The organism is Breoghania corrubedonensis (genome assembly GCF_003053845.1).
GTDB classification, from domain to species: Bacteria; Pseudomonadota; Alphaproteobacteria; order Rhizobiales; family Stappiaceae; genus Breoghania; species Breoghania corrubedonensis.
Map to the genome: position 1 here is coordinate 228,717 of NZ_QAYG01000002.1, position 53,673 is coordinate 282,389.

Here is a 53,673-nt window from a genome sequence, read left to right on the forward strand (position 1 = left end):
CCCGCTCATTCGAGCAACCAAGCAAAGGCCCGGCGCAGCTCGGCCGCACCGTCGCGCTCATACCAGCGCCCGTGCGCGAGAATCACCCGTTCCGGATCGAACGCGATCATCCGTTCCACGGCCGCCTTCAGCTTCTCTTGCGATCCGCGATAGGTGCGCCGCATGTCGCGCGGCATGGAGCCGTGCGGGTGCAGGACGCCGCCAAGCCGGTAGAGGATCCGCATCGGCCAGGGCGCCACCTTCTCCGGTTCGAAATTCTCGATGAGATCGGTCAGCACCAGCGTGCGGCTTTTCCGGTGGAAGAAATCCACCTCCGTCATGAAGGCCCCGGCCGCCAGGATCGTCTCCACTTCGCTGTCCCACGGATAGCCGCTTTCGTTCTCGATCTCGAAGGCGACGAAGTCGATTCGCGTGCCCGCCTGCTCGCGAATACGCGGAGCGAGCCAGACGTCGGCCTCCGGAAAGGCCACCTTCCAGTCGGGCAGCCACCAGTAGTGGATACGATTCGGCCCGATCAGATGGCGTACGGGACCCAGGCCGTCGAGTTCGCTCCTGAGTTTCGGCGTCAACGGTGTTGGCGAATGCACCATGAGGTCGCCACTGTCGAGCCGGATGACCGTCATTCGCGTGGGAAAGGTCAGCTTCGGCCAGGGGAGTCCGAAGCGGATCGTCGGTCCGTCGACGATCCATATGTTCTCGGCAACCGGTTTCAGTCGATTAAGCGGGGGATAGGTCGGGGAAGATGTCAACGTGGCGCCTTGGGCTAAGTTTGCGAAATTTTCGGCGATAGCGAAGAAACGTGCGCGCGACTATACATTGAGGCAATCGGTAGTAGAACCGTCCTCGGTTCCACGCCACACTTCAGCATTCTTAACAACCGTGAAAGAGCGTGCCGGTCCACCGGCGCGCCGACCCGTGTTCCATGATCCCTGCTCTGACCCTCCTTCTCCTGTGCCAGCTCGCGGGCGAGGTTATCGCCCGTTTGCTCAGCCTGCCGCTTCCCGGCCCGGTTATTGGCCTTGTCCTGCTGGCCGTCGGGCTGACCATCCGTGGCAAGGTTCCGGACAATGTCCGCGCCGTCGCAACCGGCATCCTGCGCAATCTGGCGCTGATGTTCGTCCCCGCCTCCGTCGGCATCATCACCCAGACCCACGTGCTGGCGGCGAACGGACTGGCCCTCACCGTTTCCCTCATCGTGTCCACGATCGTCACCATGGCCGTCACCGCCTTCGTTTTCCGCTGGGCAACGATGCGCGCAAACCCCGGCCATGACGCCGGTGGCGACCCGCGCGGCGAGAAGGAGGCGGGCTGATGGCAAATGTCGAGAAGCTCTGGGTCTACCTTGCCGAAACGCCGCTTCTGTGGCTGGCCATAACCCTGACCGCCTACACCTTCGCCGACTGGATATCGTCGCTCGCCAAACGCCATCCCCTCGTCAATCCGATCGTGATCGCGACCGGGCTGATCATCGCGGCCCTGTCCGTTTCCCACACGGACTACAAGACCTATTTCGGCGGTGCGCAGTTCGTGCATTTCATGCTCGGGCCAGCAACCGTCGCGCTCGCCATTCCGCTGGTCGACAATCTCAGCCAGATCCGCCGCTCGGTCATACCGATCTCGCTCGCGCTCGTCGCCGGCTCCGCCACCGCCATCCTGTCCGCCGTCGGCACCGCCTGGCTGTTCGGCGCGCCGCACAATCTTCTGATGTCGCTGGCGCCGAAGTCGGTCACCACCCCCATCGCCATGGGTCTTTCCGAAACACTGGGCGGCATTCCCTCCCTGACCGCCGTCCTCGTCGTCGCCACAGGCATCTTCGGCGCCATCACCGTGACACCGCTGATGAACCTCATGCGGATCAACGATCCCGCCGCCCGGGGCTTCGCCGTCGGCCTGACCTCGCACGGCATGGGCACCGCCCGCGCCTTTCAGGTCAATGCCCTCGCCGGCACCTTCGCCGGCCTCGCCATGGGCCTGAACGGATTGATGACGGCCCTGCTGGCCCCCCTTCTGGCCGGCCTTTTCTGAAGGCCGGCGCTTTTCCCGGCCAGGGAATGGGCCCACATGTCGCGGCAGTGGGACCGGCCATGCACGGCTGGCCTTCGCCGCCGCGATGATCTAAAGCCTCATTTTCCAACACGCATGTCAGGACCCCCGATGGACCGCATCATTCTGGAAGACCTGAGCTTCTTCGCCTACCACGGCGTCCATGACGAGGAAGCCCGCCTCGGCCAGCGCTTTCACGTCGACCTGACCGTCTGGGCCGATCTCTCCACCGCCGGCGAGACCGACAACTACGACGACGCCATCTGCTACGCCAGGCTCACCCGAACGGTGGAGGACGTTGTGATGGGACAGCGCTTCAAGCTGATCGAACGTCTTGCCCAGGCGATCGCCGATGCCGTTCTGGCCGACGAACGCATCGCCAAGGTTGCCGTACGCGTCCACAAGCCGGGCGCGCCGCTGCCCATCGCCACGGGCAGCGTCTCCGTCGCCATCGAGCGCGAGCGTGGCTGACCAGGGCCGGTGGCGGCCCGCTACTGTGTCTTGAGCGGCAGTTCCACGCGAACCGTCAACCCGCCGCCCGGCGTATCGAGCAGCGTGAAGGCGCCGCCGTGTCCACGGGCGATCGCGCGGCAGATCGACAGACCAAGCCCGAACCCGACCGGCCGGTCCTTGTTACGCGCCGCATCGCCGCTGACGAAGGGCTCCTGCATGGCGATCTTGTCCCGGTCGGCGATGCCTGGACCGTGGTCGACCACTTCCACCCGCACCCGCCCCGCGACCACCGTCAACCGGATCATCCCGCCTCCGGCATGCTTGACGGCATTGTCGACCAGGTTGGAAAACAGCCGCAGCAATTCCGAAGGGCGTCCCGCGACGGGCACCCGGCACGACACGCCTTCCAGCGGCACGTCCTGGCCGAGATCCACGAACTGGTCGGAGACGGTGGACAGCAAGCTCGCCAGATCGACCGTCACCGTCGGCTCCCCGCTGCGGCCCTCGCGCAGGTAGGTGAGCCCGCCCTGCAGCAGCGCGTCCATGTGGTCGAGATCCTCGATGAAGGACTGGCGAAGCGCCGGATCCTCCACGTATTCCGCACGAAGACGCAACCGGGTGATCGGCGTGCGCAGGTCGTGCCCGATCGCCGCCAGCATGCGCACGCGGTTTTCCATGAGCTGGTTGATGCGGTGCTGCATGCGGTTGAGCGCGAAGGCGACCCGCCGCACTTCCGCCGGCCCCTCCTGCGGCAGGTCCTCCGGCTCGATCGTATCCGAGCCGAAGCGCTCCACAGCCCCCGCCAACCGTTGTAGCGGACGGATCAGTTCGTGGGCCGCCCATCCGCCCAGAACCGCCAGGCTGACCGCCAGAAAGAGGGCCGTGATGAAGGCGGGGCCGGCGAAAAAGAACGGCGGACGCTCGGCACGCGACCCCTCGGCGAGCAGAACCGAGCCGTCATGCAGCCTGAAGGCAAGCTTGACCGTATCGCCTCCCGCAGGCCCTGCGGCGATGCCTATGCCGAAGTGACGGCCGAGCTCCTCCACCAGCGGGTTGGGAAGGCCCTCGCCCGACCAATCGAAACCGGCGGGAGGGCTCTGCGCGAGTGCGAGATTCAGGCCGGGACCGCCACGACGGAGCGATTGCAGTGCCTCAAGCCGCGTATCGCCCGGCAGCGCGTCGAGCGTCCATACGGCCGCCGCAAGCCGGTGCATCTGGCCCGGCATCTCGCGCCCGGTGAGATTGCCGAGGACAAAAACCGCAAACGATATGCCGTGAATGAGGATCAGCGAGGCAACGAGCGCAACCACCATCTGCCCGGCGACGCCTCGAGGCAGCGGCAGTCGACACCTCATCCCTCGCGGACCTCGACCGGATCGCCGACGAACTCGTAGCCTCCCGAACGCACGGTGCGGATCAGTTTCGGCTGGCTGCCATCGCCCTCCATCTTGCGCCGAAGCCGGCTGATCAGGATGTCGACGCTGCGTTCGTTGGGGGTAGCCGTTCGGCCCTGCGTGAGATCGATGAGCTGTTCGCGGCTGAGCACGCGTCCGGCGCGCTCCACCAGAACCTGCAGAAGATCGAATTCGGCCGGCGTCAGCATCACCAGCGAGCCGTCCGCATTGGTCAGCGTGCGATGGCGTGTATCCATCGTCCAGCCGGAGAAGGTCAGCCGCTTGCCGCGCACGGAGGGCTCGCAGGCAGACAGCGCCGAGCGACGCAGCAAGGCGCGCACGCGCGCAACCAGTTCGCGCGCATTGAAGGGTTTGGGCAGATAGTCGTCCGCGCCGATCTCCAGCCCCACCACCCGGTCGACGTCATCGCCGCGCGCGGACACGATGAGAATCGGTATGGCCGAGTTGGCCCTGAGCCGGCGGCACAGGCTGAGCCCGTCCTCCCCGGGAAGCATCACGTCGAGCAAGACCAGGTCGACGCGCGACGTATTCAGGAGAACATCCATCTCGCGGCCGTCCGCGGCCTGCGACACGCGCCAGCCTTCCGCACCCAGGGTGCGGGCCACAAGAGATCGGATTTCACGGTCGTCTTCGACGACAAGAAGGTGAGCTGATGGCAACATGGAGCGAAATTAGGCGAAATTCCGCGCCCCGTCAGGCACATATTTATGTCTGCGGATTTCCCCGAAACGTGTTTGCAACGTCGCCGCGCCCGGCCCGAGGCTTTTCTGCCCATCAACGACGCGCCATACAATGGTGCGACCAGCGTCATGGTCTTGTGGCCCCCGGCACCCTATGTGTCGACCACGAGATCAATCCTGGCGAAGAGCTGCGACAATCGTCAAACAGGAATCACGTCGTAATCCGGGAGACCGTCCATGTACCGCCGCCACGCCCGCCCGCTCCGGAAAGTCCCCGTTTTCGCAGCACTTGCCGCCGCCACCCTGTTCATGGCCGCCCCGCGCGACGCGGAGGCCCGGCCTGACACGAGAACGTTCACCTGCGCCCAGGCGAAGGATCTGGTCACACGTTCGGGCGCCATCACCCTCACCACGGGGCCGGCCACCTACGAGCGGTTCGTCGCCCATCGGGGCCAGTGCCTGCGCATGGAGATCACCCAGCCCGCCTATGCGCCCACGCAGGACGTGCCGCAGTGCTTCATCGGCCTGCGCTGCGTGCCCATCACCATCCGCAAGCAGTACGACTGAGGCAAGGCCACGATGACCCGTCCGCCCCTCAAAGCGGAATGTTGTCGTGTTTTTTCCAGGGCAGCTCGTCCTTCTTGTTGCGAAGCATGGCGAGCGCGCGAGACACCCGGCGGCGCGTGGAATGCGGCATGATCACCTCGTCGATGTAGCCGCGCTCCGCCGCCACGAACGGGTTCGCGAAGCGGTCCTCGTAATCCCTGGTGCGTCTGGCGATCTTCTCCTTGTCGGCCAGTTCCGAGCGATAGAGGATCTCCACCGCGCCCTTGGCACCCATCACCGCGATCTCCGCTGTCGGCCAGGCGTAGTTGATGTCGCCGCGGATGTGCTTTGAACTCATCACGTCATAGGCGCCGCCATAGGCCTTGCGGGTGATCACCGTCACCTTCGGCACCGTCGCCTCCGCATAGGCGAACAGCAGCTTGGCGCCATGCTTGATCAGCCCGCCATATTCCTGCGCGGTCCCGGGAAGGAAGCCCGGCACGTCGACGAAGGTCAGGATCGGGATGTTGAAGCAGTCGCAGAAGCGCACGAAGCGGGCCGCCTTGCGGCTGGCATCCGAATCGAGCACGCCCGCCAGCACCATCGGCTGGTTGGCGACGATACCCACCGTGCGCCCCTCGATACGGCCGAAGCCCGTCACGATGTTGGCCGCGAACTTCGCCTGCAACTCGAAGAAGTCGCCCTCGTCCAGAACCTTCCGGATCAGCTCCTTCATGTCGTAGGGCTTGTTCGGATTGCCCGGAACCAGCGTGTCGAGGCTCTTGTCGAAGCGCGTGGGATCGTCGACGACCGAAATCTCCGGTCCGTCGGCCAGATTGTTCATCGGCAGGAAGTCGATCAGCCGCCGCATCTGCTGCAGGGCTTCCACGTCGTTGTCGTAGGCGCCGTCGGCAATGGAGGATTTGGTGGTATGGATCGAGGCCCCGCCCAGCTGTTCGGCGGTCACCGTCTCGTTGGTCACCGTCTTCACCACGTCCGGGCCGGTGACGAACATGTAGGAGGTATCGCGCACCATGAAGATGAAATCGGTCATCGCCGGCGAATAGACGTCGCCGCCCGCGCAAGGCCCCATGATGACGGAAATCTGCGGGATGACGCCCGAGGACGTCACGTTGCGCTGGAACACCTCGCCATAACCGCCAAGCGCCGCCACGCCTTCCTGGATGCGCGCGCCGCCAGCGTCGAACAATCCGACGATCGGCGCTCGGTTCCTCAGCGCCATGTCCTGGATCTTGATGATCTTCTGGGCGTGCGTCTCCGAAAGTGAACCGCCGAAGACCGTGAAATCCTTGGAGAACACATAGACCGTGCGGCCGTTGATCGTGCCCCATCCGGTGACGACGCCATCGCCGGGAATATGGGACTCGTCCATGCCGAAATCGGTGCAGCGGTGCTGCTTGAACATGTCGTATTCTTCGAAGGAACCGGCATCGAGCAGAATGTCGATACGCTCGCGCGCGGTGAGCTTGCCGCGCTTGTGCTGCGCCTCGATGCGCCGCTCGCCGCCGCCAAGACGCGCCACATCGCGCCGGCGCTCAAGCTCCGCCAGGATTTCCTTCATAGTACGAACCTCCCAGTACCTACCTCACGCGCTGGCTCATAGCACGCAGCGCGATGCCGGCAAAGCGCACCTTGCGTCGGAAACGCCAATATGCCGCAACGTACGCCTTCGGCAATTCGTCGTATCTGCCTAATAATGAAGCAATAACAGCGCGGGATTTGTCCTTGGCGAGAGTGACGGCATTTGCAATGATTCTAGGCAATTGACGTAACGGAGCGAACGAAACGGCCGGTAACGCGTTCTTCCAGTATGGTTGGCGTACTGTCGAACACGAATAGGCGCCAAGGGACGGGGACAACAAAAGGTCATGGCCGACACGAGTTTTTTCAACGAGATGCTGACGGCCGATGGCACACCGCGTGCCGCTTACAAGCAACTCGACGGCTGGCTTGAGCAATTCCCCAGGAGCGATCTCAAGCGCCTTTCGCGCGAGGCGGAAACGATTTTCCGCCGCCACGGCATTACTTTCGCGGTTTATGGAACCGACGAGGAAACCGAGCGGCTCATTCCCTTCGACATCGTTCCGCGCATTCTGTCCGCGCAGGAATGGCGCCGCCTCTCCGCCGGTATCGACCAGCGCGTGCGTGCGCTCAACGCCCTCATTCACGACATCTACCACCGCCAGGAGATCATCCGAGCCGGTCGCCTGCCGGCCGAGCTGGTCGTCCAGAACGAGGCCTTCCTGCCGGAGATGGTCGGACACACCCCCGCCCGTCAGGTTTATGCACATATTATCGGCACGGACATCGTCCGCGTTTCGGAAAATGAATTCTACGTTCTGGAGGACAACACCCGCACGCCGTCCGGCGTCTCCTACATGCTGGAGAACCGGGAAACGATGATGCACATGTTTCCCGAGCTGTTTCAAAGCCATCGCGTGGCGCCGATCGAGCACTATCCGGAAATGCTGCGCGAGACGCTGGAAAGCGTTGCGCCGCCGGCCTGCGACGGCCCGCCCACCATCGCCGTGCTCACCCCCGGCATCTACAATTCCGCCTATTACGAACACGCCTTCCTGGCCGACACGATGGGCGTTGAACTGGTGGAGGGGCGCGATCTCTTCGTCGACGACGGCTACCTCTACATGCGAACGACCCGCCAGCCGGAGCGCGTCGACGTGATCTACCGCCGCATCGACGACGCCTTTCTCGATCCCCTCACCTTCCGCCCCGATTCCACCCTGGGCGTGCCCGGCCTCTTCGACGTCTACCGCGCCGGCCGCGTCACCATCACCAATGCACCGGGCACCGGCATCGCCGACGACAAGGCGATCTACTCCTACATGCCGGAGATCATCGAGTTCTATACCGGCGAAAAGCCGATCCTGAACAACGTGCCGACCTGGAAGTGCGAGGACAAGGACAGCCTCGCCTATGTGCTGGAACACCTGGACGAACTGGTCGTCAAGGAGGTTCACGGCGCCGGCGGCTACGGCATGCTGGTCGGTCCCGCCGCCTCCAAGAAGGAACGCGCCGCCTTTGCAAGGAAGCTGAAGGCGCGGCCCGGCAACTACATCGCCCAGCCGACGCTGGCGCTATCGGCCTGCCCGACCTTCGTCGGCGCCGAAATCGCCCCGCGCCATGTGGACCTGCGCCCCTACGTGCTGGTCGGAGACAAGGTGCGCATCACGCCGGGCGGGCTCACCCGGGTTGCCCTGAAGAAGGGATCGCTCGTCGTCAATTCCAGCCAGGGCGGCGGCACCAAGGACACCTGGGTGCTGGAGGACTGATGAGAACAGCAGAAATCGCCAGCAGACAGGGAGAACCGATGCGCTTAGACGTCGCCAACAACACCGTGCGCCCGCGTGAAGGTCTCTTCATCGCCGTCAATACCAAGGCACGAACATACGCGCGCCACGTGAGGCGGACGGCCGCTTCGGGAGCGCCATCATGCTAGGCCGCACCGCAAGCGCGCTTTTCTGGCTGTCGCGTTATGTCGAGCGCTCCGAGGACATGGCGCGACTGCTCGATGTCGGCTACCGCATCTCGTTGCTCCCCGGCATCGGCAATGGCGGCCATCGCGAGGACTGGAAGTCGACCCTCGTCAGCGCCGGCTGCGACGGGGGCTTCATGAACACGTACGACGAGGTGAACGAGCGCAACGTCGTCAACTACATGCTGTTCGACGACGACAATTCCTCCTCCGTGCGCTCCTGTCTGCACACCGCGCGCGACAACGCCCGTTCCGTGCGAACGGCGCTCACCCGCGAAATGTGGGAAAGCCTCAACACCACCTGGATCGAGTTTTCCGAAATCAAGCCACATCACGTGACGCGCAACAAGCTGCCCAGTCTGCTCGACTGGATCAAGGAACGCTCCATGCTGTTCCGCGGCGCGATGCTCGGCACCATCTTGAGGAACGACACGTTCCATTTCAGCCAGTTCGGGGCCTTCATCGAGCGCGCGGACAACACCTCGCGCATCCTCGATGTGAAATATCACCTGCTGTTGCCGCAAAACGAGATGATCGGCGGCGGCGTGGACAACTACCAGTGGTCGACGATCCTGCGCTCCGTCTCCGCCCACCGCAATTACCGCTGGATCTACCGCGACAGCCGCCCCAAGCCCTGGCACGTGGCGGAATTCCTGATCCTGCGCCGCGAAATGCCGCGCTCGCTCATCCATTGCTACACCTGGCTTGCCGAAAGCATGAACGGAATCGAGCAGATCTACGGCGAGCGCAGCCCTTCCATGGACATCGCCCGTCAGACCTACGACACCCTGCGCGCAGGTGACATGACCATGATCTTCGCCAGCGGATTGCACGAATTCCTGCAGAATTTCGTTACGTGCAACAACAAGCTGACGACGGCGCTCGCGACCGACTACAATTTCGCCTGAACGGGCCGCCATCCTGCACCCGATCTGGCCTCAAAAGGCAAAGCCGGACCAACCGATGCGCATTGAAATCAGCCATTCCACCCACTACCGCTACGATGCCCCGGTCGCCCAGTCGGTGCAGCATCTGCGCCTGACGCCACCCTCCGATACCGGCCAGAGCGTGCTGGACTGGCATGTGGAGACGCCCGGTATCGAAAAGGCGCTGAGCTACACCGATGCCTTCGGCAACGTCGTTCACCTGATCACGCAAGGCCGCATCGGCGACACCATGACCATCACCGCCAGCGGCGTGGTCGAGACGCGCGACAACCACGGTGTCATTGGCCACTTGCCGGAGGGGATGCCCGCGCGCGTCTACCTGCGCCAGAACGAGATGACGCGGCCGAGCCCCGCCATCCGCAAGCTCGCCTCCATCATCGAACGGCCCGACGACGTCATCTGCTATCATGCCCTGATGAACGCACTGCGCGACCAGGTCGCCTACCGCACCGGGGTCACGGAAACCCACATGCCGGCGGCGGAGGTTCTTGCGGCCGGCGAAGGTGTCTGCCAGGACCATGCCCACATCTTCATATCGGCAGCCCGCCATGCCGGCGTTCCCGCACGCTACGTCTCCGGCTATCTGCTGCTGGAGGAGGACGACGACGCTTCCGAGGCGCATCATGCATGGGCCGAAGTGCTGATCGAACCGCTCGGCTGGGTGGGTTTCGACGTCTCCAACGGGATATCCCCGACGGATCACCATGTGCGCCTCTCGGTGGGGCTGGATTCCCGTTCCGCGGCTCCGATTCGCGGTGTACGTTGGGGTGGAATGGAAGAGGCGCTGTCCGTTGAGGTCCGTGTCGACCGAGCCGCACAACAACAGCAGCAATAGCCGCCGTGCGGACCGCACGATTGTGCGAAGCGGATCATGGTGCGAAACGGATCGTGGAAATGACCTTCCCGAGCCCCGCCCGCTCCCCGTATCAGGCTCGAACCGGCACTGCGTAGCCTCCCCGCCCGGGAAGGCCCCAATAGCGCGATGCGGCCGGCTGAAGCTAGGAGGGAACGGCCATGCGGGCGACGGAAGGAGCGCGGGCCGGCGCGCGTTCAAATTTCGGCGGATGGTTTAAATGATGAGCCTGCGCGAACGCCGCCTCCCGTCTCGATCACAGAACGGACCCGGTTTTCGCAGGTGCTCCGAGGAACGGAAATGACCTATTGCGTCGCGTTGCGGCTTGACCGTGGACTGGTGTTTGCCGCCGACACCCGCACCAATGCGGGGCTCGACAACATCGCCACCTTCCGCAAGATGCACATCTTCGAGAAAAAGGGCGACCGCGTGATCGCGATGTGCGCGGCAGGCAATCTCGCCGTGACGCAGTCGGTGATCTCGCTCTTGCGCGAGCGCGCCCACGACGAAACTCTCGGCCAGCCGACGATCATGACCGCCTCCACCATGTTTCAGGTGGCGCGCGTCGTCGGCCAGGCGGTGCGCGACGTGCGCGAGATCGACGGCGACGCGCTGGCAGCCAACAGCGAGAATTTCGGCGTGTCCTTCCTGCTCGGCGGCCAGATCGGCACCGAGGCACCCCGCCTCTTCCAGATCTATTCCGCGGGCAACTTCATCGAGGCGACCGAAGACACCCCCTACTTCCAGATAGGCGAGCACAAGTATGGCAAGCCGATCCTCGACCGCGTCACCCGTGCGGACATGTCGTTGGGCGATGCGGCGAAGCTGGTGCTGATCTCGTTCGATTCCACGTTACGCTCCAATCTGTCGGTCGGCATGCCGATCGACCTGTTGCTCTACAACCGCGACACGCTGGAGGTGAGCCGCCAGACCCGCATCGAGCAGGACGACGAATATTTCCGGCAATTGTCGAGCGGCTGGTCGGACGCCCTTCGCGACGCCTTCTCCCACCTGCCGCCATTCGACGTGTGACCGGCACAAGCCGGTCACACGTCAATGCGCTCCCGCCTCAGATCGAATCCACCACGCCGCCATCAACGCGCAGACTCGCTCCCGTCGTGGCTGAGGCCTGTTCGGAACAGGCATAGACGATCATGTTAGCGACCTCTTCCACCGTTGCCGCGCGCTGAATGATCGAGCTTGGCCGGTTCTTCATCACGAAATCGGCGGCCACCTCTTCCAACGACTTGCCGGTCTTCTTCACCTCTTGCGACAGCATCTCCTCAGCGCCGTCTGAAAGCGTCGGCCCCGGCAGCACGGAATTGACCGTCACGCCCGTGCCGGCAAGCCGTTTGGCCAGACCGCGCGCGAATGAGACGTCGGCGGTCTTGGTCACGCCATAGTGGATCATGTCGGCCGGAATGTTGAAGGCAGATTCCGAGCCGAGCAGAATGATCCGTCCCCAGCCCTTCTCAACCATTGCAGGCGCCAGCGCGCGCGACAGGCGCACCGGGCCCATCACGTTGATCTGCCAGTGCCGCTCCCACTCCTCATCGTCGCTCGCGAAGAAATCGGCAGGCACGAAGATCCCCGCATTGTTGACCAGGATATCGACGTGACCGACGGACTTCGCCAGCATCGCGCAGCCTTCGGCGGTGGCAAGATCGCCCGCGATGGCGCGTGCGCCGATCTTGCCGGCGGCGGCCGAGGTCGTCTCCTCGCTGCGACCATTGACGATCACGTCGGCTCCGGATTCGGCAAGCGCCTTCGCCGTGGCAAAGCCGATACCCTTGGTCGAGCCCGTCACGAGGGCGACCTTTCCAGTGAAGTCGAGCTTCATGTGTCATGTCCTTTTGCAAATCGTGGGATCGGCGGCTCCGTGCCCGCATCGCGCGAAAGGTCGGCGCGCAATGCGAGACGCACGCGATAAACCGCCCTTGCGCTTCCTCCCTATGTGGAGCGCACGACGCCTCCGGCAACACTGGCGGGTGACCGAAATCCAGTCATTGAGATCATGAAGATAGGCGGCGGATGTCGGCGACCGTGCCGTCAGCCCAGCATCTTCAGCACAAGGACGGCGGCATCGAATTCGACGCGCTTCTTTTCGCGAAGCCGCATGGCCTCTGCGTCCTGGCCCCACTGTTCCGCGTTCCAGTCCTCGTCCAAATAGGCCGCCGCCCAGGCCTGATCGGCATCGATACGGCCCGCCGCCAACGCCAGCGCCAGCAGCACAGAGCCGGTGAGCGTCGTCACCGTATAGAGGCCTGCCAGTTCCAGCGCGCCGAACCGGCCGACAGCCCCGCGGATGGCGGCAAGAGCCTCCTGAGGCTGGTCAATGGGCATGATGCCCTCGATAAGCACGAGCCGCGCGCCCAGGTCTTGTTCCGCCCATTCGAGCACCGGTCCCCAGATCGCCTGCTGGCGCTGCGCCAGCCGCTCCGGCCCGTCGGCGCGGTAGCAAAGAAGGTCCGTCCCGGCATAGGCCGCGATCGCATCGGCCACTTCCGCCTGCCTCGCCGGAACCGCCTCGATGCCGGAATTGACGATCCGCGTCAGATGCATGGCGCCGGGATCGATGACATCGACCTGGTCCCGCCATTCCTGTGCCACCGCCTCCGCCAATTCGGCAAGCGGCAGCGCAAGCACCATTTTCCCGGGCGTCTTGACCGTACGCCCGTCGAGAAGGATCACATGCCCTTCATCGCGCGGCTCCACGGAAACGTCCTTGTAGAAGCGCTTGGGCAGTTTCGGGCGCATCATCTGCTGCGCCTTGCGTATAGGATCGACGTCGCTCTCCAGCTTCTGCGGTTCGAAAAGATCGTTGCTCATGCGACTTCCTCCGCATGCCAGCCGAACCGGCGGCCAAGCTCCGGCACCAGATCGGCGAAGTCCTCGAGAATGACGGCGGCCCCCGCCTGCGTGAGAAGCGGACGGTCGTGATAGCCCCAGGAAACCCCTAGCCCTGTCACGCCCGCGTTCTTCGCCATCTCCATGTCGTAGCTCGTATCGCCGATCATGACGGTGTTCTGCGGCCTAACCCCGGTTTCCTCCATCGCCTGGAGGATCATGCCCGGATGCGGCTTGGACGGTGCGCGGTCGGCGGTCTGCACGCTCACGAAACGGCCGTGCAGGTCATGCACCTGCACCATGTGCTCGACCCCGCGATAGGCTTTGCCGGTCGCGACTCCCAGCAGCACGTCGTCGCGCGCATGAAGCATCTCGATCGCGGCCCGCGCACCGGGATATAGCGGATCCTGCCCGCCACCGGCCTTGCGTTCGGCGATCTTGGAGGCGCGATAGGCATCCGCCATTTCCTGAACGAGATGGCGCTCCGCATCGCCGACCAGCCGGTCGATCGCGATCTCGAGCGACAACCCGACAATGCCGAGGCAGGCCGCGCGCGGCGGCGGCGCCAGCCCCACCGCGGAAAATGCCGCTTCCATGCCGGAAACGATCGTGTCCTGACTGTCGATGAGCGTGCCGTCGCAATCGAAGAGTATGAGATACATGGGCCGCGTGTACCGGTTCCGTTCCATTGGGCCACGATGTGGCGGGTTTTGGAGACAGGGTCAAGAGTGCCGTGCCAGGCATAGACCGGCTACTCCGCCCGCACCTGATCGGACCACGCGTAAAGATGCAGCTTGTATTGTGGAAAAAAAGGCCCTATGTTGCGCCTTACCGATATTTGGCCAAGTTGGCTCGCAAACGCCCATTCCATGACTGGCGCGCTACCGTTTCAGACTTTTTCAAAATCGACAGCTGAGCGTTGACGGGGCGCAAATGTCTTGCGCGCCGAGACAGCGCATATCTAGTCTTGGAAGGACTATACTATGACTACGGGCACCGTTAAGTTTTACAATGGCCAGAAGGGCTTTGGTTTCATTCAGCCGGACGGCGGCGAAAAGGACGTTTTCGTCCACGCCACGGCTCTTGAGCGCGCCGGGATCTCCGATCTGCGCGAAGGCCAGAAGGTTTCCTTCAGCACCGAAGTCGATTCCCGCTCCGGCAAGACTGCCGTCAGCACGATCGAACTCGCCTGAGTTTGCGCCAGGCCCCAAGGCCTGCAACGCAGAAAGCCGCGACCTCCGGGTCGCGGCTTTTTTTATGCCTGAATGGCGGGCATGGCACCTGGGCAAGCCGCATCCCTCGCCCTTGAAGGGAGCGATCAAGGGCGGCAGGCCCCTTGCCAGATATGGTGCCGGCGCCGACAAGCTCCGCCGAGCAGATGGCTGCTCACAGCAGTTGGGCTCTCGCAGAAATCCGCGAGCGCCCTTGCGTCCCAGATGACAGCTTTGCGGACAAAGCGGTCATGCTGTTGCGTCTTCCGGTCTGCCCGTTACAGTCCATGAGAACGGCATACGGAGGTGGATCAGTGACGCGAGAGGAGATCATAGAGTCCTACCGGGCATATATCGCATGCTTGAACAGACAGGACTGGCAGGATCTCCATCACTATGTTGCCGACCAGGTGGAATACAACGGCGCCACAATCGGGCTCGACGGCTACCGAGACATGCTCGTTGCGGATTTCCGTGCGATTCCCGATCTCTCCTTCAATATCGCGGTTCTTGTCTGCGACCCGCCGATGATTGCCAGCAGGCTCGCATTCGACTGCACGCCGGTGGGCCAGCTCTTCGGTTTGCCGGTGAACGGAACGCAAGTCCGTTTCGATGAGAACGTCTTCTACGAATTTGGCGAGGGCAAGATCCGGAGGGTCTGGTCCGTCATCGACAAGTCAAGCATAGCCGCTCAAATCTGAAAGTCCGCAGGACGCCACGGGCTCGAAGCCGATGTTGCTCGAGACTGGGTGCGAGACTGGCCGCGCCCCTCAACGCACAACACATCTGGTAAGGGCTTGCAGGGGTAGCGGTCCCCTCGCTTGCTCCGAACCTGCCGCCTTCCCCCCACCCGTACGGCCGAAGAGGCCGCCCGACCTCCCCTCAAGGGGGAGGCTGACCGTGGGGCTCACTCCGTTCGCGGGTCTGCACCCGCACAATATCTGCCGCCGAGTGCCGGATGGGCCACATCCGCAGGATGACTTTATCGTGTTGTTCTATCTACAAATTCCACAACACACATAACGTCATCCTGAGGAGCCCGCGCAAGCGGGCGTCTCGAAGGATGGGCCGCGCGCGACCTCCCCCCATCAACTCGCGTTCTGCGGCAACGCGTAGACCACCAGATAGTCGCCCACAGGCGTTTCCATAAAGTGGTGGCCGCCGGCGGAAATGGCGAGATACTGCCGGCCGTCGACCTCATAGGTCATCGGCGTCGCCTGCCCGCCGGCCGGCAGCTGGTCCTGCCAGACGACCTTGCCCGTCTTGACGTCGATCGCGCGGATCAGATCGTCCGTGGCCGCAGCCACGAAGACGAGCCCGCCCGCCGTCGTCAGCGGTCCGCCATTGTTGGGCGTGCCGATGGTCAACGGCAGCCGGCTCGCGATGCCGAAGGGGCCGTTGCGCAGGGCCTCGCCCAGCGGCTCGTCCCAGAGCGTCTCGCCGCTCGCCAGGTCGATTGCCGTGATCCCGCCATAGGGAGGCTCGGTGCACGGCATGCCGGTCAGGCTCGACCGCCAGCCGGCGTTGACGTCGATGGCATAGGGCGCGCCCGCCTGCGGGTCGCCCGCGCCTTCCGCCTTGGCCGGAATGGAGCCGTTGTCTTCCTTTGCCCGCTCGTTGATGGGTTTCAGCCCCATCTCGTCCGCCTTCTTGCGCGCAATGAGCCGGTTGTAGTTCGGAACGTCGTTGTAGTTGGCGATCAGGATGCCATTCTTCGGATCGACCGACACGCTGCCCCAGTCCGAGCCGCCATTGTAGCCGGGATACTGGATCCACGGCTTGTCGGCGCTGGGCGGCGTGAAGAAGCCGTCATAGTTCGCCCGGCGGAACTGGATGCGGCACCAAAGCTGGTCGAGCGGCGTCGCGCCCCACATGTCCTTTTCCGTCAGCCTCTTCTTGCGAAGCGTGTGATAGGCGGAGGTCGGCTGCGTCGGCGACAGGTTCTCCGGCTCCACCCCGCCCGAAGGCGCATCGACGGACTTCACGGGGAAGAGCGATTCCCCCGTGCGCCGGTCGAGGATATAGAGATCGCCCTGCTTCGAAGGCAGGATCACTGCCGGAACCTTGCCCTTGTCGGTCGGGAAATCGACGAGCGTCGGCTGCGAGCCCAGATCGTAGTCCCACAGGTCGTAGTGGACGGTCTGGAAGTGCCAGGCCGGCTTGCCGGTGGTGACATCCAGCGCGACGAGCGAGGTCGCCCACTCGTTCTCCGCATCCGAACGGTTGCCGCCGTAATAGTCGACGGAGGAATTGCCGAGCGGCAGGTAGACGAGGCCGAGCTTTTCGTCGCCCACCGGCGCCGTCCACATGTTGGGCGTACCGCGCGTGTAGGTCTCACCATCCGCCGGCTCGCCGGTCAGCTCCGGGTTGGCGAGGTCCCACGCCCAGGCGAGCTTGCCGGTCACCGCGTCATAGCCGCGAATGACACCGGAGGGCGCATCTTCCGCCTCCCCGTCCTTCACCTGCGCGCCGGTGACGATCACCCCGCGCACGATGGCCGGCGGGGCCGTCACCGCATACCAGCCGGGCACCTTGTTGCCGATGCCGTCCCACAGCGAAACCGCGCCGTTATCGCCGAAATCCTCGCAAGGTTCGCCGGTCTTCGCATCCACCGCGATCAGCCGGGCATCGAGCGTGCCCTCGATGATCCGCGTCTTGCAGGCGGCTGCGTCGCCGGCCTGCGGGTTGACGTAATAGGCCACGCCCCGGCAGCTCGCGCTGTAGGGAATGGCGTCGTCGGAGACCTTCGGATCATACCGCCAGTTCTCCTTGCCCGTGGCGGCATCGACCGAGATCAGGATGTTTTCGGCCGAGCACATGTAGAGCGAATGGCCGACCTTCAAGGGCGTGCCCTCCCAGGCGTACTTGCCCTTGGCCCGCTCGCTCGGCATGTCGCCGGTGCGGTAGACGAAGGCACGCTCCAGATTGCCGACATTGCCCGTGTTGATCTGGTCGAGCGGCGAATAGCGCTGTGCCTTCGGCCCGCCGCCATAATAGGGCCAGTCGGCGCCGACGGCCTGTGTCGCCTGAGGCTGGCTGCGGTCCGTGCCGATATCGGCCGTTTCCGCAGCCCCACTCTCGCCGGCGGCGCCGGGCGAGACGGCAGGACGCTCACCATCCTCATCGGCGGGAACCGGGGGAAGCTGGGATTGCGCGGTGGTCGGTTCGTCTTGAACCGGGTCGGATGAGGTTTGCTGGGCAAGGACGGCCGGGACTGCGCTGACGCAGCCGAGGCCGAGCGCGAGTGTCAATGTCGCGAGGTGTCTGGATGCCATGGGTCACGGCTCCTTCCGCTGTCGTTCCAAAGTTGAGGTTTTCTGTCCGGGTCGGCTCAGTCGTTCTCGGCGCGCTTCAAAACCGGAATGGTCGCCGCGACGAGCAGGAGCACGATTGTCGGCGCGAGCAGACGCGGAAGCTGCGCCCACCAGTCGAAACCGACCTCCCAGAAGGCCCACACAAGCGTGCCGAGCCAGGTAACGAGATAAATCGAAAAGGCCGCCATCGACGTTCGGAAAAGAAAGATCGACGTCGCCAGCAGGCCGACGCCGGAAATCGCGTAATAGTATGACCCGCCAAGCGCGATCAGCCATACGCCGCCGGCGAAGATCGCCAGCCCGAACGCGAGCAGCACCACGGCAAGCGCCATGGTGAGCCAGTAGCCGATCCCGTGCTCGGATCGTTCATGTTCGTGGGGGTGAGTGGAATAGGTTGCAGTGGTCATCGGAAAGCTCCCTTCGTCTGCCGTGAAGCGCGGCAAGCGATGCCCTGCTTCATTTCCGGCCAAACGCGTAAGCTCTCCGGAGGCTGTGTCGCCCCTCCCTCCGGATCGTCCAACGTCAGTGCCTCGCCGTGTTCGGCGGGCCGTCATACAAGGCGCATCACAAACATGAGGCGCAACATGGCGTTTCGTCTGGCTGGCTCGTTCCCGATGCAGGTCATCGCGAATTCTTGCAGCATGCGAGGCCAACGTGCGCCGGCGCCTTTCGTTCCACAATCCGGCCACACGATCTTCAAGATCATGCCGGCGGCGTGACGAACCGCGACTGGACAGCCGCACCCTCGCCGCCTATGGCTGGGGGCGGACCACGTCACCAACAGGGCGGAGAATCGTGACCAAGGCCATCGCACTGTTCTTCGTGCTCGTCGCACTCATCCAGTTCATCCGCCCCATCGGCTGGCCGGGTCTCACCCGTCGCAAGGACGCCTGGAAACTGGTTATTGCCGGCTTCGTGTTTTCGGTCGTTGTGGTGGGCTGGTCGCTGACGCGGTAGGCGCTGAGCGGCAGGCACGCGGGGCGCGCACATGCCGTTGGAGACGCGCCCTCCCGGATCACACTTCCGCTTCGTCGTCTTCGGGATCGTAATCGGAGGTATCGAAGCCGAGCAGGTTCCACGACTGCTGCATGTGCGGCGGCAGCGGCGCGGTCACATCAAGCTTTCCGCTGCGCGTGGGGTGCGGAATGATGATGCGGCGGGCCAGCAGGTGCAGCTTTTTCTGCATTCCGCCGGGAAGTTCCCAGTTCTCGATGTCGAAATACTTCGGATCGCCGAGGATCGGATGGCCGATATGGGCGGTGTGGGCGCGCAGCTGGTGGGTACGGCCGGTCACCGGCTTCAGGCTCAGCCAGGCGAGATTCTGGCCGGCATTGTCGACAACGGAATAGTAGGTCATCGCGTGCTGGGCGTCGTCCTCGCCATGACGGACGATGGCCATTTTCTCGCCGCCCTCCTCTTTGGCCAGATAGGTCGAGATCTTGCCCTGGCGCGGCTTCGGCACGCCCTTGACCAGCGCCCAGTAGACCTTGCGCGCCGAACGCGAGCGGAAGGCTTTCGTCAGTGCCTGCGCGGACTTGCGCGATTTGGCAACGATCAGGCAGCCGGCGGTGTCCTTGTCGAGCCGGTGAACGAGGCGCGGCTTGTCGCCCGACTTGTCTGCGAACGCGTTCAGCATGCCGTCGATGTGCCGGGTGGTGCCCGACCCGCCCTGAACCGCGAGGCCGGCCGGTTTGTTCAGCACCATCAAGTCCTTGTCCTCATAGAGGACCATCGCCTCGATGGCCGAGCGGTCGTCGTTGGAGACCTTTTTCGGCGCCTGTTTCTCGATCTTCTTGGGATCGACGCCGAGCGGCGGAATGCGGATCTTCTGGCCCGCCGCCACCCGCGTGTCGGTCTTGGCGCGGCCGCCGTCGACGCGCACCTGGCCGGTCCTGACGAGCTTCTGCAACTGGCCGAAGCCGAGACCGGGGAAGTGGCTCTTGAACCACCGGTCGAGGCGCATTCCGGCCTCGTCTGACGTCACGGTGCGGGTTTCGATGCCGCTCATTTTTGGCGCTTTCGCTGGCGTTGGATGTGTCGCGCCTTATAGCGTCAGCGGGCCGGGAAAGCCATTCCCGCATCACGAGAATTCGTGAAGATCAGGCCGGCTTGAACGTCATCGCCACGCCGTTGATGCAATGACGCTTGCCGGTCGGCGGCGGACCGTCGTCGAACACATGGCCGAGATGGCCCCCGCAGCGGCTGCAATGCTCCTCGGTGCGGGGAAAGATGAGCATGTAATCGCTCTTGAAGGCGACCGCCTCCGGCAGCGTGCGGGTGAAGCTCGGCCAGCCCGTGCCGCTGTCGAACTTGTCGGCGGAGGCGAACACCGCCTGGTCGCAGCCGGCGCAATGAAAGGTGCCTTCGCGCTTCTCGTCATTGAGCGGCGAGGAGAAGGCGCGCTCCGTCGCCTCTTCGCGCAGGACGGCAAACTGCTGGTCCGTCAGGAGCTTGCGCCATTCCTCTTTAGAATGGGAAACCTTGAAGGCCTCTCCCGTCTTGGCGTTTACCTGAAAATAGGTGCCGCCCGCGAGACCGCCGGCAAGCACGATGGCGGCCCCGCCAAAGAGCATCCTCCGCCTGCTGATCGTTGCGCTCGCCATGGCTTCCTCCTGATCGCTGTCGTGGCGGGGAAAAATCGCCCCCTGACCACATGATACATAGCGCCCGATACATAGCGCCCAGGGGCCGCCGCGTCATTGCCCGGACCAGGCCAGGCAGGTCACTTCACGCTCCTCCCGCTACAACTTCTCTTGACCGCACCGTGAGCCGGCCATGGCCTGCCTGCACCATCGCGCCCAACGGCGGGGATAAACCGTAATCGGCCCGAATCCGCGCTTTTTTACGTTTTGAATCGCGACTGATTTTTCTCGAATTTCATCGAATTTCATCGAATTCGGGCAAATGACGACACATCTTCAAACAATCGGCGAAGAGGCGGAACTTGTCCCCGCGCGCCCTTCACGACGGCTCTTCACGTCCATCGGGAGGGTCCCCGATGGCACGCTTAAACCTTGCGCGAGGCTTCGCGGGAGTGGATGCTTTGCCGCAACGTCTCGCCGGTTATCCCCGACCGGACAACGGCGGCAAAAACCGCACCGGCCCAACGCGCGAACAAGCGGGCGGCAAACGGATGGCAGGAAGCATTTCATGAAGGAGATCGAACTGCGGCTGGCGCTGGTGCTTTATGGCGGCGTGTCGCTGGCGATCTACATGCACGGTGTCTCGCGCGAGGTGCTGGCGCTGGTGCGCGCCTCCAGCGCCCACGCACGCGCCCGGCAATCGGCCGAGAGCGACCCGCCAAGCCACCCGCCAGCCCACCCGTCAGACAATCCGCCGCGCCCGTCCTCGCCGGTCGAGGTCGCGTGGGAGAAGGTTTTCGCCGCGCTGTCGGAAACGGTGGAGCTGCGTGTCGTGGTCGATGCGATATCCGGTGCGTCGGCCGGCGGCGTCAACGGCATCATGCTGGCGCGCGCGCTGGCCCACGACCTGCCGCTCACCGACCATCGCGCGATGTGGCTTGAAAACGCCGATGTCACCCGTCTCGCCAAGCCGCAGGACGGCCTCACCCGCTATTTCAAGCGCACCGTCTCGCCCGTCATCGACCGTCTGGTGGCCACCACGCTGAAAAGCCAGATCGACGACCCCGAAACCCGCGAGAAGCTGCGCGCCTTCGTCCAGTCGCGCTGGTTCACGCCGCCGTTTTCCGGCGAGCGTTTCGCCGGATGGATGCTGGACGCCTGCGCCCGCATGGACAGCCAGTGGCGCGACGGCGCAACCCTGCTGCCGCGCGGCCACCGGCTCGACCTTTTCGTGACGCTGACCGACTTTCACGGCCGGCGCCGCAAGATCTTGCTGGAGAACCCGGTCGAGCTGGAGGAAACCGAGCACCGCCGCATCCTGCATTTCCAGGCCATCCACCGCGCCGGCGGTATCGACAGCGACATGGGGCGGGAAAACGTGCCGGACATGGTCTTCGCCGCGCGGGCCACCGCTTCCTTTCCCGGCGCCTTTCCTCCGGCAACGATCGCGGAGATGGATGGCCTGCTGGCCGAGCGCGGCGATCCCTGGCCCGATCGCGAGCGCTTCCTGCGCGAGACCCTCGGGGTCGATCCCGACGAGGCTGTCCCGCCGGTCTTCGTCGACGGTTCCGTGGTGATGAACAAACCCTTCGCCCCGGTACTGGACGCGATCAGCGACCGGCCGGCCATGCGCGAGGTCGTGCGCCGGCTGATCTATGTCGATCCGATGCCGGAAATCGAACGCCGCCCCGTGGACCGGGAGACCGTGCCGGGCTTCTTCCGCATCATCCTCGCCTCGCTTTCCCAGATCCCGCGCAACGAGCCGATCGGCGACGAACTGGAGGAGCTGGAGAGCGCAAACCGCAAGGCCCGCCACCTGACCGATCTGATCGCGGCGACGGATCCGCTGGTGGACCGGGAAGTTTCCGCGATCCTGACCCGGGAGGGAGACGACGCCCCGACGGTTCAGCGCCTGCGGGCCTGCCGTCAACTGGCGAATACGCAAGCCCACCGGCAGGCGGGTTTCATGCACCTGCCCTACCTCAAGCTGAAACTCGCCGCGCTTTCCAACCGGCTGACGAAACTGATCGCCGGACTTGCCGTGGAAGGCGGGGACCGCGTCCTTGAACGCGAGATGGAACGGCGGATCGAGCGCTATCTGCATCGGTTGCAGGAGGACGCGCGGGCGGAGGCAGGGACTGGCGACGACGGGCCGGTTCCGCACACGGTCGCCGATTTCCTGCGCGGGCTGGATGTCGACTACCGCATTCGCCGGCTTCGCTTCGTCATCCGCCGGCTGAACGACCTCTATAACTGGCCGGAGATGCAGGTCTTTGACCAGTCGTCGGAGATGATGGACGAGCTGAAGGCGACGCTCTACGACCAGATCGAGCGGTTGTCGCACTACTGGCGGGCGGAAAGCCACGATCAGGCGACCCGGCTCGCGGCGCGCCAACTCGTGGCCTGCCCCGCCGACGACGAGGACCTGCTGGCGCATTTTTTCGGCGGGCTCACCCGCACCATGGCGCTTGCCGAGATCGACAGGCTGCACGACGACATCTTTTCCGTGATGAGCTTCGCCTTCATCGCTCCGCCGCTGCGCCGTCGGCTGACCGGCGCCTATATCGGCTTCGCCTTCTACGATCTGGTCACCTTTCCGGTGATGCAGCACCGCGAATTCACGGAGGTGAACGAGGTGCTTGTGGAGCGCATTTCGGCCACCGATCCCGGTGCGCTGAGCGAACAGCCGATAAAACTGAAGGGCGCCGCGCTGTCGCTCTTCGGCGCCTTCTTCAACCGCGCCTGGCGCGAACACGATTACCTGTGGGGCCGGCTCAACGCCGCGGATCGGCTGCTGTCGACCGTGCTGACGGCGGTGGGCGAGCGCATTCCGGCCACTCTCGACCAGGATCAGTTGCGAGCCGGGATCTTCGAGGCGATCGTGGAGGAGGAAGCCGCCCACCTCACGGCCGATCCGACACTTATCGATTCGGTACGCGAACGCATTGCCGCGCGCTACGGCTCGAAAGGGCTGTCCGATCCGACACAAGACGGCAAGCCGAACGGTGGGCCCGACAGCTTCGCCGCGTCCGCTCACCCAGGACCGGAGCTGGCAGCACATTTCCCCGACAAGGGCGAAACCGGGCCGATATCCAAACCGGAAGATGACGGCACGTCCGCCACCCGCTAGAATTCCCGCAACGGAAACATTCGTGGGGACGACCGGTGATTGCGATTGCGCAAGGCTGGACTGGCTTCGTCGTGCTTTGGGCCGCCGCCTATGCCGGTCTCGTCGCGCTCTATCTTTTCATGGGGCTGGCGCTCGTCGCCCTCAACCGCCGGCACCCGGAGCGCCGGATCCAGCCGGAGCGGGAGCCTTCAGGCGCGGCTGGACAGATCAGGCAAAGCTTGATCGCGCTTGTCTCCATCGCAGGCTATCTGGCCGGCGGGCTTTCGCTGCAGGCAAATGGCTACGCCCTGTTTGCACCGGGCGATCTGACGGCGACGTCCCTTGCGCTCTGGGCCGTCATCTCGTTCGTCGTCTACGACACATGGTTCTACTGGGGCCACCGGATGATGCACACCAGGGCGTTCTACCGCTTTCACGCCCTTCACCACCGTGCGATCACGCCCTCCACCTGGACCAACAATTCCGACAGCTTTGTCGGCGCGGCCGTGGAACAGGGCTACTTCCTTATCGCGCCGCTTCTTCTGCCAATCCCGCCGGTGGTCCTCATCATTCACAAGATCTACGATCAGGCGAGCGGTATGGTCAGCCATTGCGGCCATGAATATGTCGCCTCGCGCACCGCGCGCGCGCCATGGCCGCTGCTTTGCACGATTTTCCACGACCAGCATCATTCCAACTTCCGCTGCAATTTCGGCAATACGTTCTCGCTGTGGGACCGCGCCATGGGCACGCTTCATCCAACCTATGACGTGTCGGTCGAACGCATGGAGCACCTCGACAAGGTGCGAGCGAGCGATGCCCCGGGCACTTGAAAACCTGCGCGACGGTGCCGGTTCGTTTGCATCGCAGCAAGACGTGAACTAGGTTTGCGCTTTCCGGCCCCCGCCCGCCCAATCGGGACATTCGGCGACGGGCCGCGCGCTTTTTCGGGATTGTCAGGATGGGTCTTGCCGCTGCCGCTCTGGGACTGCTTGTCCAGTACGCGATGCTGTTCGCGGCCATCTATGCGGTGACGCTCGTCGTCTATTTCGCGACCGGGCTCGCGCTCACCTGGGTAAACCGGCGCCATCCCGAGCGCCGCATCCAGCCCGACCGCGACGGCTCAAGGCGCATGCGGCGGGAAATCCGCGCGTCGATGAAGGCGCTCGCCACGTCGTCCGCGCTGATTTCGTCCGGCTTCTTCGCTCAATTGAATGGCTGGACGGTCGCCCCGCTGGAAGCGTCCTGGTGGTCCATACCGGTGATGTTCGTCGTCTCAATGGTGCTGTTCGACGCCTGGTTCTACTGGGGGCATCGGCTGCTGCACCTGCCGGCTCTCTATCGCTTTCACGCGCCGCACCATGCCTCGCTCGCGCCCACCGCGTGGAGCAACGACAGTTCCACCACCGTCGATACGCTGATCGAGCACGGCTACTACTTCGTGATCTGGTTTATCCTGCCGATGCCGGCCGCGGCTCTCTTTGCCCAGCGGCTCTACGATCAGGTGTCCGGCATGATCGGGCACGCGGGTTTCGAGTATTTCGCCTCGCCCACCGCGCGCTGGCCCTCGCCGCTGATCTGCACCACCTTTCACGACCTGCATCATTCCGGCTTCCGCTACAATTTCGGCAACTTCTTTTCGCTGTGGGACCGGATGATGGGAACCGTGGATCCGCGCTACGACGCGATGGTGGAGGAGTTCGAACACCCGGCGGCCGGCGGCAAGGCTGCCGTGGAAACCGGAGAGGGGACACATGGCTGAGGGGCTTATCGGCGCGGGCACGCTGTTCATCGACTTCCTGCCCTGGTGGGCGACGGTCTATGCGGTGAACGTGTTTCTGTATTTCGCGACCGGCTGGGTGCTGGTCGCCATCCAGAACCGGCATCCCGAGCGCCGCATCCAGCAAAACCGGCGCGGCGAAAAGCGGATGAAGAAGGAGATCCGCCAGTCGGTGATCTCGCTTCTTGTGACCGACGGCTGCCTGGCGGGCGGGCTCTTTCTGCAATATCGCGGGCTGACGCTCGTCGAGCCGCTGGCGCTTTCGTGGTGGTCGATACCGGCAATGTTCGCCGTCTCGATCCTCGCCTTCGATGCCTGGTTCTACTGGATGCACCGCTTCATGCACACGAAGCTGATGTATCGGTTCCACGCCGAGCATCATCGCTCGGTGGCGCCGACCGTGTGGAGCACCTACAGCGACGATCTGGTCGATGCCTTCGTCATGCAGTGCTATTACCTGTGGGCGCCGCTGGTGTTGCCGATCCCGGCGCTGGTGCTGCTTGGCCACCGGATCTACGACCATTTCAACGGCACGATCGGCCATTCGGGCTTCGAGTTCTGGGCGGGTCCTGCCTCGCGCGCGCCCTCTCCCATGGTCTGCGTCACCTTCCACGACCAGCACCATTCACGCTTCAAGTACAACTACGCCAACTTCTTTTCCTTCTGGGACAGGCTGATGGGCACGATCGACCCGAAATACGACGAGGCCGTCAAGGGCTTCGAGCAGCTCGGCGGCAAGGCGCAGGAGACGCCGGAAACGGCGAACCGGCCGGCGGAATAGGCGCAGCGGATAAAGCAAGAGAATGAAACACCTCCTCCTCGTCGCGCTGGGCGGCGGCATCGGCGCGGCGGGCCGCCACCTTGTCGGCCTCTACATGATGCGTCAGTTCGGCACCGGTTTTCCCTACGGCACGCTGACGGTGAACGTCCTCGGCTCGTTCATCATGGGTCTGCTGATCGCGATTCTGTCGCGCATGGACGGTTCGTTCCAGAACGTGCGCCTGCTGGTCGCCACCGGCATGCTGGGAGGCTTCACGACGTTCTCGTCCTTCTCGCTCGATTTCGCGACGATCTGGGAACGCGGCCACATGGAGCTTGCGCTGGGCTACATGCTGATCACGGTTGTCGCCTCCATCGGCGCACTGTTCGCCGCGCTGTGGCTGGTGCGCGGACTGGCGGGATAGGCGGGAAGGATAGCCCCCGCAAGGACCTCCCTCCCGCAAACCTCCTCAGCCCTCGCCGCGTTCGCGCCGGAGCTTGGCCCAGTAATCCAGCCGCTTGCGGATCTCGCGTTCGAAACCGCGTTCCACCGGCTCGTAGTAATGCTGGCGGCCGAGCTGTTCGGGGAAATAGTCCTGACCGGAAAAGGCGTCGGGCTCGTCGTGATCGTAGCGGTAGCCGTCGCCATAGCCCTCCGCCTTCATCAGCTTCGTCGGCGCGTTGAGGATATGGCGCGGCGGCGGCAGGGAGCCGGCCTGCTTGGCGGACCGCATCGCCGCCTTGAAGGCCGTGTAGACGGCGTTCGACTTTGGCGCCGACGCCAGATAGACGCAGGCTTCCGCGAGCCCCAGTTCGCCCTCCGGCGAGCCCAACAGCCGGTACTGCTCAACGGCCGCGTTGGCGATGACAAGGGCCTGCGGATCGGCGAGCCCGATGTCCTCTGAGGCCATGCGCACCAGCCGGCGGCCGAGAAACAGCGGATCCTCGCCGGCATCGAACATGCGGCAGAGATAGTAGAGCGCCGCATCGGGATCGGACCCGCGCACCGACTTGTGCAGCGCTGAGATGAGGTTGTAGTGCCCGTCCTGGCCCTTGTCGTAGATCGGCGCGCGGCGCTGGACGATCTCCTGCAACTGCGCGGCATCGAAGGTCTCGCCCTCGCCGGCCGCACGCCACACGTCCTCGGCCAGCGTCAGCGAGGCGCGGCCGTCGCCGTCGGCCATCCGGATAAGCGTTTCGCGCGCCTCTTCGTCAAGCGGCAGCGGCCGACCCTCCAGCACCTCGGCACGCGCCAGCAGACGCTCGATGCCCGCCTCATCGATGGACTTGAAACTCATCACATGGGCGCGCGACAAGAGCGCGGCGTTGAGCTCGAAGGACGGGTTCTCGGTGGTCGCGCCGACGAGCGTCACCGTGCCGTCCTCCATGACGGGCAGGAAACTGTCCTGCTGGGCGCGGTTGAAGCGGTGGATCTCGTCGACGAACAAAAGCGTGCCGCGGCCCGACATGCGCCGCATGCGGGCGGCCTCGAACACCTTCTTCAGATCCGCGACGCCTGAGAAGATCGCCGAGATCTGCTCGAAGGCGAGATCGGTCTCACGCGCCAGCAGCCTCGCGACGGTGGTCTTGCCGGTGCCCGGCGGGCCCCAGAAGATCAGCGAGCCGAGAGAGCCGGAGCGCAGCATCCGCGTCAGTGCGCCGTCGGGCCCGACGATATGGTCCTGGCCGACCACGTCTTCCAGCTTTTCCGGCCGCAACCGGTCTGCGAGCGGGCGCGGCGCATCGTTTACCGGGCCGGAGGCTGCGAAAAGATCGCTCATCAGGATATCGTTCCTTGTCCGTTGCCCAAGGATATAGGCGCCAAGGGGGCATGCGGACAATGGGGGATCGGGCAGGAGCACGCGACGACGGGGGTCACTCGGGGCGTTCACTGGGCGCGAACATTGCGGCGACACGTCTTGCGCGTTGGCGCGAATGGCGGGGCCGAGACCTCTCCCACCCCACCTGGCCACCCGCCCCTCAAGGGGGCAAGTGGGTGCTGGAGTTGACCGCCCCCCTGCACCCTCCCCATTGAAGGGAGGGGGCAGGGATGCGGGTCATCGCGGGAATGACAATCGCGCGTCTGCCCCTACCCGCGCACCGCGAACCTGAGCGTACGGCCGCTTCGCGAGACCTCCACGCGCCAGATATAGGGATCGGAACCGGCAATGGAGACCAGCCCCTTCGTCGTCTTCACGTCCTCCTGGTTGACCGTGAGGATGATGTCGCCCGTCTGCAGGCCGACCCTGTCCGCCGGAGAGCCGCGCGTGACGGACTTCACGACCACGCCGCTATCCTCGCCCTGCAGCGACAGTTCCTCCGCCACCGCCGGCGAGAGATTTTCCACCGTCGCGCCGGTGAACGGCGAGCGACCGCCGATCTCGCGGGTATCGCGCGGCACGGTTTCGGGTGCGGCTTCAAGCGCGATGGAAAGCTGATGCTCGCGCCCGTCCGAGAGCACGTCGAGATCGGCGGTGCCGCCGAGCTTCTTGGTGGCGAGGCGATAGCCGAAGGCGTTGGGGTCCCCCACCTGCGTACCGTCGACGGCCAGCACCAGATCGCCCACCTTCAGCCCCGCCTTTGCGGCGGGCGAACCCTTGGAGATGCGGGTGACCAGCACGCCGCGCGGCCGATCAAGCCCCATGCCTTCCGCGATGTCGGCGGTCACGCCCTGCATCGACGCGCCAATCCACGGCCGGCGCACCTTGCCGCCATGTTTGGCCGCATCCGCGATAAGCTTCACCATGTTGACGGGGATGGCGAACCCGATGCCGTTGGACCCGCCCGAGCGCGAATAGATCGCGGAATTGATGCCCACCAGATGACCCGACATGTCGACCAGCGCGCCGCCGGAATTGCCCGGGTTGATGGAGGCGTCGGTCTGGATGAAGAACTGGTAGTCGGACACGCCCACATGGGTGCGCGCAACGGCGGAGACGATGCCCTGCGTCACCGTCTGGCCGACGCCGAAGGGATTGCCGATGGCCAGCACGATATCGCCGACCTCGAGCTTATCGCTGTCGCCGAAGGCGAGGTGCGGGAAGTTGCCGGTCCCGTCCTTGATCTTGAGAACGGCGAGATCGGTGCGCTCGTCATCGAGCACGATGTCGCAATCGAACTCGCGCCGGTCGGACAGCGCCACGCGCACCTCGTCGGCATCCTTGATGACGTGGTGATTGGTGATGATGATGCCGTCGGCGGAGATGATCACGCCGGAACCGAGCGAACGCTCCACCCGCTGGCGCGGCGCGCCGAAGCCGCCCTGATCACCGAAGAAGCGGCGGAAGAACGGATCGTTGAAGAACGGCGAGACCTGGCGCTGGGACACGACGCGGCGCGCATAGACATTGACCACCGCCGGCGCGGCTTCCTTCACGATCGGCGCGAAGGAGAGCTTGATCTGCGTGGCGGACTGGGGAACCGCGGACTGGGGAACCGCGCTCTCGGCATGGGCGGGAAGCGAGAATGGCGCGAGAACGGCAAGGGAAAGGATGAGGGAAAAGGCGGCGCTCACGCGCCGAAGCGTTCGTGTCGTGGCTTTCGGCATTGTCGATGATCCCGATTGTCTCGTTCCGCGCCCACGAAACCGGGGCGCTGGTCTTCAGATTATGTCAGGCCAACGATATGCGATGAAAATGCGGCAGGGTATGGCTGAGGCGGAATGTGAAGGAAATTTAAGGTTCAAGGGAGATGAGGGAGGGTTCTTCAGCGGTGCCTCGCCCACTCTCTCCAGTGTCATCCCGGACGAGATGCGGTGCAAAGTACCGCTTCGCAGTTCCTGCGTCTTCCCTTGGCGCATGCTGCTCGATATCCCGGTTCTGCGCAGGAATCACAGGTGAGGATGGGCGGACGATTGCGCGCCATCGCCTTGTTTTCGAGTGAGGTCCAGCGCCCGCCCCGTCCCGACTTTAGAGGAAGTGGCCGTATCCGCCCCCGCTCCCATGGGAGCGGAGATAGAGAGCAGTCCCTCAGCCTGATCGTCGACCTTTCCGATCAGCCTGCCTTTCCTACACCGCCAGCCGTCGTCGCCTCGGCAAGGGGGCTGTTGTCCAGATCAGGCAGACCACGATCAGCGCGACGCCGAGCCAGCCGCGCGCGGGCAGACGCTCGCCGACGATGACGACCGCAAGCACGGCTGCGACGACCGGCTCGAACAGCGTAATGGTGGTCGCCAGACTGGCCGAGACCCGCGAAAGCCCCTGCCCGAAGGCGATGTAGCCGAAAAACATCGGCACCAGCGCCATATAGAGCCCGACTGCAAGATTGCCGGGAGCGTCGAGAAACGGCGCACCGGTGGCGATCAGCACCGGCATCAGCAGGATGCCGCCAACCCCGAACGTCGCCCCCATGGCGACGCGCGAGGAAAGGCCATCGTGCATCATCCGCCGCGCGGTCCAGGAGTAAAGCGCGTAGGTTCCGCCCGCCACAAGACCGAGAAGCCCGCCGAGCGCGACATCCCTCCCCGCGACACCATTGCCCGCCGCATGCCCACCCTCGCCCAGCGAGAGCAGCGCCATGCCCGCAAGGCCGATCGCGGCACCGACGCTCCAGCGCGGCGTCAGGCGGCTTCCCTCCAGCCGGTTCTCGATCAGCGCGGAGATGAGCGGCGCCGAGCCCAGCGAGATCACCGTGCCGATAGTCACCCCGGCAAGCCGCATGGAGGCATAGAAGGCGAGCGGATAGATCGCGACGGCGATGCCGCCGGCCAGCATGTTCGCCCGGTTGCGCCACAGCCCGGAGCGGTGCGCACGCATGCCGGACAGGGCGAGCAGGGCCTGCAACAGCCCGCCGATACCCATCGCCGCCGCGCCGATGGCAACCGCCGGAACGCCGGGCGCGAAGGTCGCGGCGGTTCCCGTCGTTCCCCAGGCGATCGCCGCGAAGAGGCAGAAGCCGACGCCGGCGGGATCGGGTTGCGCGCCACGCACCGCCGTTCTGTGCGACGTGGGAGCCGTCATAGCGCGGCCAGCATGTCGGCGGCGATCTTGCGGGCGTGGCGCACCCGCGCGCCATTGCCCTCAAGCCCGGCCCGCGCCATCGCCCCTTCCACCAGAAAGGCGAGATGCTCGCAAAGCGCGGCCACCCGTTCCGGCGCATCGGGCAACAGCACCGCGAGGTGGCGCGTCAGGATCGCATCCACCTCCTCCTTGTGGCGGCGCACCGCCGCGCGGCCCTGATCGTCAACTGTCAGTTCGGCCGCCGCATTCAACAGCCCGCAGCCGCGAAAACCCCGCTCATAGGCGAATTCGGCGTGATCCTCGTAGGCATCGAAAACGGCGAGGATCCCTTCTTTCGGGCTCCCGGTGGCTGCCTCGCGCGCGGCGTAGAAGTCCAGCCATTCGCCGTGCCGCACATCGATATAGGCGGCGACCAGCTCGGCCTTGGAGGCGAAATTGTTGTAGAGGCTCTGCTTGGCGACGCCCGCGCGATGCGTGATCGCATCGATCCCCGTGGCGGCGATACCGTCATTGTAGAAGAGCACGGCGGCCGCCTGCAGCAGCTTCTCGCGCGCGCTTCCCGCCCTGGTCTTTCCGCTTTCCCGCATGCGGCTCGTGTTCCTTATCGCCAATCCCGTGTCCGAAGACTGTCCCGCGCGCTTCGTTGCGGACGGTGCCGGGGATGAGAGCGCCGGTCGCCGTTTCGCGGCCTCGTCGTGAGTCCTAAATTAGATAGACCGGTCTACCCATTCTTTAGCGTGAACCGATGCGACTGGCAAGCGAGCGTAACGGCTGGCGCGTGGGCGCAATCGCGGTCAAGATCATCGCGACATGTCAGGGAGGAAACCATGCAGAGCAAGACATACGAAGGTGGCTGCCTGTGCGGCGCGGTCCGCTTCGAGATCACCGGCAGCTTCCAGCGATTTTTCCTGTGTCACTGCGAGCGCTGCCGAAAGGGCTCCGGCTCCGCGCACGCCGCCAACCTGTTTTCCACGATGGCGAAGATCGACTGGCTGTCGGGCGAGGACAAGGTCCGCACCTACAAGGTGCCGGACAGCCGCCACATGCGGGCCTTCTGCGCCGATTGCGGCTCTTCCCTCCCCCGCGTGCAGATGAACGGCGCTCTGCTTGTCGTGCCGGCGGGGAGCCTGGAAACCGCGATCGACATTCGCCCCGAGGCCCACATCTGCACGGCAAGCCGCGCCCAGTGGGACGACCATCTGGAAGACGTGCCGAAGATCAAGGGCATGCCCGGATAACCCACATTTTTTAGCGGATCTCCCGACCTCGTGAGCACGCAGGGCCTTGCCAAGCGACGCCACAGTTGCATTTCTACGCGGGACACGGGCGGCACGCCCGCCCGCCTGACACCCTCACCCTTCCCTTGCGAAGACGACCGGAGCACCGCTCACATGACCGACACCTCCTCCTACACGCCCCCCAAGGTCTGGACCTGGGAGAGCGAAAGCGGCGGCAAGTTCGCGTCCATCAACCGCCCCATCGCCGGCCCGACCCACGACAAGGAGTTGCCCGTCGGAGAGCACCCCTTGCAGCTCTATTCTCTGGCCACCCCCAACGGCCAGAAGGTCACCATCCTGCTGGAGGAGCTGCTGGCGGCCGGACACGCGGGCGCGGAATACGACGCCTGGCTGATCAGGATCGGCGATGGTGACCAGTTCGGCTCCGGCTTCGTCGACGCGAACCCCAACTCCAAGATCCCGGCACTGATGGACCACAGCGGCGACACCCCGGTCCGCGTGTTCGAATCGGGTGCGATCCTGCTCTATCTGGCGGAGAAGTTCGGCGCCTTCGTTCCCGTGAACGATGTGGCGAAGCGGGCGGAATGTCTTTCCTGGCTGTTCTGGCAGATGGGCAGCGCGCCCTATGTCGGCGGCGGTTTTGGGCATTTCTATGCCTATGCCCCGGAGAAGTACGAATACCCGATCAACCGCTTCACCATGGAAACCAAGCGTCAGCTCGACGTTCTCGACCGCCGGCTGGCGACAAGCCGGTACATCGCGGGCGATGACTACACCATCGCCGATATCGCGATCTTCCCGTGGTATGGCGGGCTGGTGAAGGGCTGGCTGTATGAGGCCGGCGAGTTCATCGACGCGGAGAGCTACAGACACGTGCTGCGCTGGGCCGATGAGATCCTGACACGCCCGGCGGTGACGCGCGGCCGCATGGTCAACCGCACCTATGGCGATCCGGCCGGCCAGTTGCACGAGCGCCACGCGGCCTCCGACTTCGAGACGAAGACCCAGGACAAGCTGGAAGCGGCGAAGTAGTCACGAAAGATGCGGCCGGCGAGCCTGTTGCGGCGCAAGGGAGGTTTGATCCCTTGCCCACCGCGCGCAGCTCGCCGGCCCGCGCTTATTCCCCTGCGCGGTAGGCATCGGGGATCGTGAAGACCTCGTCGGCGCGGGCATATCCGCCGTCCTTCACCTCCTCGATCAGCACCATCGTGTGCGCGCGGGCATCTTCGGAAAAATACTCCACCAGCATGTCGGTCGTGCGGTGGGCGATCTCCTCCTTCTGGGCGCGCGAGAGTGCGCCTTCAGGGGTCTTGATGTTGACGAAGGGCATCGGGGAAACCTCTTTCTGCAAACGAGAGAAACGAAGGGCGAGACCGGTCAGATCACGCCGCCATTGGCACGCAGGATCTGGCCGTTGATCCAGCCCGCATCGGGGCCGGCCAGAAAAGAGACGACGCGGGCGATATCCTCCACCTCGCCGAGACGGCCGAGCGGGATCGTCCCGGCGATACGCTCGACGAGTTCGTTCGGCTTGCCATGGAGGAAGAGCTCGGTGGCGACGGGCCCCGGCGCGACCGTGTTGACGGTGATGCCGCGCGCGCCGAGTTCCTTGGCAAGCACATGCGTCAGAGCCTCCACACCGGCCTTGGTCGCGGCATAGACGCCGTAGCCGGGCTGATAGAGACCAACAACGGACGAGGAGAAGCTGACGATGCGCCCACCGTCGCAAAGCCGGCGCGCGGCCTCGCGCATGCCGCGAAAGACGCCGCCGAGATTGGTCGCCACCTGGCGTTCGAAGTCCGCGTCATCAACTTCCGCGATTGGCGCGAGCGTCATGATGCCCGCATTGTTGACGAGAAGGTCGACCGTACCGAAGGCGCCCTCGCTCGCATCGAACAGCGCCGACATGGCGCCCGGGTCCGCCATGTCGGCCTGGACCGCGATGGCGCGCCCGCCGGCAGCCTCGATCCGGGCGACAACGTCCTCGGCCGCCTCGCGGGCATTCGCGTAATTGACGGTGACGGCGAAACCGTCGGCCGCGAGCCGGCGCGCAATGGCCGCGCCGATGCCGCGCGAGGAGCCGGTGACGATCGCGGAGCGCGCGGTGATTGAAGGGATAGTGCTACGGGTGTCGGGCATGGGAACTCCTTTTCGACACCACAGATAGGCCGCCGCGCACACAAAATAATCGGGCACCACTTGCCAACACTGTTCGGATCAGGCGAACAATAGCGCCATGGATCATCTCGACGCCCTGCGCCTGTTCGTACGCGTGGTGGAACGCGGCAGCTTCACCGCCGCGGCCGCCGACCTCGGCCTTTCCCGCTCCACCGCGACGGAAGCGGTGCGCCGGCTGGAGACGCGGCTGGGCGCCCGCCTTCTGGAGCGCACCACACGACATGTTTCCTCCACACCGGACGGGCATGCCTTTTACGCACGCTGCGTGGCCATCCTCGCCGACATGGAGGACGCGGAAGCCGTGCTGCGCGACGCCGACCCGCGCGGACGGCTGCGCATCGATGCCTCCCCGCTGCTGACCCGCACCTTCCTGCTGCCACGACTGCCCGCCTTCACGCTGCGTTATCCCAGGCTCGACATCCAGTTCGGCCAGAGCGACCGGTTGGTCGATCTGGTGCGCGAGGGCATCGATTGCGCGATCCGCGCTGGCGAGCCGGCCGACAGCGACCTGCTGATCCGCCCGCTGGGCCGGCTCGTCGAGATCACGGTCGCAAGTCCGGCCTATCTGGACCGTTTCGGCACGCCGGCACGGCTGGACGACCTCGACGGGCACCAGGTCGTGGGCTTCCTGTCCTCGCGCACCGGCGAAGTGATGCCGCTGGAATTCACGGACGGAGAACGCGTGATCGAGGTGCAGCTCAAGGCCCGCGTCAGCGCCAACAACTCCGACACGGCCGGCGAACTGGCGCTGCTGGGCTTCGGCCTCGCCCAGGCGCCGCGCTACCGCTTCGCCGACGATATCGCCGCCGGCCGGCTGGTGGAGGTATTACCCGCTCACCGCCCCCTGCCGATGCCGCTCTCCGCGCTCTACCCGCGCGGCCGACAGTTCGCGCCGCGGCTGCGTGTCTTTCTCGACTGGGTGAGCGCCACCTTCGCGGCCTCGGGGCTGTGAGCCCTGCCCCGGCCGCGTAATAGAAAAAGGGCGATGCCCTTCGGCACCGCCCCTTGTTTCGTTCGTTGAGTTCCGGGAACCTGTTCAGGCCGCGCGGATCTGATCCAGGAAGTCGCGAACCTGCTTGTCGAGCGAGCGCGCCTGCTCGGTGAGGTGGCCGGCGGCTCCCACCACCTGCTCGGCGGCCGAGCCGGTATGCTGGGCGGCCTGACGCACTTCCTCGATATCGTTCGACATCGACGTGGTGCCGTCGGCGGCGCGCTGGGTGTTGTCGACGATGCCCTGCGTCGCCGCGCTCTGCTCCTCCACGGCGGAGGCCACGGAACCAACCGATTCGGAGATCTCGCCGATCGTCGTGCGGATCTCGGAAATCGCCTCCACCGCGTCCTTGGTGGCGGAGCGGATCGCGTCGATCTGCTGGCCGATCTCGCCGGTGGCCTTGGCGGTCTGACCGGCCAGTTCCTTCACTTCCGATGCGACGACGGCAAATCCCTTGCCGGCCTCCCCCGCACGCGCCGCCTCGATGGTGGCATTCAGCGCCAGAAGATTGGTCTGGTCGGCGATATCGGAAATCAGACGGATGACCTCGCCGATGCGATCGGCGGCTTCCGCCAGCGAGCGCACGGTCTCGTCCGTCGTCGAGGCACGTTCGTTCGCCATGTGGGCGATGGAGGAGGAGCGTGAGATCAGCGACGAGATTTCCTGGATCGACTTGAACAGCTCGTCGGAAGCCCCCGCGATGGTCTGAACCTCCTCGCGCGCGGCATTGGACGCCCGCGACACGCTCTCCGAACGGTCGCCCGCCGTCCCCGCCACACTTGCCATGCTTTCAGCCGACTGGCGCAGCTCGTTGGAGGCGGAGAAGACCCGCTGGACGACTTCGCCCACCGAAGCCTCGAAGTCGGAGGCGAGCGCTTCGACGAACTCGCGCCGCTGCTGGGCCTGGACCTCCTGTTCGCGCGCATCCTCCGCCGCCTTGCGCTCCTGTTCGCGCACGGCGTTTTGCTGGATGCGCAGCACGGCCCGGCCGATCTGGCCGATCTCGTCGCCACGCTTGGCGGCCCTGATCTCGGTATCGAGTTCGCCATCGGCTATCTTGCGAAGCGCGGAGACGAGATTGCCGAGCGCCCTGGTGATCGACGTCGAGAACAACGTGCCGATGACGGTGACGATCGCGAGCACGATGAGCGTGCCGTAGATCATCGAGTCACGCATCTCGGCAACCGGCGCCAGCGTCTCTTCCTGGCTGCGTTCGGCGACAACCGCCCACTTCGCCCCCATGAAGGACAACGGAACCGCCGCCACGAACTCGCCACTGCCGTCGCCGTTCTCGACAAGTCCGAAATTTTCGGTGCCGCGGGCGGCATCCAGAACGACAGGGCTGTCCAACGTCTCCGCGAGAGCGGTCGGCTTGGCTGACAGCGGCTTGTTGGACCGCACCTCGCCATCGGAACCGACCAGGAAGGACTGCCCCGTCTCCCCCAGCGATTCGCGGCTGGCGAGCACGCTGTCGAGCAGGTTGACATCGACGCGCAGCACCATGACGCCCTTGAGCGCCGTTTCGTTGTAATCGGAAAGGTAGACCGGCTGGGCGATGAACATCGACGACGTTCCCCCCACAGGCGCGTACCGGGAGAAGTCGACCAGGGTCTGCTCACCCTGCTTCAGCCCCTTGGCCGCTTCAAAAGCCTGCTGCAGGCCGCTGCCCGCGATCGCCGGCGAGCCCACCGTCTCCAGGAAGTCGGCCGACTTGGTGACCGAATAGATCACCCGCCCATCCATGTTGAGCACGTAGATATCGCCGTAGCCCGCCTGCTTCCAGGTGGCCAGAAAGGTCCCGTGGACGCCGGTATGGCGCCAGGAATACATCGTCTTGTTCTTGTCGCCCGTCAGTTCCGCCCGCTTGGCCGGATCATCGGAGGAGCGATAGTAGGCGTCGAGCTCGGCCCGGTCCTGATCAAGCGTGGTCAGCGCCTCGTTCATCTCGTTGAGGACAATCGAGGCGTTGGCGCTGGAAACCAGGTTGTTGAGGTCGGAGCGCGCGCCGGCGAGCTTGATGGACAGCGCTTCGGAACGCGCATGCGCCAGGATGCGCAGTTCGCTTTCCGCCGCGTTGACGAGGCCTTCCCGGCCGTTCAGATATCCGAGCACACCGACCGTGGTGCAAGAGACCAGGGCCAGGCCGCTGACAATGAGCGGCAGGCGCGTTGCAAGCCGCGCCATGAACCCGAACCTCGATGCCCCGGACTTCCCTTCAGTTTCGACCTCACCGGCCATCTATCTTCCCCCAGAAACGCTAAGTGCCCAAAAGTGTGGGGCTGATCGTCACACCGACTTCCTAAAAATTACCTAAGTTAAAACGCGCAATCGAACGGATGTTTGGTTTATTTAAGAATTGGCGGCATGCTTCGCTCATATTCTTCTTTCACCTGTACGGACATCTCTAGGAGAGCGGGAGAACCGGCGCGCATCGTCGCCCCGGCGGAATCTCAATCCTTCGCCCCCGACGACGCCTTTCGGCGCGCAATCGAGTACGCCACGCGTGCGGCCGAACAACAAAAAAGGCGGCCCGGAGGCCGCCTTTTTCGCTATTTTCGCAATTCTCATCCGGCGCATGCACGCCGGAGACAGAACCGGTGAACCGGGCCAATCAGGCCGCGGCGCCCTCGGTCTCGACCTCTTCGGCCTCGGCGCGGGCGCGATCTTCCGCCCCCTTCGCCGCGGGATCGCGATCAACGAGCTCGATCACCGCCATCGGTGCGCCATCGCCATAGCGGAAACCCGCCTTGAGCACGCGGGTGTAGCCACCCTGGCGTTCCTTGTAGCGGTCGCCGAGCTTGTCGAACAGCTTGCCGACGGTCTCGACGTCGCGGATCTGCGAGATCGCCTGACGGCGAGCGTGCAGGTCGCCGCGCTTGCCGAGCGTCACGAGCTTGTCCACGATGGGCTTCAGCTCCTTGGCCTTGGGCAGGGTGGTGACGATCTGCTCGTGCTTGATCAACGAGGCCGCCATGTTGGCGAACATCGCCTTGCGGTGGCTCGCGGTGCGGTTGAGCTTGCGGCCGGCTTTACCGTGGCGCATGGCCCTCTCCTTCTTGACTTCCTTGGCGGCCACAAACCGCCGCGCGATAAACGATCTGGAAGCGCTTAACGTCCATCAATAGTGATGTTCTTCATAGCGCTTGGCGAGTTCTTCGATGTTCTCCGGCGGCCAGTTCGGCACTTCCATACCGAGGTGCAGGCCCATCTGCGCCAGAACTTCCTTGATCTCGTTCAGAGACTTGCGGCCGAAGTTCGGCGTGCGAAGCATCTCCGCTTCGGTCTTCTGGATGAGATCGCCGATGTAGACGATGTTGTCGTTCTTCAGGCAGTTGGCCGAACGCACCGAAAGCTCCAGCTCGTCGACCTTCTTCAGCAGTGCCGGGTTGAACGCCAGCTCCGGAACGGCTTCCTCGGTGACCACCTTCTCCGGCTCTTCGAACGTCACGAAGATGGAGAGCTGGTCCTGAAGAATGCGCGCGGCGAACGCGACCGCGTCCTCCGGCTTGATGGAGCCGTCGGTCTCAACCGTCAGGGTCACCTTGTCGTAATCGAGAACCTGGCCCTCACGGGTGTTCTCGACCTTGTAGGAGACCTTGCGCACCGGGGAATAGAGGCTGTCGACGGCGATAAGGCCGATCGGCGCGTCCTCGGGGCGGTTGCGGTCGGCAGCAACATAGCCCTTGCCGGTGTCGACGGTGAACTCCATGCGGATCTCGGTGCCCTCGTCCAGCGTGCAAAGCACGTGTTCGGGGTTGAGAACCTCGATGTCGCCCACGGTCTGGATGTCGCCGGCCGTCACGGTGCCCGGACCCTGCTTGCGCAGAACCATGCGCTTGGGGCCCTCGCCCTGCATGCGCAGGGCGACTTCCTTGATGTTGAGGATGATGTCGGTCACATCCTCGCGCACGCCCGGAATGGACGAGAACTCGTGCAGAACGCCGTCGATCTGCACGGCCGTCACGGCCGCGCCCTGCAGGGAGGACAGCAGCACCCGGCGCAATGCGTTGCCAAGCGTCAGACCGAAGCCACGCTCCAGCGGCTCGGCCACGACCGTCGCCACGCGGCGCGGATCATCACCGGGCCGGATGTCGAGCTTGGTCGGCTTGATCAGCTCTTGCCAGTTTTTCTGAATTGTCACGTCAAAAACCCTTTCGGCTTTCCCGCCGGCTCACGAAGTCCGGCAATACCTTGCCTAAAGAGAGGAAACTCACAGGCGGGGAAGCGGTGCTCCCCGCGCCCGGCGGACGAAGGAGGCGCTGCTAGACGCGGCGACGCTTCGGCGGGCGGCAGCCATTGTGCGGGATCGGCGTCACATCGCGGATCGAGGTGATCGTGAACCCGGCGGCCTGCAGCGCGCGCAGTGCGGACTCGCGTCCCGAACCCGGGCCGCGAACCTCGACCTCAAGCGTGCGCATGCCGTGCTCGGCTGCCTTCTTGGCCGCGTCTTCCGCTGCCATCTGCGCCGCATACGGCGTGGACTTGCGCGAGCCCTTGAAACCCATCGTGCCGGCGGACGACCAGGAAATGGTGTTGCCCTGCGCGTCGGTGATGGTGATCAGCGTGTTGTTGAACGTGGAGTTCACGTGTGCAACGCCGGAGGTGATGTTCTTGCGCTCGCGGCGGCGTACGCGTGTCGTTTCCTTCGCCATTCCTGTACCTTTCAATCGATCTCTACGCCGCCGTATTCCCGGCGGCTCCACCGGATGCCGCAAAAGCCGCGCTCCTTTGGAACACGGCCTTTCCGGCATGTATGCTAGATCTCACCTGTACCCCTGGAACGAGGCGGCAGGCCGATCCTTCCGGCTTACTTCTTCTTGCCGGCGATCGCCTTGGCCGGACCCTTGCGGGTGCGGGCATTGGTGTGGGTGCGCTGACCGCGCACCGGCAGACCGCGGCGGTGACGCAGGCCGCGGTAGCAGCCAAGGTCCATCAGCCGCTTGATGTTCATCGCGACTTCGCGACGAAGATCGCCTTCCACCACATAGTCGTGGTCGATGGCTTCACGGATCTGGATAACCTCGGCATCGGACAGCTCGTTCACGCGACGCTCGGGCGAGATGTTCACCTTCTTGATGATCTCTTTCGCCTTCCCGGCGCCGATGCCGTGAATGTACTGCAGCGCGATCAGGACGCGCTTGTTCGTCGGGATGTTGACGCCAGCAATACGGGCCACGCTTATTTCTCCTTTTCGGCCCGCGCATCTGCGGGGCCCATCGTCTGTCGGTCTGTTGTCGCTAATCGATCGCGGGTCGCGGACACGACAAGTTCCGACCGATTCTCGTTGAACCGGCGCCGACCGCATGATTTTCGCGATTTGCGCCGGGTATTACTGGATTTGGCAGCGAGACGCAACCGTCACGTTGCCGTCATCACCCGTTCAGGCGGTCGCACTCTCGTGAAGGAGAGCATCGATCTCCGCCGCAACCTTGTCGATCGACTGCATTCCGTCGACCGACTTGAGCATGCCACGCTCGGAATAGAACGACACGAGCGGCGCGGTCTGGGCGTGATAGACCTCCAGCCGCTTGCGTAACGTCTCGATATTGTCGTCGGCGCGCGCCCCGCCCGTCTCGCGGGCACGGGTTTCGATTCGCTCCGCCAGGATCTCGTCGTCGACGCGAAGCTCGATCACGGCGTCGAGCGCCGTGCCGTGCCTGGCCATCAGCTCTTCCAGGGCTTCGGCCTGCGCGATCGTGCGCGGGAACCCGTCCAGGATGTAGCCGTTGACGCAGTCCGCCTCGCCGGTGCGATCCTCGATGATCCCGACCATGATGTCGTCGGAAACGAGTTCGCCGCGATCCATAACTTCCTTCGCCTTGAGACCGACCGGCGTCGCGGCCTTGACGGCTGCGCGCAGCATGTCGCCGGTGGAAAGCTGGACGATGCCATGCTTCTTGACCAGACGTTCGGCCTGCGTGCCCTTACCGGCACCCGGAGGCCCCAAGAGGATGAGTTTCATCGGCGTTTACCCCTAAGTTTCGACTTCTTGACCAAGCCCTCGTACTGGTGCGCCAGCAGATGACCCTGTATCTGCGAAACCGTGTCCATCGTGACACTGACAACGATCAGCAGAGACGTACCACCGAAATAGAACGGAACGCCGGTCGCGGAAATTAGAAATTCGGGCAAGAGGCAGACGAGAACCAGATAGATCGCCCCGAGCACGGTGATGCGGGTCAGGACGTAGTCGATGTACTGCGCGGTGCGTTCGCCCGGCCGGATGCCGGGAATGAAGCCGCCGTGCTTCTTCAGGTTGTCCGCCGTATCTGTCGGATTGAACACGATCGCGGTGTAGAAGAAGGCGAAGAAGATGATCATCGCCGCGTAGAGCAGCATGTAGAGCGGCTGGCCGTGGCCGAGCAGCGCCGTCACCGTCGTCAGCCACTCCGATCCGGAGTTCGACGCGAAATTCGCGACCGTAGCCGGCACAAGCAGCAGCGAGGAGGCGAAGATCGGCGGGATGACGCCCGCCGTGTTGAGCTTCAGCGGCAGGAACGAGGTGTTGCCCTCGAACATGCGGTTGCCCTGCTGGCGCTTGGGATACTGGATCAGCAGCCGGCGCTGGGCACGCTCCATGTAGACGATGACCGCGATGACGACGACCGCAACCACGATGATGCCGAGGATGACGACCGTCGAGATCGCGCCCTGACGGCCGAGTTCCAGCGTTCCGCCGATCGCCCTGGGCAGGCCCGCAACGATGCCGGAGAAAATGATCAGCGAGATGCCGTTGCCGATGCCGCGCGAGGTGATCTGCTCGCCCAGCCACATCAGGAACATTGTGCCGCCGGTCAGCGTGATCACCGTGGAAATCCGGAAGAACATGCCCGGATCGAGCACCAGGTTCGACTGTCCCTCAAGCCCCACAGAGATGCCGTAGGCCTGAAGCGCCGCCAGAACCACGGTGATGTACCGCGTCCACTGGTTGATGACCTTGCGCCCTGACTCGCCTTCCTTCTTCAGCTGCTCCAGCGACGGCACGACCGTCGTCATGAGCTGGATGATGATGGAGGCGGAGATGTAGGGCATGATGCCCAGCGCGAAGATCGCCATGCGTCCGACGGCACCGCCGGAGAACATGTTGAACAGGCCGATGATGCCGCTCTGCTGCTGGGAGAAGACCTGGGCCAGCGCTTCCGGGTTGATCCCGGGCATCGGGATATAGGTGCCCAGCCGATACACGAGCAGCGCACCCACCGTGAACCAGATGCGCTTCTTGAGTTCGGTCGCCTTCGAGAAGGCCGAAAAATTGAGATTAGACGCGAGTTGTTCAGCCGCAGACGCCATGCCGCACTCCGGTCAAGCCCTTGATGCCGGACCGGCCACCGCCTTGAGCCTTTCCGATCAGACCGACCCGGCCCGATCGACAGGAACCGGCTTCGGGTCTCTCCCGAAGCATAATCCCGCAACCTGGTCGTTTCGATCCGCTCGGAACATGCCCGGGAGCCGCGAAGCGCGGCGCGGCGAACCATCCGATCGTTATCCAGACGCATATTCGGGCCGGCTCGAATCGATCAGGCCCCGACCGAATATGCCCCAGCAAAAAATCTGGAGCGACTACCTATCGATCATACCGCCGCGGTCGGATCGACAGGCTGCTCTTCAAGATCCCCGGCCGGCAGCGCGAACGCGCCGTGCCCTTCGGGATCGATATGGGGCGAAATGAAGCCATTCCGCCACAAACGCACAGGCCCGGCCAGTGGCCGGACCCCGTTTCTCGTGCCGTCATGCCACAGGCATGACCTATTCGGCCTTGGCCTCGCCGGCCGGCGTCTTCGGCGCGATGACATTGACCTTGCCACCGGCCTTCTCCACCGCCTCGATCGCCGAGCGCGACGCGCCCGCGATCTCGAAGGTGACCGCAGCCTTCAGCTCGCCATCGCTCAGCAGCCGGACGCCGTCCTTGACCCGGCGAAGAATGCCCGCGGCCTTCAGCGTCTCGACCGTCACCGTCTGCTTGGCATCGAGCAGGCCCGCGTCGATCGCGGTCTGAACGCGGCCGAGGCTCACGATGTTGAGGTCCTTGGCGAAAATGTTCGTGAAGCCACGCTTCGGCAGGCGACGATGCAACGGCATCTGACCGCCTTCGAAGCCCTTGATGGCGACGCCGGAACGGGACTTCTGGCCCTTCACGCCGCGACCGCCGGTCTTGCCCTTGCCAGAGCCGATACCGCGGCCGACGCGGGTCTTTGCCGGGGTTGCGCCCGGGTTGTCGCGCAGATCGTTGAGTTTCATCTTATCTTTCTCCCCGCCCCCGTTTACGCGTCTTCGACGACGCGTACAAGGTGCTGGACCTTCCGGATCATGCCGCGCACTGCGGGTGTATCCTCAAGGGTACTCCGACGGTGCATCTTGTTGAGGCCGAGACCGACCAGCGCTGCACGCTGATCACCGGGGCGCCGAATGGGGCTGCCGGTCTGCTCGACCGTGACGGTCTTTTCGCTCTTCGCCATGGGAATAACCCTTGTTCAACTGGGGGCGCCGGTAGCCGGCGTCAACCCTCGGCGCCGGCCGCGCCGGCATCATCGAGATCACGACGGCGCGCCTGCAGCGTCGACACCTTCATCCCGCGGCGCGCGGCCACGGAGCGGGGGCTGTCTTCGCGCTTCAGCGCATCGAAAGTGGCACGAACCATGTTGTAGGGGTTCGAGGAGCCCAGCGACTTGGCGACCACGTCCTGCACGCCGAGCGTTTCGAAGACGGCACGCATCGGGCCGCCTGCGATGATGCCCGTGCCCGGAGGGGCCGCGCGGAGGATGACCTTGCCTGCGCCGTGACGGCCAGCCACATCATGATGCAGCGTGCGCCCTTCGCGCAGCGGCACCCGGACGAGGCCGCGCTTGGCGAGTTCGGTCGCCTTGCGGATCGCTTCCGGCACTTCACGCGCCTTGCCGTGACCGAAGCCCACCCGGCCCTTCTGATCGCCGACGACGACGAGTGCGGCGAAGCCGAAGCGGCGGCCACCCTTGACCACTTTCGCCACGCGGTTGATGTGGACCAGCTTGTCGACGAATTCGCTGTCGCGGTCGTCGCGATCCCGATCGCGGTTGTCTCTAGCCATAATTCAGTTCCGTGTCTGCGCGCCTGATCAAGCGCCGCTCAGAATTCAAGACCGCCTTCACGAGCGGCATCGGCGAGCGCCTTAACACGCCCGTGATAGATGTAGCCGCCACGGTCGAACACGACCTTCTTGACGCCTGCCTTGGTCGCCCGCTCGGCAATCAGCTTGCCGACCGCGCTGGCGGCCGAGGTATCCGCACCGGTCTTCAGACCCTCGCGCAGATCCTTGTCCAGGGACGAAGCGGCGGCCACTGTGTGGCCCTTCGCATCGTCGATGATCTGGGCGTAGATATTCTTCGACGAACGGAAAACGGACAGGCGCAGACGCCCGTTCGCCACCGTCTTGATCGAACGGCGGACGCGATCGCGGCGACGCTCGAAAGTATTCTTGGTCTTCGCCATGGCAGCGCCCCGTTACTTCTTCTTGCCTTCTTTGCGAACGATGAATTCGCCCGCATAGCGCACACCCTTGCCCTTGTAGGGCTCCGGCGGCCGGTATTCGCGAATCTCGGCCGCTACCTGGCCGACCTTCTGCTTGTCGATGCCCGTCACGACGATTTCCGTCGGCTTGGGACAGACCACGTTGATCCCTTCGGGAACTTCGTAGACCACATCGTGCGAGAAGCCCAGCGCAAGCTGCAGGTTCTTGCCCTGCAGCTGGGCGCGATAGCCGACGCCGGAAATTTCCAGCTTCTTCTCAAACCCCGAGGCAACACCTGTCACGAGGTTCTGAACCATCGTGCGGGACATGCCCCACATCGCCCGCGCTTCGTTACTATCGTCGCGCGGGTCGACCTTGATACCGTCGTCCGTCATCTCGGCGACGACGAACTCATTGAGGACAAAATCGAGTTGACCCTTCGGGCCTTTAACTTCGACCTTCTGTCCGTCAATCGTCGCGGTCACACCGTTCGGTACGGGGACAGCCTTTTTGCCAATACGAGACATGAAACCAACCTGTCCGGTTCGAATTCGCTTAACCTCAGCGGGGCTCGGCGCGTCTTAGAAGACGCGGCAGAGCACCTCGCCGCCAACATTCTCGTCCCGTGCCTGATGATCGCTCATCACACCCTTGGGCGTGGAGAGGATCGACACGCCGAGGCCATTATTGACCCGCGGGATGTTCTTGACAGACGAATAGACGCGACGGCCCGGCTTCGAGATACGCGAGATTTCGCGGATCACCGGTTCGCCGTCATAGTACTTGAGTTCGATCTCGAACTCCGCCTTGCCGCCGTCGAATTCCACCTTGCTGTAGCCGCGGATATAACCTTCCGACTCCAGCACATCAAGCACGCCACCGCGCAGCCGCGAGGCCGGAGTGCTGACCTTGGTCTTGCGCCGCATCTGCGCATTGCGGATGCGGGTCAACATATCCCCCAAGGGATCCGTGATCGCCATTGGGCTCTCCTTACCAGCTCGACTTGACCAGGCCCGGGATCTTTCCCTGGGACCCAAGTTCGCGCAGCGCAATACGCGACATCTTCAGTTTGCGGTAGACACCGCGCGGACGCCCGGTGACCTCGCAGCGGTTGCGAAGCCGCGTCTTGGAGGAGTTGCGCGGCAGCTCCGCCAGCTTCAGCCGGGCAGCGAACCGCTCCTCAAGCGACAGCGACTCATCGCGGGCAATCGCCTTCAGCCGGGCACGCTTGCCGGCAAACTTCTTAACCAGCGCCGCACGCCGGTTGTTCTTCTCGATCGCGCTCTTCTTGGCCATCGTGTCCTATGTCCTCGTCCGATCGCTCAACTACTGGCGGAACGGGAAGTTGAAGCCGCGCAGCAGTTCGCGCGCTTCGTCATCCGTCTTCGCCGTGGTGCACACGATCACATCCATGCCCCAGATCTGATCAACTTCGTCGTAGTTGATTTCGGGGAAAATGATGTGCTCCTTGATGCCCATCGCGTAGTTGCCGCGCCCATCGAAGCTCTTCGGGCTGAGGCCGCGGAAGTCACGAACGCGCGGCAGCGCGACTGTGACCAGGCGATCCAGGAATTCGTACATCTGCGCGCGTCGCAGGGTAACCTTGGCACCCAGCGGCATGCCTTCACGCACCTTGAAGGTCGCGATCGACTTGCGCGCCATGGTGACCACCGGCTTCTGACCGGCGATCTTCGCCAGGTCGTTGGCCGCGATCTGCGCCTTCTTGCTGTCCGCAACCGCTTCGCCAATGCCCATGTTCAGGACGATCTTGTCGAGCGAGGGAACCTGCATCGGGTTCGCGTAGGCGAACTTTTCCTGCAGCTTTGCACGAACGACTTCGTCGTAGTGCGTCTTGAGCCGCGGTTCGTACTTGGTGTCAGCCATCGATCAGGTCTCCCGAACGCTTGGCAATCCGGACCTTGCGGCCGTCATCCGTGGTCTTGAACCCGACCCTGGTGGGCTTGCCGTCCTTGGGGTCGGCGAGCGCCACGTTGGAAACGTGGATCGGAAGTTCCTTGGCGATGATGCCGCCTTCATCCTGCGCGGTCTGGCGCTGGTGACGGCGGGCGACGTTCACGCCGCGCACGAGGACACGACCTTCCGTCGGGTTGACCGAGATGACCTCGCCGGTCTTGCCCTTGTCACGGCCGGTGCGGACGATGACCGTGTCGCCCTTCTTGATCTTCGCGGCCATTAGAGCACCTCCGGTGCAAGCGAAATAATCTTCATGTGATTCTTCGCACGCAGCTCACGGGGCACCGGGCCGAAGATACGTGTCCCGACCGGCTCCTTGTTGTTGTTGATCAACACTGCTGCGTTGCGGTCGAAGCGAATGACGGACCCGTCGGCGCGGCGGATATCCCGCGCCGTGCGCACGACGACTGCCTTCATGACGTCGCCTTTTTTCACCTTCCCCCGGGGGATGGCTTCCTTGACGGAGACGACAATGATGTCGCCGACGCCGGCATACTTGCGCTTCGAGCCGCCAAGCACCTTGATGCACATAACGCGACGCGCGCCGGAATTATCCGCCACGTCCAGGTTAGTTTGCATCTGAATCATGACTGGCCGCCTTGTTCTTCTGTCGGCCCCTTAAACAAGGGGTCCGGATGCATGAGTAGTCGTATCAGTTGGCGGAAGCTTCTGCCGTCCCCTGGACGACTTCCCACCGCTTGTTCTTCGAAATCGGAGCGCATTCCTGAATCAGGATGGTGTCACCGACCTTGCAGGCATTCGCCGCATCGTGCGCCTGGTACTTCTTCGAGCGGCGAACGACCTTCTTCAGCAACGGATGGGTAAAGCGGCGCTCCACCTTGACCACGACCGTCTTGTCGTTCTTGTCGCTGACGACGATGCCCTGAAGGACTCGCTTTGGCATCTTCGCCTCCTACTTTTTCTCGGCCGCGCGCTGCGCGCTGGCCGTTGTCTGGATACGCGCGATATCGCGGCGGATCTGCCGCACGCGCGCCGTGTTCTCTAGCTGGCCGGTCGCCTTCTGGAAGCGCAGGTTGAACTGCTCTTTCTTCAGCTTCTCCAGCTCTTCGCGAAGCTGGTCGGCGCTCAGCTGCCGCACGTCACTCGCCTTCATGGCATTCACTCCTGTGTTCCGCTCACTCGGCGATGCGCTGGACGAACCGGCACTTGATCGGCAGCTTCGCCGCACCGAGACGCAGCGCTTCACGCGCAATCGGCTCCGCGACACCGTCAATCTCGAACATCACGCGGCCCGGCTTGACGCGGGCGGCCCAATATTCCGGAGCGCCCTTACCCTTACCCATGCGCACTTCGGTCGGCTTCGACGACACCGGCACGTCCGGGAAGATGCGGATCCACACACGCCCGGCACGCTTCATGTGACGGGTGATCGCACGACGGGCCGCCTCGATCTGGCGCGCGGTGATGCGCTCCGGCTCGACGGCCTTCAGGCCGTAGGCGCCGAAATTCAGATCGGTTCCGCCCTTGGCTGTGCCGTGGATGCGGCCCTTGTGCTGCTTGCGGAACTTTGTTCGCTTTGGCTGCAGCATTGTTGCTCTCTCGCTTTCCTGGAGCATCTCCCCGACGGATCGAAACGATCCGCGCGATATGAAGATGCTTAAGCTATCGTCTCAAGAGCGATTTCTGGTCGCCCAGGCCAACAAGCCTGGGCGGAAAGCGCTCGGGATCCCTACCGAAACGATCGTCGCCGATTACGCGGCGCGCTCGCGACGGCCACCACCGCCACCGGATTCATTGCCTTCCGCGCTGCGACGCTCGGAAGCCATCGGGTCGTGCTCGAGGATCTCACCCTTGAAGATCCAGACCTTGACGCCGCAGGCACCATACGCGGTGTGCGCGGTCGCCGTGCCGTAGTCGATGTCGGCGCGCAGCGTATGCAGCGGCACCCGGCCTTCGCGGTACCATTCGGTACGTGCGATTTCCGCGCCGCCCAGCCGACCACCGCAGTTGATGCGGATGCCGTCCGCGCCGAGGCGCATCGCCGACTGAACCGACCGCTTCATCGCACGGCGGAACGCCACACGGCGCTCCAGCTGCTGGGCGATGGAGGCGGCGACGAGCGTCGCGTCGATCTCGGGCTTGCGCACTTCAACGATGTTGATGTGCACTTCCGACGAGGTCATCTGCGACAGCTTGCGGCGCAGCTTTTCGATGTCCGCGCCCTTCTTGCCGATGACAACGCCCGGACGAGCCGAGTGCACCGTCACGCGGCACTTCTTGTGCGGACGCTCGATGACGACCTTGGAGACCGCCGCCTGCTTCAGCGTGTCGAGCAGGTAATCGCGGATCCGGAAATCCTCGTGCAGCATGGAGCCGTATTCGCTCTTGTCTGCGTACCAGCGCGAGTCCCACGTCCGGTTGATGCCGAGGCGAAGACCGATCGGATTGACTTTATGGCCCATCAGGCGGCCTCCTCAACTTCACTGACGACGATGGTCAGATTGGCGAACGGCTTCTGGATCCGTCCCACCCGGCCACGCGCCCTGGGCTGGAAGCGCTTCATGACAAGCGCCTTGCCGACGAACGCCTCGGAGACAACCAGAAGGTCGACATCGAGGTCGTGATTGTTCTCGGCGTTGGCCACGGCCGACTCCAGCGTCTTTTTCACATCGCGGGCGATGCGCTTGCGGGAGAAGGTCAACTCGGCCAGAGCCGTGGAAACCTTCTTGCCGCGGATGCCGGCCGCCACGAGGTTCAGCTTCTGCGGCGAAACCCGCAGCATGCGCGCGACAGCCTTCGCCTGAGTGTCGGCGAGACTACGCTCGCGCTTCGGCTTGCCCATCGTTACTTCCTCTTCGCCTTCTTGTCCGCCGCATGCCCATAATAGGTGCGCGTCGGCGAGAACTCGCCCAGCTTGTGACCGACCATGTCCTCGGACACGAGAACCGGCACATGCTTCTGGCCGTTGTAGACCCCGAAGGTCAGACCAACGAACTGGGGCAGGATCGTAGAGCGCCGGCTCCAGGTCTTGATGACCTCATTACGGCCGGAAGAACGAACCTTCTCGGCCTTATTGAGGAGGTAGCCGTCAATGAACGGACCCTTCCAAACAGAACGTGCCACGGTCGTTCCCCTTACTTCTTCCGCTGGTGGCGGCTGCGGACGATGAACTTGTCGGTCGACTTGTTGGAGCGGGTCTTCTTGCCCTTGGTGGGCTTGCCCCACGGCGTCACCGGATGGCGACCGCCGGAGGTACGACCTTCACCACCGCCGTGCGGATGGTCGACCGGGTTCATCACCACGCCACGCACGTGCGGGCGCTTGCCGAGCCAGCGGGAACGTCCCGCCTTGCCCAGGTTGGTGTTCATGTGATCCTGGTTGGACACTGCGCCGACCGAAGCCATGCAGGTGCCCAGAACGCGGCGCTGTTCGCCGGAGTTCAGGCGGATCACGGTGTAGCCCTGGTCGCGGCCGACGATCTGCGCGTAGCCACCGGCTGAACGCGCGACCTGACCGCCCTTGCCGGGCTTCAGCTCGATATTGTGCACGATCGTGCCGACCGGAATGGACTGCAGCGGCATCGCGTTGCCCGGCTTCACGTCCACCTTCTGGCCGGCGACGACCTTGTCGCCAGCACCCAGACGCTGCGGAGCCAGGATATAGGCCAGTTCGCCGTCATCGTAGCGGATCAGCGCGATATAGGCTGTCCGGTTGGGATCGTACTCGATCCGCTCAACCGTCGCTTCAATGTCGAACTTGCGACGCTTGAAGTCGATGACGCGATACGTCCGCTTGTGTCCGCCGCCCCGGTTGGGAGCGGTGTTGCGGCCGCGGTTGTTACGGCCGCCCGACTTGGAGAGGCCTTCGGTCAGAGTCTTGACCGGCTTGCCCTTCCACAGGTCCGAGCGGTCGACAATGACCAACTGCCGGGTACCCGGCGACGTCGGCTTGAAGGTCTTGAGTGCCATCTTTCCTCTCGCCCCTTAAAGACCGGTGGTCACGTCGATCGCCTGGCCCTCGACGAGGGTGACGACGGCGCGCTTGTTGTCGCTCTGACGGCCTTTGATGCCCTTGAAGCGCTTGACCTTGCCCTTGCGGACGGCGGTGTTGACGCTCTTCACCTTGACGCCGAAGAGAGCCTCGACCGCGGCCTTGATCTCAGGCTTCGTCGCCGTGAGAGCCACGTTGAAGACGACCTTGTCCTGCTCGGAGGCCATCGTCGACTTCTCGGTGATCGCCGGGCTGAGGATCGTGTCGTAGTGCTTGAGGTTCGTCATTTGAACCGCTCCTCCAGGGCACTGACCGCAGCCTTCGTCAGGACCAGCGTCTCACGACGGAGAATGTCGTAGACGTTGATACCCTGCACCGGAAGCACATCCACATTCGGGATGTTGCGTGCCGCCAGGCGGAAGTTGTTGTCGATTTCGGCACCGTCGATGATCAGGGCATTGGCGTAACCGAGCTTGGCAAGCCGCTCCCTGAGCGCCTTGGTCTTGCCGTCGGTCGACTTCGCATCGTCGACGACGACGATGTTGGAAGCCTTCACCTTGGCCGAGAGCGCGTGCTTCAGACCCAGCGCGCGGACCTTCTTCGGCAGGTCGATCGCATGATCGCGAACAACCGGTCCGAAGGCCTTGCCGCCACCGCGGAACTGCGGCGCCTTGCGGTCGCCGTGACGCGCCCCGCCCGAGCCCTTCTGACGAACAAACTTCTTGCCCGTCGCAGTGACCTCGCTGCGGGTCTTCGTCTTGTGCGTGCCCGCCTGGCGCTTGGCGAGCTGCCAGCGCACCACACGGTGCATCAGGTCGGCACGCGGATCGAGACCGAAGATCTCTTCCGACACCGTGATCGACCCGGCCGTATCGCCGTCAAGCGTCTTGACGTCCAGTTCCATCACTCGGCCTCCTTCTCAGCCGCGACTTCAGCCGCCCGGAAGGAACCCGGCACCGGAACCCCGTCCGGCAGGTTGCGTTTGATCGCATCCTTGACGAGGATCCAGCCGCCCTTGGAACCGGGCACGGCGCCCTGAACCATGATCAGTCCGCGCTCCACGTCGGTGCGCACGACCTTCAGGTTCTGGGTGGTCACGCGGGTGTTACCCATGTGGCCAGCCATCTTCTTGCCCTTGAACACCTTGCCGGGGTCCTGGCACTGGCCCGTCGAACCGTGCGAACGGTGCGAGACCGAGTTACCGTGCGAAGCGCGGCCACCACCGAAGTTGTGGCGCTTCATGACACCGGCGAAGCCCTTGCCGATCGACGTGCCCGTCACATCGACGAACTGTCCCTCGACGAAGTGGTCGGCCGTGATTTCGGCACCGACCTCGATCACGTTGTCCGGGGAGACCCGGAACTCGGCGACCTTGCGCTTCGGTTCGACCTTGGCGACGGCAAAGTGCCCCCGCATCGGCCGCGGCGTGTTCTTGACTTTGGCCAGACCGGCGCCGAGCTGCAGCGCAGTATAACCATTCTTTTCAGCCGTCCGGTGGGCAACGACCTGGCAGTTCTCAAGCTTGAGAACCGTCACCGGCACGTGTTCCCCTGCATCGGAGTAGATGCGGGTCATGCCCACCTTCTGAGCGATCACTCCAGAACGCATCAGCGTGTTCCTCGGTTGGTCCGCCTTAGAGCTTGATTTCGACGTCGACGCCCGCGGCGAGGTCGAGCTTCATCAAGGCATCGACGGTCTGCGGTGTCGGATCGACGATATCGAGCAGACGCTTGTGCGTGCGCATCTCGAACTGCTCGCGGCTCTTCTTGTCGATGTGAGGGCCGCGCAACACGGTGTACTTCTCGATCCGTGTCGGCAGAGGCACCGGTCCGCGCACCTGGGCTCCGGTCCGCTTCGCCGTGTTGACGATTTCGCGGGTCGAGGCATCCAGTATGCGGTGATCAAACGCCTTCAGGCGGATCCGGATATTTTGACCGTTCATTGCTCTGGTCCTTACGAGCCGGTGCCGCAACCGCGACGACCGCTCCTGACTTCTTCAACGTTGGAGGCGACTTGCGCCGCCCCCGTGGGATGCCGGTTCACGGCATCCCGACTTACCCGGCCCGATTACTCGATGATCGAGGCAACCACGCCGGCACCGACGGTGCGGCCACCTTCGCGGATAGCGAAGCGCAGACCGTCTTCCATCGCGATCGGCACGATCAGCGTGACGACGACCGTCACGTTGTCGCCCGGCATCACCATCTCGGTGCCTTCCGGAAGTTCCACAACACCCGTCACGTCCGTCGTGCGGAAGTAGAACTGCGGACGATAGTTGGTAAAGAACGGCGTGTGACGGCCACCCTCTTCCTTCGTCAGGATGTAGGCCTCGGCCTTGAACTTCGTGTGCGGGGTAACAGAACCCGGCTTGCAAAGAACCTGACCGCGCTCGACATCCTCACGGCCGATGCCGCGAAGCAGCGCACCGATGTTGTCGCCCGCCTGGCCCTGATCGAGCAGCTTGCGGAACATCTCGACGCCCGTGCAGGTCGTCTTCTTGGTGTCGCGGATACCGACGATCTCGATTTCCTCGCCAACCTTGATGATGCCGCGCTCGACACGACCCGTCCCAACCGTACCGCGCCCCGAGATCGAGAAACCGTCCTCGATCGGCATCAGGAACGGCTGGTCGATCGGACGCTCCGGCGTCGGGATGTAGGCGTCGACCTCGGCCATCAGCTCGCGAACCTTGTCGCGGCCGATTTCCGGGTTGCGGTTCTCGACCGCCGCAAGAGCGGAGCCCGCAACGATCGGAATGTCGTCGCCGGGGTAGTCGTAGGACGACAGAAGCTCACGAACTTCCATCTCCACGAGCTCCAGCAGCTCCGCGTCGTCGACCTGGTCGA

The 53,673-nt window shown here is 64.3% G+C and carries 65 protein-coding genes (1 of these 65 cut by a window edge); 19 read left to right on the top strand and 46 right to left on the bottom strand.

Translation table 11 applies throughout. The features are described from left to right. Positions 1 to 5: 5 nt before the first annotated feature. A complete protein-coding gene (locus tag C8N35_RS09120) occupies positions 6 to 749 on the bottom strand; it encodes a DUF4336 domain-containing protein (RefSeq protein WP_107989371.1) in 744 nt (247 codons plus the stop codon). 173 nt (positions 750 to 922) lie between these two features. On the opposite strand from C8N35_RS09120, the gene C8N35_RS09125 reads away from it, so the two are divergent. From C8N35_RS09125 to folB, 3 genes are all read left to right on the top strand, one after another. Then, positions 923 to 1,312, top strand: a complete 390-nt coding sequence (locus C8N35_RS09125; RefSeq protein WP_107989647.1) for a CidA/LrgA family protein — start codon at positions 923 to 925, stop codon at positions 1,310 to 1,312. After that, positions 1,312 to 2,025, top strand: coding sequence for an LrgB family protein (locus tag C8N35_RS09130; RefSeq protein ID WP_107989372.1), 714 nt, complete (start codon positions 1,312 to 1,314; stop codon positions 2,023 to 2,025). The genes C8N35_RS09125 and C8N35_RS09130 overlap by 1 nt, the downstream gene beginning before the upstream one ends. Before the next feature lie 129 nt (positions 2,026 to 2,154). Next, positions 2,155 to 2,514, top strand: coding sequence for a dihydroneopterin aldolase (folB, locus tag C8N35_RS09135; protein WP_107989373.1), 360 nt, complete (start codon positions 2,155 to 2,157; stop codon positions 2,512 to 2,514). Between the two features lie 20 nt (positions 2,515 to 2,534). On the opposite strand, the gene C8N35_RS09140 is transcribed toward folB, so the two are convergent. Beyond that, positions 2,535 to 3,809 (bottom strand): ATP-binding protein, encoded by a 1,275-nt coding sequence (locus C8N35_RS09140; RefSeq protein WP_170122057.1) that lies wholly within the window; start codon positions 3,807 to 3,809, stop codon positions 2,535 to 2,537. A gap of 38 nt (positions 3,810 to 3,847) precedes the next feature. After that, on the bottom strand, positions 3,848 to 4,573 hold the full coding sequence (locus C8N35_RS09145) for a response regulator (protein ID WP_107989375.1): 726 nt from the start codon (positions 4,571 to 4,573) through the stop codon (positions 3,848 to 3,850). Positions 4,574 to 4,828: 255 nt separating this feature from the next. On the opposite strand from C8N35_RS09145, the gene C8N35_RS09150 reads away from it, so the two are divergent. Further along, the gene (locus C8N35_RS09150) at positions 4,829 to 5,158 is read left to right on the top strand and encodes a hypothetical protein (RefSeq protein WP_245926739.1); all 330 of its coding nucleotides are present in this window, start codon (positions 4,829 to 4,831) and stop codon (positions 5,156 to 5,158) included. Positions 5,159 to 5,186: 28 nt separating this feature from the next. Here the strand turns inward: C8N35_RS09150 and C8N35_RS09155 are convergent, their stop codons facing one another. Then, positions 5,187 to 6,719 (bottom strand): acyl-CoA carboxylase subunit beta, encoded by a 1,533-nt coding sequence (locus C8N35_RS09155; RefSeq protein ID WP_107989376.1) that lies wholly within the window; start codon positions 6,717 to 6,719, stop codon positions 5,187 to 5,189. Between the two features lie 307 nt (positions 6,720 to 7,026). Here C8N35_RS09155 and C8N35_RS09160 point away from each other — a divergent pair, with 307 nt between their 5' ends. The 4 genes from C8N35_RS09160 (at position 7,027) to C8N35_RS09175 (ending at position 11,483) form a co-directional block, all read left to right on the top strand. After that, positions 7,027 to 8,448 carry a circularly permuted type 2 ATP-grasp protein gene (locus C8N35_RS09160; protein WP_107989377.1) on the top strand — a complete coding sequence of 474 codons (1,422 nt, stop codon included), beginning with the start codon at positions 7,027 to 7,029 and terminating at the stop codon, positions 8,446 to 8,448. A gap of 160 nt (positions 8,449 to 8,608) precedes the next feature. Beyond that, entirely contained in the window at positions 8,609 to 9,559 is a 951-nt protein-coding gene (locus C8N35_RS09165) for an alpha-E domain-containing protein (RefSeq protein WP_107989378.1), read from the top strand. Between the two features lie 55 nt (positions 9,560 to 9,614). After that, positions 9,615 to 10,433, top strand: coding sequence for a transglutaminase family protein (locus C8N35_RS09170; protein WP_107989379.1), 819 nt, complete (start codon positions 9,615 to 9,617; stop codon positions 10,431 to 10,433). 318 nt (positions 10,434 to 10,751) lie between these two features. Further along, complete coding sequence (locus C8N35_RS09175; protein ID WP_107989380.1) at positions 10,752 to 11,483, top strand: proteasome-type protease; 732 nt, start codon at positions 10,752 to 10,754, stop codon at positions 11,481 to 11,483. A gap of 37 nt (positions 11,484 to 11,520) precedes the next feature. Here C8N35_RS09175 and C8N35_RS09180 read toward each other — a convergent pair whose 3' ends face one another. The 3 genes from C8N35_RS09180 to C8N35_RS09190 form a co-directional block, all read right to left on the bottom strand. Beyond that, positions 11,521 to 12,291 carry an SDR family NAD(P)-dependent oxidoreductase gene (locus C8N35_RS09180; RefSeq protein ID WP_107989381.1) on the bottom strand — a complete coding sequence of 257 codons (771 nt, stop codon included), beginning with the start codon at positions 12,289 to 12,291 and terminating at the stop codon, positions 11,521 to 11,523. A 209-nt stretch (positions 12,292 to 12,500) separates the two neighbouring features. Continuing rightward, on the bottom strand, positions 12,501 to 13,280 hold the full coding sequence (locus C8N35_RS09185; protein WP_107989382.1) for an ATP12 family chaperone protein: 780 nt from the start codon (positions 13,278 to 13,280) through the stop codon (positions 12,501 to 12,503). Continuing rightward, positions 13,277 to 13,960 carry an HAD-IA family hydrolase gene (locus tag C8N35_RS09190; protein WP_107989383.1) on the bottom strand — a complete coding sequence of 228 codons (684 nt, stop codon included), beginning with the start codon at positions 13,958 to 13,960 and terminating at the stop codon, positions 13,277 to 13,279. Before C8N35_RS09190 ends, C8N35_RS09185 begins: the two co-directional genes overlap by 4 nt. A 321-nt stretch (positions 13,961 to 14,281) precedes the next feature. On the opposite strand from C8N35_RS09190, the gene C8N35_RS09195 reads away from it, so the two are divergent. Beyond that, positions 14,282 to 14,491, top strand: coding sequence for a cold-shock protein (locus C8N35_RS09195; RefSeq protein ID WP_107989384.1), 210 nt, complete (start codon positions 14,282 to 14,284; stop codon positions 14,489 to 14,491). A 305-nt stretch (positions 14,492 to 14,796) separates the two neighbouring features. Further along, complete coding sequence (locus tag C8N35_RS09200; protein WP_210203482.1) at positions 14,797 to 15,210, top strand: ester cyclase; 414 nt, start codon at positions 14,797 to 14,799, stop codon at positions 15,208 to 15,210. A 387-nt stretch (positions 15,211 to 15,597) separates the two neighbouring features. On the opposite strand, the gene C8N35_RS09205 is transcribed toward C8N35_RS09200, so the two are convergent. After that, positions 15,598 to 17,784, bottom strand: coding sequence for a pyrroloquinoline quinone-dependent dehydrogenase (locus tag C8N35_RS09205; RefSeq protein ID WP_107989386.1), 2,187 nt, complete (start codon positions 17,782 to 17,784; stop codon positions 15,598 to 15,600). Between the two features lie 56 nt (positions 17,785 to 17,840). After that, positions 17,841 to 18,230: a hypothetical protein gene (locus C8N35_RS09210; protein ID WP_210203463.1), complete on the bottom strand. Its 390-nt coding sequence runs from the start codon at positions 18,228 to 18,230 to the stop codon at positions 17,841 to 17,843. 388 nt (positions 18,231 to 18,618) lie between these two features. Between C8N35_RS09210 and C8N35_RS23845 the strand changes: the two genes are divergently transcribed. After that, positions 18,619 to 18,780: a hypothetical protein gene (locus C8N35_RS23845; protein ID WP_170122058.1), complete on the top strand. Its 162-nt coding sequence runs from the start codon at positions 18,619 to 18,621 to the stop codon at positions 18,778 to 18,780. A gap of 58 nt (positions 18,781 to 18,838) precedes the next feature. Here the strand turns inward: C8N35_RS23845 and C8N35_RS09215 are convergent, their stop codons facing one another. After that, entirely contained in the window at positions 18,839 to 19,831 is a 993-nt protein-coding gene (locus C8N35_RS09215; RefSeq protein ID WP_107989387.1) for an RluA family pseudouridine synthase, read from the bottom strand. Positions 19,832 to 19,922: 91 nt separating this feature from the next. Then, positions 19,923 to 20,426, bottom strand: coding sequence for a peptide-methionine (R)-S-oxide reductase MsrB (gene msrB, locus C8N35_RS09220; protein WP_245926740.1), 504 nt, complete (start codon positions 20,424 to 20,426; stop codon positions 19,923 to 19,925). 547 nt (positions 20,427 to 20,973) lie between these two features. On the opposite strand from msrB, the gene C8N35_RS09225 reads away from it, so the two are divergent. The 5 genes from C8N35_RS09225 (at position 20,974) to crcB (ending at position 26,478) form a co-directional block, all read left to right on the top strand. Next, positions 20,974 to 23,535 carry a patatin-like protein gene (locus C8N35_RS09225; protein WP_107989389.1) on the top strand — a complete coding sequence of 854 codons (2,562 nt, stop codon included), beginning with the start codon at positions 20,974 to 20,976 and terminating at the stop codon, positions 23,533 to 23,535. Positions 23,536 to 23,570: 35 nt separating this feature from the next. Then, complete coding sequence (locus tag C8N35_RS09230; protein ID WP_107989390.1) at positions 23,571 to 24,347, top strand: sterol desaturase family protein; 777 nt, start codon at positions 23,571 to 23,573, stop codon at positions 24,345 to 24,347. A gap of 128 nt (positions 24,348 to 24,475) precedes the next feature. Further along, complete coding sequence (locus tag C8N35_RS09235; protein ID WP_210203464.1) at positions 24,476 to 25,276, top strand: sterol desaturase family protein; 801 nt, start codon at positions 24,476 to 24,478, stop codon at positions 25,274 to 25,276. Continuing rightward, positions 25,269 to 26,075: a sterol desaturase family protein gene (locus C8N35_RS09240; RefSeq protein ID WP_107989391.1), complete on the top strand. Its 807-nt coding sequence runs from the start codon at positions 25,269 to 25,271 to the stop codon at positions 26,073 to 26,075. Before C8N35_RS09235 ends, C8N35_RS09240 begins: the two co-directional genes overlap by 8 nt. 22 nt (positions 26,076 to 26,097) lie before the next feature. Beyond that, positions 26,098 to 26,478, top strand: coding sequence for a fluoride efflux transporter CrcB (gene crcB / locus C8N35_RS09245; RefSeq protein WP_107989392.1), 381 nt, complete (start codon positions 26,098 to 26,100; stop codon positions 26,476 to 26,478). Between the two features lie 45 nt (positions 26,479 to 26,523). Here the strand turns inward: crcB and C8N35_RS09250 are convergent, their stop codons facing one another. The 4 genes from C8N35_RS09250 to C8N35_RS09270 form a co-directional block, all read right to left on the bottom strand. Next, complete coding sequence (locus C8N35_RS09250) at positions 26,524 to 27,834, bottom strand: replication-associated recombination protein A (RefSeq protein ID WP_107989393.1); 1,311 nt, start codon at positions 27,832 to 27,834, stop codon at positions 26,524 to 26,526. A gap of 308 nt (positions 27,835 to 28,142) precedes the next feature. Then, complete coding sequence (locus tag C8N35_RS09255) at positions 28,143 to 29,600, bottom strand: DegQ family serine endoprotease (protein ID WP_107989394.1); 1,458 nt, start codon at positions 29,598 to 29,600, stop codon at positions 28,143 to 28,145. Positions 29,601 to 30,060: 460 nt separating this feature from the next. Continuing rightward, positions 30,061 to 31,011: a DMT family transporter gene (locus tag C8N35_RS09265; RefSeq protein ID WP_107989396.1), complete on the bottom strand. Its 951-nt coding sequence runs from the start codon at positions 31,009 to 31,011 to the stop codon at positions 30,061 to 30,063. After that, positions 31,008 to 31,598 (bottom strand): TetR/AcrR family transcriptional regulator, encoded by a 591-nt coding sequence (locus C8N35_RS09270; protein WP_107989397.1) that lies wholly within the window; start codon positions 31,596 to 31,598, stop codon positions 31,008 to 31,010. Before C8N35_RS09270 ends, C8N35_RS09265 begins: the two co-directional genes overlap by 4 nt. 240 nt (positions 31,599 to 31,838) lie before the next feature. Here C8N35_RS09270 and C8N35_RS09275 point away from each other — a divergent pair, with 240 nt between their 5' ends. Further along, complete coding sequence (locus C8N35_RS09275; protein WP_107989398.1) at positions 31,839 to 32,249, top strand: GFA family protein; 411 nt, start codon at positions 31,839 to 31,841, stop codon at positions 32,247 to 32,249. A 153-nt stretch (positions 32,250 to 32,402) separates the two neighbouring features. Further along, a complete protein-coding gene (gene yghU / locus C8N35_RS09280; protein ID WP_107989399.1) occupies positions 32,403 to 33,281 on the top strand; it encodes a glutathione-dependent disulfide-bond oxidoreductase in 879 nt (292 codons plus the stop codon). An 85-nt stretch (positions 33,282 to 33,366) separates the two neighbouring features. Here the strand turns inward: yghU and C8N35_RS09285 are convergent, their stop codons facing one another. Both C8N35_RS09285 and C8N35_RS09290 read right to left on the bottom strand, forming a co-directional pair. Further along, on the bottom strand, positions 33,367 to 33,579 hold the full coding sequence (locus C8N35_RS09285) for a tautomerase family protein (RefSeq protein WP_107989400.1): 213 nt from the start codon (positions 33,577 to 33,579) through the stop codon (positions 33,367 to 33,369). Between the two features lie 47 nt (positions 33,580 to 33,626). Beyond that, positions 33,627 to 34,388, bottom strand: a complete 762-nt coding sequence (locus C8N35_RS09290; RefSeq protein WP_107989401.1) for an SDR family oxidoreductase — start codon at positions 34,386 to 34,388, stop codon at positions 33,627 to 33,629. 97 nt (positions 34,389 to 34,485) lie between these two features. Between C8N35_RS09290 and C8N35_RS09295 the strand changes: the two genes are divergently transcribed. Then, positions 34,486 to 35,379, top strand: coding sequence for a LysR family transcriptional regulator (locus C8N35_RS09295; RefSeq protein WP_107989402.1), 894 nt, complete (start codon positions 34,486 to 34,488; stop codon positions 35,377 to 35,379). Positions 35,380 to 35,463: 84 nt separating this feature from the next. Here the strand turns inward: C8N35_RS09295 and C8N35_RS09300 are convergent, their stop codons facing one another. From C8N35_RS09300 to tuf, 29 genes are all read right to left on the bottom strand, one after another. After that, positions 35,464 to 37,602: a methyl-accepting chemotaxis protein gene (locus tag C8N35_RS09300; RefSeq protein WP_107989651.1), complete on the bottom strand. Its 2,139-nt coding sequence runs from the start codon at positions 37,600 to 37,602 to the stop codon at positions 35,464 to 35,466. 427 nt (positions 37,603 to 38,029) lie between these two features. Next, positions 38,030 to 38,461 carry a 50S ribosomal protein L17 gene (gene rplQ, locus C8N35_RS09305; protein WP_107989403.1) on the bottom strand — a complete coding sequence of 144 codons (432 nt, stop codon included), beginning with the start codon at positions 38,459 to 38,461 and terminating at the stop codon, positions 38,030 to 38,032. A gap of 75 nt (positions 38,462 to 38,536) precedes the next feature. After that, positions 38,537 to 39,559: a DNA-directed RNA polymerase subunit alpha gene (locus tag C8N35_RS09310; RefSeq protein ID WP_107989404.1), complete on the bottom strand. Its 1,023-nt coding sequence runs from the start codon at positions 39,557 to 39,559 to the stop codon at positions 38,537 to 38,539. Between the two features lie 121 nt (positions 39,560 to 39,680). Next, entirely contained in the window at positions 39,681 to 40,070 is a 390-nt protein-coding gene (gene rpsK, locus C8N35_RS09315; protein WP_107989405.1) for a 30S ribosomal protein S11, read from the bottom strand. A gap of 155 nt (positions 40,071 to 40,225) precedes the next feature. Further along, complete coding sequence (gene rpsM / locus C8N35_RS09320; RefSeq protein WP_107989406.1) at positions 40,226 to 40,594, bottom strand: 30S ribosomal protein S13; 369 nt, start codon at positions 40,592 to 40,594, stop codon at positions 40,226 to 40,228. Between the two features lie 204 nt (positions 40,595 to 40,798). Further along, on the bottom strand, positions 40,799 to 41,380 hold the full coding sequence (locus C8N35_RS09325) for an adenylate kinase (RefSeq protein ID WP_107989407.1): 582 nt from the start codon (positions 41,378 to 41,380) through the stop codon (positions 40,799 to 40,801). Beyond that, positions 41,377 to 42,708, bottom strand: a complete 1,332-nt coding sequence (secY, locus tag C8N35_RS09330) for a preprotein translocase subunit SecY (protein ID WP_107989408.1) — start codon at positions 42,706 to 42,708, stop codon at positions 41,377 to 41,379. The genes C8N35_RS09325 and secY overlap by 4 nt, the downstream gene beginning before the upstream one ends. 456 nt (positions 42,709 to 43,164) lie before the next feature. After that, on the bottom strand, positions 43,165 to 43,656 hold the full coding sequence (gene rplO, locus C8N35_RS09335; protein WP_107989409.1) for a 50S ribosomal protein L15: 492 nt from the start codon (positions 43,654 to 43,656) through the stop codon (positions 43,165 to 43,167). A 23-nt stretch (positions 43,657 to 43,679) separates the two neighbouring features. Beyond that, positions 43,680 to 43,874 (bottom strand): 50S ribosomal protein L30, encoded by a 195-nt coding sequence (gene rpmD, locus C8N35_RS09340; RefSeq protein ID WP_107989410.1) that lies wholly within the window; start codon positions 43,872 to 43,874, stop codon positions 43,680 to 43,682. A 41-nt stretch (positions 43,875 to 43,915) separates the two neighbouring features. Then, positions 43,916 to 44,482 carry a 30S ribosomal protein S5 gene (gene rpsE / locus C8N35_RS09345; RefSeq protein WP_107989411.1) on the bottom strand — a complete coding sequence of 189 codons (567 nt, stop codon included), beginning with the start codon at positions 44,480 to 44,482 and terminating at the stop codon, positions 43,916 to 43,918. Positions 44,483 to 44,520: 38 nt separating this feature from the next. Beyond that, entirely contained in the window at positions 44,521 to 44,883 is a 363-nt protein-coding gene (rplR, locus tag C8N35_RS09350) for a 50S ribosomal protein L18 (protein ID WP_107989412.1), read from the bottom strand. Between the two features lie 12 nt (positions 44,884 to 44,895). Then, entirely contained in the window at positions 44,896 to 45,429 is a 534-nt protein-coding gene (gene rplF / locus C8N35_RS09355; RefSeq protein WP_107989413.1) for a 50S ribosomal protein L6, read from the bottom strand. A 54-nt stretch (positions 45,430 to 45,483) separates the two neighbouring features. After that, positions 45,484 to 45,882: a 30S ribosomal protein S8 gene (rpsH, locus tag C8N35_RS09360; RefSeq protein ID WP_107989414.1), complete on the bottom strand. Its 399-nt coding sequence runs from the start codon at positions 45,880 to 45,882 to the stop codon at positions 45,484 to 45,486. A gap of 10 nt (positions 45,883 to 45,892) precedes the next feature. Continuing rightward, the gene (gene rpsN / locus C8N35_RS09365; RefSeq protein WP_107989415.1) at positions 45,893 to 46,198 is read right to left on the bottom strand and encodes a 30S ribosomal protein S14; all 306 of its coding nucleotides are present in this window, start codon (positions 46,196 to 46,198) and stop codon (positions 45,893 to 45,895) included. A gap of 30 nt (positions 46,199 to 46,228) precedes the next feature. Beyond that, positions 46,229 to 46,786, bottom strand: a complete 558-nt coding sequence (rplE, locus tag C8N35_RS09370; protein ID WP_107989416.1) for a 50S ribosomal protein L5 — start codon at positions 46,784 to 46,786, stop codon at positions 46,229 to 46,231. Beyond that, entirely contained in the window at positions 46,779 to 47,096 is a 318-nt protein-coding gene (gene rplX, locus C8N35_RS09375) for a 50S ribosomal protein L24 (RefSeq protein ID WP_107989417.1), read from the bottom strand. Before rplX ends, rplE begins: the two co-directional genes overlap by 8 nt. Continuing rightward, positions 47,096 to 47,464 (bottom strand): 50S ribosomal protein L14, encoded by a 369-nt coding sequence (rplN, locus tag C8N35_RS09380; RefSeq protein WP_107989418.1) that lies wholly within the window; start codon positions 47,462 to 47,464, stop codon positions 47,096 to 47,098. Before rplN ends, rplX begins: the two co-directional genes overlap by 1 nt. A 64-nt stretch (positions 47,465 to 47,528) precedes the next feature. Beyond that, entirely contained in the window at positions 47,529 to 47,780 is a 252-nt protein-coding gene (gene rpsQ / locus C8N35_RS09385; protein ID WP_107989419.1) for a 30S ribosomal protein S17, read from the bottom strand. Positions 47,781 to 47,789: 9 nt separating this feature from the next. Continuing rightward, positions 47,790 to 47,990, bottom strand: coding sequence for a 50S ribosomal protein L29 (gene rpmC, locus C8N35_RS09390; RefSeq protein WP_107989420.1), 201 nt, complete (start codon positions 47,988 to 47,990; stop codon positions 47,790 to 47,792). Between the two features lie 22 nt (positions 47,991 to 48,012). After that, positions 48,013 to 48,426, bottom strand: coding sequence for a 50S ribosomal protein L16 (rplP, locus tag C8N35_RS09395; RefSeq protein WP_107989421.1), 414 nt, complete (start codon positions 48,424 to 48,426; stop codon positions 48,013 to 48,015). 162 nt (positions 48,427 to 48,588) lie between these two features. Then, positions 48,589 to 49,299, bottom strand: a complete 711-nt coding sequence (gene rpsC, locus C8N35_RS09400) for a 30S ribosomal protein S3 (RefSeq protein WP_107989422.1) — start codon at positions 49,297 to 49,299, stop codon at positions 48,589 to 48,591. Next, a complete protein-coding gene (rplV, locus tag C8N35_RS09405) occupies positions 49,299 to 49,679 on the bottom strand; it encodes a 50S ribosomal protein L22 (protein ID WP_107989423.1) in 381 nt (126 codons plus the stop codon). Before rplV ends, rpsC begins: the two co-directional genes overlap by 1 nt. Positions 49,680 to 49,681: 2 nt before the next feature. After that, positions 49,682 to 49,960: a 30S ribosomal protein S19 gene (gene rpsS, locus C8N35_RS09410; protein WP_107989424.1), complete on the bottom strand. Its 279-nt coding sequence runs from the start codon at positions 49,958 to 49,960 to the stop codon at positions 49,682 to 49,684. Positions 49,961 to 49,971: 11 nt separating this feature from the next. After that, positions 49,972 to 50,805, bottom strand: coding sequence for a 50S ribosomal protein L2 (gene rplB / locus C8N35_RS09415; protein ID WP_107989425.1), 834 nt, complete (start codon positions 50,803 to 50,805; stop codon positions 49,972 to 49,974). A 15-nt stretch (positions 50,806 to 50,820) separates the two neighbouring features. Next, a complete protein-coding gene (locus C8N35_RS09420) occupies positions 50,821 to 51,114 on the bottom strand; it encodes a 50S ribosomal protein L23 (RefSeq protein ID WP_107989426.1) in 294 nt (97 codons plus the stop codon). Continuing rightward, entirely contained in the window at positions 51,111 to 51,731 is a 621-nt protein-coding gene (rplD, locus tag C8N35_RS09425; RefSeq protein ID WP_107989427.1) for a 50S ribosomal protein L4, read from the bottom strand. Before rplD ends, C8N35_RS09420 begins: the two co-directional genes overlap by 4 nt. Beyond that, positions 51,731 to 52,435 carry a 50S ribosomal protein L3 gene (gene rplC, locus C8N35_RS09430; protein ID WP_107989428.1) on the bottom strand — a complete coding sequence of 235 codons (705 nt, stop codon included), beginning with the start codon at positions 52,433 to 52,435 and terminating at the stop codon, positions 51,731 to 51,733. The genes rplD and rplC overlap by 1 nt, the downstream gene beginning before the upstream one ends. A 25-nt stretch (positions 52,436 to 52,460) precedes the next feature. Beyond that, positions 52,461 to 52,769 carry a 30S ribosomal protein S10 gene (gene rpsJ / locus C8N35_RS09435; RefSeq protein ID WP_107989429.1) on the bottom strand — a complete coding sequence of 103 codons (309 nt, stop codon included), beginning with the start codon at positions 52,767 to 52,769 and terminating at the stop codon, positions 52,461 to 52,463. Between the two features lie 125 nt (positions 52,770 to 52,894). Beyond that, positions 52,895 to 53,673, bottom strand: partial view of an elongation factor Tu gene (gene tuf / locus C8N35_RS09440; RefSeq protein WP_107989430.1) — the 3' portion only. It continues 412 nt past the right edge of the window; the window shows 779 of its 1,191 coding nt (coding positions 413–1,191); its start codon lies beyond the right edge, outside the window — the gene reads right to left on this strand; the stop codon is at positions 52,895 to 52,897.

Excerpts from the sequence above, each read along its gene's own strand:
- rplV (WP_107989423.1), bottom strand. The coding sequence starts at position 49,679 with ATGGGCAAGCCGAAGCGCGAGCGTAGTCTCGCCGACACTCAGGCGAAG.
- C8N35_RS09165 (WP_107989378.1), top strand. The coding sequence starts at position 8,609 with ATGCTAGGCCGCACCGCAAGCGCGCTTTTCTGGCTGTCGCGTTATGTC.
- C8N35_RS09265 (WP_107989396.1), bottom strand. The coding sequence starts at position 31,011 with ATGACGGCTCCCACGTCGCACAGAACGGCGGTGCGTGGCGCGCAACCC.
- C8N35_RS09170 (WP_107989379.1), top strand. The coding sequence starts at position 9,615 with ATGCGCATTGAAATCAGCCATTCCACCCACTACCGCTACGATGCCCCG.
- C8N35_RS09270 (WP_107989397.1), bottom strand. The coding sequence starts at position 31,598 with ATGCGGGAAAGCGGAAAGACCAGGGCGGGAAGCGCGCGCGAGAAGCTG.
- C8N35_RS09325 (WP_107989407.1), bottom strand. The coding sequence starts at position 41,380 with ATGAAACTCATCCTCTTGGGGCCTCCGGGTGCCGGTAAGGGCACGCAG.
- C8N35_RS09250 (WP_107989393.1), bottom strand. The coding sequence starts at position 27,834 with ATGAGCGATCTTTTCGCAGCCTCCGGCCCGGTAAACGATGCGCCGCGC.
- C8N35_RS09130 (WP_107989372.1), top strand. The coding sequence starts at position 1,312 with ATGGCAAATGTCGAGAAGCTCTGGGTCTACCTTGCCGAAACGCCGCTT.
- C8N35_RS09255 (WP_107989394.1), bottom strand. The coding sequence starts at position 29,600 with ATGCCGAAAGCCACGACACGAACGCTTCGGCGCGTGAGCGCCGCCTTT.
- rpsC (WP_107989422.1), bottom strand. The coding sequence starts at position 49,299 with ATGGGCCATAAAGTCAATCCGATCGGTCTTCGCCTCGGCATCAACCGG.
- rplC (WP_107989428.1), bottom strand. The coding sequence starts at position 52,435 with ATGCGTTCTGGAGTGATCGCTCAGAAGGTGGGCATGACCCGCATCTAC.
- C8N35_RS09235 (WP_210203464.1), top strand. The coding sequence starts at position 24,476 with ATGGGTCTTGCCGCTGCCGCTCTGGGACTGCTTGTCCAGTACGCGATG.
- C8N35_RS09290 (WP_107989401.1), bottom strand. The coding sequence starts at position 34,388 with ATGCCCGACACCCGTAGCACTATCCCTTCAATCACCGCGCGCTCCGCG.
- rpsH (WP_107989414.1), bottom strand. The coding sequence starts at position 45,882 with ATGGCGATCACGGATCCCTTGGGGGATATGTTGACCCGCATCCGCAAT.
- C8N35_RS09180 (WP_107989381.1), bottom strand. The coding sequence starts at position 12,291 with ATGAAGCTCGACTTCACTGGAAAGGTCGCCCTCGTGACGGGCTCGACC.
- rplR (WP_107989412.1), bottom strand. The coding sequence starts at position 44,883 with ATGGCGAAGACCAAGAATACTTTCGAGCGTCGCCGCGATCGCGTCCGC.
- C8N35_RS09240 (WP_107989391.1), top strand. The coding sequence starts at position 25,269 with ATGGCTGAGGGGCTTATCGGCGCGGGCACGCTGTTCATCGACTTCCTG.
- C8N35_RS09190 (WP_107989383.1), bottom strand. The coding sequence starts at position 13,960 with ATGTATCTCATACTCTTCGATTGCGACGGCACGCTCATCGACAGTCAG.
- rpsK (WP_107989405.1), bottom strand. The coding sequence starts at position 40,070 with ATGGCGAAGGAAACGACACGCGTACGCCGCCGCGAGCGCAAGAACATC.
- C8N35_RS09185 (WP_107989382.1), bottom strand. The coding sequence starts at position 13,280 with ATGAGCAACGATCTTTTCGAACCGCAGAAGCTGGAGAGCGACGTCGAT.
- C8N35_RS09140 (WP_170122057.1), bottom strand. The coding sequence starts at position 3,809 with ATGGTGGTTGCGCTCGTTGCCTCGCTGATCCTCATTCACGGCATATCG.
- yghU (WP_107989399.1), top strand. The coding sequence starts at position 32,403 with ATGACCGACACCTCCTCCTACACGCCCCCCAAGGTCTGGACCTGGGAG.
- rplQ (WP_107989403.1), bottom strand. The coding sequence starts at position 38,461 with ATGCGCCACGGTAAAGCCGGCCGCAAGCTCAACCGCACCGCGAGCCAC.
- C8N35_RS09195 (WP_107989384.1), top strand. The coding sequence starts at position 14,282 with ATGACTACGGGCACCGTTAAGTTTTACAATGGCCAGAAGGGCTTTGGT.
- rpsJ (WP_107989429.1), bottom strand. The coding sequence starts at position 52,769 with ATGAACGGTCAAAATATCCGGATCCGCCTGAAGGCGTTTGATCACCGC.
- C8N35_RS09145 (WP_107989375.1), bottom strand. The coding sequence starts at position 4,573 with ATGTTGCCATCAGCTCACCTTCTTGTCGTCGAAGACGACCGTGAAATC.
- rplP (WP_107989421.1), bottom strand. The coding sequence starts at position 48,426 with ATGCTGCAGCCAAAGCGAACAAAGTTCCGCAAGCAGCACAAGGGCCGC.
- C8N35_RS09225 (WP_107989389.1), top strand. The coding sequence starts at position 20,974 with ATGAAGGAGATCGAACTGCGGCTGGCGCTGGTGCTTTATGGCGGCGTG.
- rpsN (WP_107989415.1), bottom strand. The coding sequence starts at position 46,198 with ATGGCCAAGAAGAGCGCGATCGAGAAGAACAACCGGCGTGCGGCGCTG.
- C8N35_RS09285 (WP_107989400.1), bottom strand. The coding sequence starts at position 33,579 with ATGCCCTTCGTCAACATCAAGACCCCTGAAGGCGCACTCTCGCGCGCC.
- C8N35_RS09200 (WP_210203482.1), top strand. The coding sequence starts at position 14,797 with ATGAGAACGGCATACGGAGGTGGATCAGTGACGCGAGAGGAGATCATA.
- C8N35_RS09205 (WP_107989386.1), bottom strand. The coding sequence starts at position 17,784 with ATGGCATCCAGACACCTCGCGACATTGACACTCGCGCTCGGCCTCGGC.
- C8N35_RS09155 (WP_107989376.1), bottom strand. The coding sequence starts at position 6,719 with ATGAAGGAAATCCTGGCGGAGCTTGAGCGCCGGCGCGATGTGGCGCGT.
- folB (WP_107989373.1), top strand. The coding sequence starts at position 2,155 with ATGGACCGCATCATTCTGGAAGACCTGAGCTTCTTCGCCTACCACGGC.
- C8N35_RS09210 (WP_210203463.1), bottom strand. The coding sequence starts at position 18,230 with ATGACCACTGCAACCTATTCCACTCACCCCCACGAACATGAACGATCC.
- msrB (WP_245926740.1), bottom strand. The coding sequence starts at position 20,426 with ATGGCGAGCGCAACGATCAGCAGGCGGAGGATGCTCTTTGGCGGGGCC.
- C8N35_RS09150 (WP_245926739.1), top strand. The coding sequence starts at position 4,829 with ATGTACCGCCGCCACGCCCGCCCGCTCCGGAAAGTCCCCGTTTTCGCA.
- rpmD (WP_107989410.1), bottom strand. The coding sequence starts at position 43,874 with ATGGCGAAGAGCGAAAAGACCGTCACGGTCGAGCAGACCGGCAGCCCC.
- rpsQ (WP_107989419.1), bottom strand. The coding sequence starts at position 47,780 with ATGCCAAAGCGAGTCCTTCAGGGCATCGTCGTCAGCGACAAGAACGAC.
- C8N35_RS09300 (WP_107989651.1), bottom strand. The coding sequence starts at position 37,602 with ATGGCGCGGCTTGCAACGCGCCTGCCGCTCATTGTCAGCGGCCTGGCC.
- rplB (WP_107989425.1), bottom strand. The coding sequence starts at position 50,805 with ATGGCACTCAAGACCTTCAAGCCGACGTCGCCGGGTACCCGGCAGTTG.
- C8N35_RS09215 (WP_107989387.1), bottom strand. The coding sequence starts at position 19,831 with ATGAGCGGCATCGAAACCCGCACCGTGACGTCAGACGAGGCCGGAATG.
- C8N35_RS09175 (WP_107989380.1), top strand. The coding sequence starts at position 10,752 with ATGACCTATTGCGTCGCGTTGCGGCTTGACCGTGGACTGGTGTTTGCC.
- rplD (WP_107989427.1), bottom strand. The coding sequence starts at position 51,731 with ATGGAACTGGACGTCAAGACGCTTGACGGCGATACGGCCGGGTCGATC.
- rpsE (WP_107989411.1), bottom strand. The coding sequence starts at position 44,482 with ATGGCTAGAGACAACCGCGATCGGGATCGCGACGACCGCGACAGCGAA.
- rplN (WP_107989418.1), bottom strand. The coding sequence starts at position 47,464 with ATGATTCAGATGCAAACTAACCTGGACGTGGCGGATAATTCCGGCGCG.
- C8N35_RS09275 (WP_107989398.1), top strand. The coding sequence starts at position 31,839 with ATGCAGAGCAAGACATACGAAGGTGGCTGCCTGTGCGGCGCGGTCCGC.
- rpmC (WP_107989420.1), bottom strand. The coding sequence starts at position 47,990 with ATGAAGGCGAGTGACGTGCGGCAGCTGAGCGCCGACCAGCTTCGCGAA.
- C8N35_RS09125 (WP_107989647.1), top strand. The coding sequence starts at position 923 with ATGATCCCTGCTCTGACCCTCCTTCTCCTGTGCCAGCTCGCGGGCGAG.
- C8N35_RS09420 (WP_107989426.1), bottom strand. The coding sequence starts at position 51,114 with ATGACGAACCTCAAGCACTACGACACGATCCTCAGCCCGGCGATCACC.
- C8N35_RS09295 (WP_107989402.1), top strand. The coding sequence starts at position 34,486 with ATGGATCATCTCGACGCCCTGCGCCTGTTCGTACGCGTGGTGGAACGC.
- rplE (WP_107989416.1), bottom strand. The coding sequence starts at position 46,786 with ATGGCTGACACCAAGTACGAACCGCGGCTCAAGACGCACTACGACGAA.
- rplF (WP_107989413.1), bottom strand. The coding sequence starts at position 45,429 with ATGTCTCGTATTGGCAAAAAGGCTGTCCCCGTACCGAACGGTGTGACC.
- secY (WP_107989408.1), bottom strand. The coding sequence starts at position 42,708 with ATGGCGTCTGCGGCTGAACAACTCGCGTCTAATCTCAATTTTTCGGCC.
- crcB (WP_107989392.1), top strand. The coding sequence starts at position 26,098 with ATGAAACACCTCCTCCTCGTCGCGCTGGGCGGCGGCATCGGCGCGGCG.
- rplX (WP_107989417.1), bottom strand. The coding sequence starts at position 47,096 with ATGGCCGCGAAGATCAAGAAGGGCGACACGGTCATCGTCCGCACCGGC.
- rplO (WP_107989409.1), bottom strand. The coding sequence starts at position 43,656 with ATGAAACTCAACGATCTGCGCGACAACCCGGGCGCAACCCCGGCAAAG.
- C8N35_RS09160 (WP_107989377.1), top strand. The coding sequence starts at position 7,027 with ATGGCCGACACGAGTTTTTTCAACGAGATGCTGACGGCCGATGGCACA.